Source organism: Sphingobium wenxiniae (assembly GCF_007830065.1).
Classification (GTDB): Bacteria; Pseudomonadota; Alphaproteobacteria; order Sphingomonadales; family Sphingomonadaceae; genus Sphingobium; species Sphingobium wenxiniae.
Genome location: NZ_VLKK01000022.1, coordinates 1 through 45,750, shown reverse-complemented (window position 1 = coordinate 45,750; position 45,750 = coordinate 1). Strand labels below are relative to the sequence as shown.

Genomic DNA, 45,750 nt, shown 5'->3' with positions numbered 1-45,750 from the left:
CATCGAGAACTTCAACAAGCATGGTCGTGGCAGAAAGCCCGCTCGCGAGCGCATTGAGGCGATGCTGGAGCGGGATTACCAGATGCAAAAGACCGGGAACTGCGATTACACGCTGACCGTCGCCTATGATCAGGGTGCCGATGGCGTCAGCCTCGATGATGAGATCGCATCTCTCCAGACAGAGATGTTCAACATCGCAGAGAGCTACAGGTGCTCGATCGAGACCGATGTTTACGAGATTGGAGGACAAGAGCGAGCCTGGTAGATCGCCATGTTCAATCTTTGTTCTTCAACATGGCCAAAATCGCAGCTTCGGGCCGACTGGGCCCAGATGAGCGACGCGCCGCCCATGCGGGCGCGCGCATTGCTCGCAGCGCCCGCCAGCGCGATCAAACCGGATCAGCGCCGACAACTCGCGCCAGTCGATCGGATAGAGCCAGAAATGTTCGGGTGCGATCGGCATTGTGCGCGCGATTCTGGATTGTTCGCGGTGAGAACGAAAGGGGAAAATCAATGGACCGGCCCGAGAGGGCCGGGCGTTGTTTGTTAAGTCCCCCCGTCAGTGTCTTCCTATCGTGAGGGCCGCAGCGGGCCGCATCAAGGATCAGCGGTTCCCCCAATTTTCTACGAAAATCGGCACCCCCGCAGCCCGGTAAACCGGCCGCTTCGCGGTCCCTGACACAGCCCGCCGCGACCCTCCCATGGCTTTTGCCAATCACGGCAAGCACAGGAGCTTTCTATGTCCACGCATCGCATCTTCGCCCAGCTCGCCTTTGAGCGCGCGCTTGGAAACGCAGCGATCGACGCCCTGCAATCGGCGATCGACGACAAGAAGCAGCACGATACCGCTACCCAATGGCCGAACAATCCCGGCTTCATGGAGCTAAGCGGATACGACATCGAGCAGGCATCGGCCGAGCTTGGCGCAGTGATCGAGGATCGGTTGCGCGATGTGTTGGATGGTCCCGGCCTCGCCAACATCGAGCGCGGCGAACGCTTCCACAATCCCGACCTCGTAGCGATGGTCATGGATGCGAAGGCGAAGCGCCAGCAGCCCGGCTAAGGCCGGGCGGGGCGGGCATAGGCCCGCCCCTTTCGCCCGTTGTCACCGCCAGGGCAAAACAACGACCGTGGAAAGGCGCACGCGGGGGCATCGAACCCCCGCGTGCGCCAGTGTGCCGGCGTCGCCGGCAGATCGGCGACGCCGATCGGGCAGCTCCACCGTTGGGTGGTAATCTTCTCTCTGGGGTCAATACATAGAACGGACCCAGATATACGCTAACGCGGGACCTGACGGGAAACCCCAAGATTCAGGTTTCCGTGCGGTCGAACAAAACGACAGGGTTTGTCGCACGCCCAGCGATTGCGTTGGAGCCACGCCGTACAGTCTGAGCGAAACCTGTCGGGAATCATGTGATTGACGACACAATGCGACCTAAGAGCTGCTGGCAGCAGTCGACCAGAGGCAGTCATTGACGAGCCTGAGACTGAGTGTCTGCTTTAGCTAGAAACCGCTATGTCGCGTTCGGGATCAACTCAATCGACCCTGACGAATTGTGATCTCGCGTTGCGGCAACCGGACGGCAGGATCGGTGCTCCAAATGGTAAGCGCTCTTCGCAAGATGGCTACATCACACGCCTGAGAAGCACAAAGATGATCCAAAATCCACAAGACGCCATGAACTTCTACGTCTCGGGCTTGTGCGACAGAACGCAACTCGGCGTCGCCGGTGAGCAAGACAGCATTTTTATAGCCCACGGCGCTCACGAGGCAGAAGCAATCATTCGCAGAAAGACGCGGAAAGGCGCGCCTTACCGCGAAGGCCTCACCAACCATGTCGGGCGGGAGGTCGAATATTTCAAAGCCTGCCGCTTCGAGCGTCGCCCAATCCTGACCGGAAAAGCTCAGCATTTCCTCTTCGCGGATCGGCAGAGGCACGATCCATCGGAACGGCAGTGCGCCGAGGACGTGCAGCAATTCACCCTTCTTGAGGTCAATCAGCGCACTCGCGTCGTTGATGATGATGCAGCTCACGCGGCAATCGGTCCTCGCAGTCCGTGTTCGACAGTTTGCAGCGAGGTGCCCAACAATTTCGCGGCACGGATGCTGGAAATCATGCCTTCCGCAAGCGCCCTGTAAACAAGACTCTCATAGCGCGCGGGCCGCTCCATTTCGGCGAGATCGCCGTTCCTAGGCAGTTCGTCTGGTTCGGCCCAGCGCCAGCCCCGCGCATAGGTCCTGAACGCGTATTCGACGGTCCCCTGGTCGAGAATACCAGTCTGCTGGAGACGCATCAGCAGCATTGCGGCCGAGACGCCATACATATGCTTTAGGCGCACAATCTCTTGGTAGGCGACCTGTGCTCGCCGCTCGCCGACTTCGCGCTTCAAATGCGCCTCGGGAACGAGAAAGGCTCCCGCAAAGCGGTCCATGGCCTTTTCGAGAGTGAGGCCAATATCTCCCACCGCCGGAATGAGGCGGTGAGCCAGCTCGTGCGCCAAGGTGAAACGGCGGCGCTCCAGATTGATATCGGTAGAGACCACGATAGCCGCGACCGGCGGCCGACCGTCGTTGCGCTCGACCCAGCAGGTCATGCCCGACACCTTGGCGGAGAGAGGAGCCTCGATCACACGCACACCCCGATCTTCGAGGAGCTGGGTGACGCTCGGAATGGCATCCTCGCCCAAGGCCCACTTCTCTCTGACCTTCGCAGCCAGGACGTCGATATGCTCGGGCGCATCGATCCGGGCACCGCCGACGCCTGCAAGCACCGGACCGTCGGCTTCGATCCCGACGATCTCTTCAATTGCGAGATAGTTTTCCAGGCGCTCGATCACGGTGGCCTCGACGCGCGCACGATCGGCCGCAGAGGTGCCCGCGCCCTTGCGAAACTCGACGCCCGACAACGCCGCGACCTGTGCCCCCATGAGAAAATCCATGGGCACAGACAGCGCTCGCGAGAGCCCGAGCAGCACCCGCGAACTCGGCATCATCGCGTCATTCTCGTATTTGCTGAGCGCCTGCGCCGAGACCGGCGGGTCCATTTGCGCCGCGAGATCGCGCAGCGACAGGCCAGCCTTCGCGCGCGCCAATTTTAGACGTCCTCCCAGCATGTTGCTGACCTTTCAGAATGTTGGTGAGATGGTTGACGTTCCGCCATTGTTCTTGTATGTTGTAAACCCAGGAGCGACAGAAGGTCAAGTTAAACTTTAATGGGGGAGTGCAATGTCTAAGAAGAATCAACACGTTGTGCCACATTCAGGCGGTTGGGCCGTCAAGGGCGAAGGTAACGCCAAAGCCTCCTCTGTCCACTCAACCCAGAGTGCCGCAGAATCAGCCGCGCGGGAATCCGCGATCCGCACCGGGTTGGAAGTGTTCATCCATGGCCGGGATGGGCGCATCCGCGAACGCAACACTTACGGCCGAGACCCCTTCCCTCCCAAAGGATAGACAATGGCCACTGCCCCCTCCTCCCATCCCGACACTTCGACCCTTGACGAGATTCTCTTGGATCTCGCCGCGCTCATTGAACTTAGCCCTTATGACCGGCGGATCGCAGAAAGCCGCTATCGCCGTCTCAAGGAGCACATCGAGCGCCCCTCAAGCACTCTCCGACCCTACCTGATCGACGGTGAGAGCCTGATCTATGCTCAGGGTTCGGTCGCCACCAGCACCACGGTCCTGAGCGGCGACAAGGAAGATCGCTTCGACATCGACGCCATCGTTGAGGTCGATGTGCCCCCCGATTGGTCCGACAATCGTGCCCTCGACGAGCTTTTCGTGACGTTGCAGGGTTTTCCGGGCGTAGAGAAGATCACCCGCTGCACCCGGTGCGTCCAGATGCAGTTCGCCTTCATGCACATGGATGTCACGATCATGGATCGGCGGGCGCGCATCGCCGGGGACAGGCCGGGCCACATCTTTCACTCGCCGGACACCGGCCCGTCCTACCGTGTCGATGCCAACCCTTGGGGTTTCACTGACTGGTTTAGGAGCCAGGTCGGCGTTGGCGATGCCGCCTTCGCCGATAAGATGCGCGCTGCCCGAAACGCTGCAAGCATTCGCAGGCTCAAGTTTATCGACGACCGCGAGCGCCAAATTCTTGCCGACGCCGAGCAGGTACCCCTGCCCCCGGCGATCCCGACGAGGATCGACGCGCAGGAAGTCGTCGCCCTCAAGCTGCTCAAGCGCTATCTCAATCTGCGCTACACCAATTCGGCGCTCAAGCGCCCGCCCTCAGTTTGGATCACCAAGCTGACCGCCGATATCGGTTACGATCCCCGAGGCTTGTCGCACCAGCTCTTCACCCTCGCTGGCGGCATTTCCGCCAACCTTCGGATGCATCTGGCCAACGGCACTGTGCCGAACGAATTGAACCCGCGCTACAAGCCTGATCGGATCAACGACCGCTGGCCGCATCCCCTGCTCGCTGGCCGCACGGACATGGAGTGCCTGGCCGATCATCTCGACGCATTGAAGGCGGCCTTGAACAAGATGCTCTTCGCCACCCAGGAGGATATTCTCAAGGAAATCGACCGGATGTTCGGCGAGACCTTCGGCGCAGCCGAACGCGAAATCCTCAAGAAGCGGTATGACCGGCGCGAGCGCAGCTCAGGGATTCTCATCAAGCCAGGCTCCGGCGGCATCTTTGCCCCCGCACTGGTCAAGGCGCAGCCCGAACTGCGCCCCGTGCCTCAGCATCGCTTCCACCCCGCGCGGTGGCCGCTGCGAGGCTCGGATGACCAATGACGTTGTGCGGTCCACCCATGCACAGCTGAGGGCCATGCGCGCCACATGGGCCGACTTTTCGGCTACGAAGCGTGGAGATGGGCTGGTGATCTGGTATGGCCCGATCAGGCCACGTGGCATGGTCTACGGGCTGCGTGTGTTCTGGTGGCCGGGCAGGATCGACCGTCCCTATGTTATGGTCGCACACCCCGAAATCCGCCCGCGCGATGGGCTGACCTACGCTGACATTCCGCACCTGATGTTCAATGCAGAAGACCCCGTGCTGTCGGGCCTGTGCCTGTTTGATCCGGCGGGCAAGGAATGGACCCCCGCCGACCTAATCGCTGATACAACTATCCCTTGGGCCGCCGAATGGCTGCACTATTACGAGCTCTGGCATGTAACCGGCGAGTGGCTGGCCCCCGGCGTTGGACCGGAGGCGGTTGCCCCTCTCTCGCAAGGCGAAGCGCGAGCAATCGAAGAGGCGGCAGTCCATGTTCACTGATCGCAGAGCCAACACGCGGAAAACCAAGCGCGAACGCCAGCCTTGGCCCGCAGGGCGTCCCTTTAAGATTCTCGCGCTCGACGGTGGCGGTATAAAGGGGCTCTACACCGCGCATCTGCTGCACCAATGCGAGCAGAACCTCGCCAACGGCAAGCCGCTTGCCGCCTATTTCGACATGATCGCTGGCACCTCGACGGGCGGTATTATTGCGCTGGGTCTCGGGCTCAGGCGCACGACCGAAGAGATCGTCAGCTTCTACGAAACCGACGGGCGGCGGATTTTTCCGCCCTACCCCGCCACAAAGGTTGGCAAAGCCTGGCGCTTCGTCTCTTCGTTCTTCCGGCCCATCCTTAACCACGAAGAGCTTGAGGCAGCCCTTAAGCGCCGCTTTGCCGATGACACGCTTGGACAGGCAGGCCCTCGTATCGTCGTCCCTGCCTTCATGATGCCCAGAACCGAGATCGCGGTGTTCAAGACCGACCATCACCCGGACTTTCGCAACGATCACGAGACCCCGGCATGGAAGGTGGCTCGCGCGACATCCGCCGCGCCCACCTATCTTAAGGGCCATGAGCACGCCGAAAGCGGACGGATTTTCATCGATGGGGGTGTCTGGGCCAACAACCCGGTCATGGTCGCGGTTGTTGATGCATTGACGTGCTACGAAATCACGCTGGACCAGATTGAGGTGCTGAGCATTGGCACGGGCAATCCCCCTTTCGAGCTGTCACGCAAGAGCGTCTTTGCCGGGTTATTGGCCTGGAGGGAGGTCATCATGGCCGCCATGTTCCTCACGACCGACAATGCGACGTCGCAGGCCATGCTCCTGCTCGGCCCGGACAATTTGCTCCGGATAGAGCCTTCGGATGAAACTGCCACAATCAAGCTAGATGATTTTGATCGCGCTCAGGCCGAGCTCCCGCCCTTGGCATCGGCGCACTTCGCCAGTTACGGCCCTGCTCTCGCAAGATTTTTCGAGCAGCCTGCCGCTCCCCGTGAGAAGTTTTACGCGTGATTTGCACGATCCACAAACTTGACAGGTGCAAAGACTTCCTTGGTGCTCTTGTCTTCAGGCCGCCGATCTCATTTAGCTTCAAGCTGACATTCGCCGGCGCATAATGCCGACGTTTTGAAAACCCGCCCATTCGCCTTATCGCGAGGAAACGGCGGCCTTTCTCGAAAGCTGCCAGTCGCTCCACGCGAAATAATGCGCGGCTTTGTGAACTACCGCAGACAGGTATTTTCCGAGCCGAGCTGTAAACCTCTATGGCGGAGAACACCTGTCTATTTTAAATTTTCTGTGAGCGACCTATTTTGTGAGGTTCTTGCCTCCCGCTTACGTCAAAAATCCCTAGCAACATTCCTCACTAAGTGCAGTCATGCTTCCGTTAGCCGTCCCTGCTGCGGATCGTATCGATACTGTAAAATTGACCGGTCCCGGATCCTTTGCACAGCATCGTCGATCACGTTCAACGGGACGAGGAACCACTCCCGCGGTTTGACCATGTGGCCGAACCGATCGGGAATCGTAAGGTTGATCTGCGCGCTCGAAAACACCTTGTGCAGAAGGTTTTCCAGCTTCTGGCAGTTCACGCCGTAAACCTTGTAGGTCGCAGCCACTTCGACGCCCGCCAGCAGGTAGGTTGAACTCTTCTCGGCACCAGCAATCCGGGTCTCGACTGCGCCGCTCGTTACGCCGATCTTGTGCATTACCTGGCGATGTTCGGCGACGACTGGGTGATCCGACTTGCTGCGCAGGACATAGATCGTCCCGGTCTCAGTTTCTCCGTCTTCTGCCGTGTCCGCGAACAGCGGGCCCGGTGACGGGTCAGTAATCCTACGGCCCGCGTCATCTGCGTTGAGCTGGCGTTGTAAGGACCGCATCAGCAGCCCGCTTTCAGTACCGTTATCGAAAATCACCCGTAAACGCGCATCGGTCCGACCCTGGTCGTTGGTGAAGATCTCGTCCATCTCGGCAACGTAACAAATTTGCCCAAAGACGATGAAATATGCGCCGGGACGGATTTCGGCCTTCAGTTCGAAGGGGCGGGTTACGCGGGTGCCGTTAGCCAGCTCCTCCTTCACTTGTTTGAACAACGGCTCAAACTTTTCGAAGTCGCCGCACTTGTCGCGCCGGGCGATTTCCTCAGCTGCGCGCTTTTCCTCAGCCGAGCGGACATGACGGAGCTTGGTGATGTCATCGCCTTCACCCAACCCGGCCAACTCAGCCATCAGGTCATCAGGGTCAAGCTCTTCCACTTCCGCGCCAGCGGCTTCTACCCGATCGAGCAGACCGTGGCTGTCAAACGACGCCAGCAGGGCGCGGCATTCTTCCATCTCGCGCAGACGGTCCAACCGCACGGCGTAAAGCCGCTCAAAAATATCCCGATCCTCGCCATGCAGGGGCAGACGTCCATGCTCCTCATAGAAGCGTTCGATGTCTTCGAACCCTGCAATGATCCGCTCTTCACGCGGAGTATAGCTGGCCTGCTTCTTCTTTGCAGGCGCAAAGTCCGCCAGTTCGCCTGCCAGTTCATCAAGATCGAGGTCATGCATAGCGACCTTCCTCCTTGTAGCGCATGAAGGCCGCAGCCCCTTCGGCCAGTCGCTGCTCCCAGGTATCGGGAGAGGTGATTGAAGGCAGGCGTCCCCGCTCTTTCTTGAAGCGCACCGCGCGCCCGGCAAGATCCTTGGCATCCTCGGGCGTGATCTTGGTTCTTTTGGCAGAAATCGCGGCCTGCACCTGCTTTAGTGTGTTTTCGTCCATGGCCTTAGCCAGCACGGTATAGGCGGCCTGCCATGGGTTGATGCTGTCGATCAGGTCGATATCCAACTCGCGCACATCCATGGCAAATTGGCGCACGCCTTCCAGCAACGACGTATTCCCGCGCAATTCGCCATCATCATCGCTGACCGACCCCATTGCCATCCCCTTGGCTTTCTGGGTGAGGTTCAGCGCGGCGATCGCATGTTGGCGCACCGCCTCCTGATCCTCGGCGGAAAGATCCGGATAGCGATCGCGGACAATCTTGCCCATCGCCACCTGCGTCAGTTCCTGCGGCGGGGTTTCTTCGTCAAACAGACCTCGCTCGGCAACAGTCTTATTCTGGACGAAGGCAGCGATCACCTCGTTCAAATCTTCCTGCACGATCCGGCTCGCTTCAGGGCTTTTGGGCTTCACCAGACCGTTAATCTCGAAATGCATCTGGCCATCGCCTTCGCGCACGCCGACATTGGTCTTGCCTTCCTGATAACCGTCCGGACCATAATCGAAGTCCGGCAGCGGCCCGGTGCTCTTGGGAGTGAAGGTAAAGCGCGGCGCCAGCACCTGCTCCATCAGCAGGCTGGCCGCGATCGCCTTCAGCGTATCGTTGATTGCGTCAGCTACCGCGGCTTCCGAAGCATCGGGCTCCGCGATCAAATTGGTAAAGGTGGCAACCTCCTTGCCCGGCGCATCACGTGTGGCGCGGCCAATGATCTGGATGATCTCGGTCAGACTGGAGCGATAGCCAACCGTCAGCGCATGTTCGCACCAAATCCAGTCGAACCCTTCCTTGGCCATGCCCAACGCAATGATGATATCGACATGGTCGCGGTTGTTCTTGTGCGCCGGGTCTTTCAACGCCGCCAGCACACGGGCGCGGCGGGCGGGATCGCTGTCATCCACAAGGTCTGCTATTTTCAGCACCCGGCCATCGGGCTGGGCAATCAGTTCAAAACCCGTCACCGGATCAGCCCCGGTCCACTTGCCGAGATAGTGGAGAATTTCGTTGACCTCGCTCACCTTGTCCTTGGTGCTTTCGCGCGCATTGACCGACGGGATATGGACGATCGTCTTGCGGGCGGGATCAAGGCAATGCTCAATCGCCCCAAGATAACGGCCCGTATAAAAATAATAGCCGATGTTGAGCGCTTTGAGGTGATCATAGCCGTTAAGCTGCTCATAATAGGTGTAGCTGACGGGCTCGAACTTATCCTCATCCTCCGGCGTCAGCACCGGGGCGGCATCACCGCGAAAATAGCTGCCGGTCATCGCCACGATATGGACTTTATCGCGCGCCATGAAGGCAGCGAGTTGGCTGCCAAGGCGGTTGTCCGGGCTTGCGGAAACGTGGTGGAATTCATCCACCGCGATCAGCCGATCGTCAAAGGCTTCCACGCCCAGCGCATCCACCGCAAAGCGGAAGGTGGCATGGGTGCAGACCAACACCCTGTCATCGCTCGCCAGAAACTGACCCACGGCCTTGACCTTGGACGGGTCCACCCGCTCCTCATCCGCACCGGGCGCGTTGCACAAATTCCATTGTGGTTTGACGATCCAGTCAGCCCAGAATCCGTATTGGCTAAGCGGTTCATCAGCGAAACTACCGCCGATCGACTTTTCAGGCACGACGATGATCGCCTGTTTCAGCCCTTGGTTATGCAGCTTGTCGAGCGCGATAAACATCAGTGCGCGGGACTTGCCCGATGCCGGGGGCGATTTGATCAGCAGATATTGCTCGCCGCGCTTGTTATAGGCGCGCTCCTGCATGGGCCGCATGCCCAGCGCATTGGCCTTAGCCGAAACGCCAGTACGCGCGGTCTGAAAGCTGACAGCGGGAAGGGGCTTAGAGATAGTCATGCGGCTTTCCTCTTGCCCTTTTTCGGGCCACCTTTGCCCACCATTTTTGTGTAGAGATCGAAAAGTTTTTCCAGTCGTTCGGTATCGTTCTGGAACCGGCGGCCGATGTATATGCGTTCCAGCACCTCGTCGTTGCGTTCGTGCGCGGCCCGCAGGTCTTCGGGCATTTTTTGGGGGTCGTAGAGGTCGGCGATTGTCAACGGAAAATGCGCCTCGCGGGCTAGGAGGATACCCTCTGCGCAACGGGTGAGGTCCGCCTTGTTCTGTTCGGTCAGCGTAGGTACCGGGAAGGTGTTCCAGCCCATCTTGTTCGAATAGCTGAAACGAGTTTCAAGCTTTCCGCAAACCGTGCTGATCCAAACAAGATGTAGCCGTGAAGAAATGATTGATAAATTAAACAGATCTCCATCATATATCGCGTAAGCAAGGTTGCTCACGGTGGCGGTATTATCGTAAAGACCAATTGGAAGGTACGGCCTATTTTCAGAGCTTCGAATTGGAATTATCATCACAGAGCTTTTTGGAGATTTCATTTCGCAAAATTGGTGGGGACGATTAGACATAGCATTAGTTGCTGGACGAGAGCTCGCATTTCGCCACACTCGCACATTTTCTATTCTTTCTCTGACTGTCGGAATATTCATTGCGTATGAACGGTTGGTGTCTTCGACCCAAATGCAATACCTCTCGGAGCCGTTCACCACCTCGCTCGACCCGATGATCTTCCTGATTATCTTCTCGCGCCCTTCCGAGTTTATATTTAAATCCTCCAACTCCTGCGTATCAAGAATGAGAAATCCACCTTCATAAGGCTGGTTACCTAGTACCATCTGCCCCAAACCATGAATGGGAATGGAGGATTTTTCGACGATAATGTTACGAGAAGGAACCAAATAGGCGTTGATGTTGTCGACGACCTTACAGACTGAAGAGCCATCTTGTTCAATATATAAGCGCCGTTCTTCAGGGCTGACGCCGATCCCCACGATGATTACTGTCACCCCAGCATTGTGAGAGGCGAGATTTGCCCATTTGAATGAGGTGTGCGCGAATGAGATTCGACTGCCGAGGGAGCTGATTAGTGGCCATAAAACAGGAACTTGATTGCCCTGGCAAATGGAATTCGTGCTAACAAAGGCAGCCGATCCGAACGTGTGTCGGAGGTACTCTGCACTTCTAACAAACCAACCCGAGACGTAATCTAGCACCTTGAAGGAACCGTCATAGCATTCAAAAATACTCTCTAATTCACTTTTCTGATCAGTCGTCTGACCCTTAGTGCCCTTATACGGAGGGTTTCCGCAAATATACGTCTCTCCGCCCTCGTTCTCGAAATCGATCTCCGCCTGATCCAACGGTGTCTCGAACAAGTCTTTGGCCTGCACCCTCACGCCCGTGCCGGTCGGCGGGCAGATGCCCAGCCAGTCCAACCGCAGAGCATTACCGCAGGTGATCCAGTTCTGACTGTCGAGCGGCAGGAACTCGGCCAGCGCCTCTTGTTGGCCACGATACAGCACGTCGCATTGATATTCGGCGATGATCAGCGCCAATCGGGCGATCTCGGCGGGAAAATCGCGCAGCTCGATACCGCGGAAGTTGGTGAGCGGAATGTCGCTGCGCCGGTCGGGCTCGCCGCGCCGCCGGTTTATTTCCGCCTCTATACTGCGCATTTCCTTATAGGCGATGACCAGGAAATTGCCCGACCCGCAGGCCGGATCAAACACCCGGATCTTCGCCATGCGATGGCGCAGGTTCAGCAGCTTGCGGCCATTGTCTCCAGCCTCTTCCAGCTTCTCCCGCAAATCATCCAGGAACAGCGGGTTCAGCACCTTCAGGATGTTGGGCACGGAGGTGTAGTGCATGCCCAGCGCGCCGCGCTCTTCATCGTCGGCCACGGCCTGAATCATCGAGCCGAAGATGTCTGGGTTGATCTTCTTCCAGTTCAGGCTGCTGATATGCAGCAGGTAGGACCGGGCAATCTTGCTGAAACGCGGGCACTCGGTGCTACCCGAAAACAGCTGCCCGTTCACATAGGGAAATTTTCGAGCATAGGGCTTGATACCCGCAACCTCGCGATTTTCAGGCTTGGTGTCCATCGCCCGAAATATCTCGGCCATGACAAGATGCGTGTCCGATGAATCCCGCGCGCTCATCTGCTCGATTGTCTTGCTAAACAGGCCGCCGCTTAGAAAGATATCCGTATCTTCGGCAAAGAAACAAAAGATCAGTCGCGCCATGAAGTGGTTCATGTCTACGGATCGACTGGCCCAATCGGGGTTGTCTTTCAGCAGCTCGACATACAGTTTGTTGAGCCGCCCGGTCGCCTTGATATCGAACGAGCTTTCGCGGATTTGCTCAACCGTGGTGATGCCCGCCAGCGGCAGGAAGAAACCGAAATGATCGGGAAACTCGGCATAGGCACAGGCCACCGTGCCCCCGCCGTTCATATCCTCGGCCTGAAATACCTCACCATCGGTAACAAGGATGAACTTGGCCTTTTGCGATGCCGTCTTGGGGCTTTCGCGCAGGGCTTTCAGTGTTTCATCCACCCCGCCGATGTCGCAGGCAGCGATATGAATATTCCCCCGCTGGAGAATAGCCCCCGGCACATCGGTCTGGTTAGTATTCCCCGCCCGCAGCCGCTGGATCGCGGTGTCCTTGCTCCCGAATGCGCGCAGAAACTGGAATGGGAACTCGGCCCGGTCAAACGGTTCCAGCGCGAGGTTGGATACAGCTTCTTCGATCTCTACAGGATTCATTTGGCGCTCCCGGCGGTACGGTCGAGAGCATGCAACCGCTCAAATTCTTCAAACGCCATGACGACCAGCACAGGCCGATCGTACTTGGTAATGGCAACCGGCGCAGACCGCGCCTGATCAACCATCTCACCGAATTTGTTCTTTGCCTCAGCCGCCGTAAAAGTGCGCATAGAATTCTCCCGCCTTGCACCGAGACTTAGCTAATTTAGCCATTAATGCAATGTGGGAATTATTGTGCGAAAGTACATTTTACTTACTCTAAGCGCTAACAGGATCGCGGTCCCGCGACGCAGGAATGTCCGGTGTAAATTGAAGCTGTCGTTCGCGAGAGCGGCGCCGAATGACAGGAAAGTCCCAAACCACGCCATTTCCAATAGATGTACGACAAACAGGTGTTTTCCGACACCTGAGCAGGGCTGTCGGCGCTTAGCGTATATCTGGGGCCGTTCTATGTACTGACCCCTCTCTGTGTAATGTGGTATTATGGCATGGGTGCGCGCCGACCCTCAAGGATGGGCGGTTCCCCCAATTTACTGCGTAAATCGGCTCCCCCACCCCCCGCTATCGCGGCCGCTACGCGGTCCTTGACCGCCGACGCCGGAGCCCATGCCGTTTGTTCACCTCACACCAACGAGAAGGAGAACCAGATGCAAATCAAATTGTTTAGAGCGTTGAAGGCGGCTAATGTGTCAGAAGACGCGGCAGCCGAGGTTGTGGAGGCTATCGAGGAGTATATCGCGGTGAAGGTTCAGGAAGCAAACAAGGCGCTGGAAAGCAAACTCACGGCACAGACGTGGGTTATCGGTGCAGTAGGCTTCGTCCTCGCGATAATCGGCCTCGCACCGGCCTTCATTAAAATGTTCACTCACTAGGAGAAAGGGAGGCTTCGGCCTCCCTTTTTTTGATCGCTTGCTTTGGACCGGCGCAATCATCTTGCCGCCCAAGGGCAACAGCTTGCGCCAAATGGCACGCGATCAACGCGCCTTTGTCCCCGGCGCTTTCGACCAAGCATATCGCGCGATCGACGAGAGCCAGGGCGGCGGCAATGCGTTCCGCTTGCCCGCCGCCTTTATCGTTTCGCGCCATCAAATGCCGAAACGGATCAGCAGCGGCACGCCGACAATGAAAGCGAGAATAGCTTGCGACCCCAGCGCCGGAACCCAATAGTCGCGCATGGTCCCGCGAAGGTTCTCAATATTGTACCGCCCGAGCATGTATCCGAGCGTCGGGATGAGCCAAAGCAGCGTCAGCCCTTTGGGAGCGCCGACAAGCCCAAGAATGACCGTGACGCCGATTAGAACGAAGATCAGCTTTTCGGTGAAGTCCTGATGCGCGTGCATCGTGTCGATTTCCGCGTTTATTTGCTGCCAGCTCTTTTCCATCGCGCGTTCTCCTTCCGCACGGATCGTCATAGCATTGCAGACGTTCAGGTGCGAGCATTGCCGCGTGTCCGAAACCGATCGGTTTCGGACGCGACAACCCGGCAATCCCAAAATCGCGGATTTGCTCTTTTCCCGTTTGTCCGAAATCCCCGTCCGAAAGTGGCCGTCCGAAAACCCCCGTCGAGGTGTCCGGAACTAATTTTTTTACTTGAGACTTTCGGACAAACGGCAGAGTGTCCGAAAGTATCACGGTTTTTCGGAGTTTCGGACATGCTGATAGGTTACGCGCGGGTTTCCACCTATGAGCAGAATGCCCGCCTACAGATTGAGGCGCTAGAGCAGGCCGGATGCACGAAGGTCTTTACCGACGAAGGGGTGAGCGGTTCGGCCGTCATCAAGCCCCAGCTCGCCGAGGCGCTGGCCTACGCCCGAGCGGATGAAGATACGCTAGTCGTGTGGAAGCTGGACCGGCTCAGCCGATCCACCCGCGATCTGATCGACACCGTACAGGGGATGAAGGAACGCGGGATCGGCCTGCGTTCGATCAAGGAATCCGTGATCGACACCACCAGCGCAGCCGGGAACCTCATTTTTCAGATATTCGGCGCTTTCGCGGAGTTCGAGCGAGGCACGAACCACGAAAGGACAATGGCCGGGATCGCAGCCGCCCAGCGTGCCGGAACGCGGTTTGGCCGTCCCCAGAGCATCAAGGACGCGCAGTGGATCGAGGCCAAGAAGCATCTAACCGGCTCCACAAAATCGAGCGTAGCGGCAGTTGCGACGATGCTAGGCGTCAGCCGACAGGCGATCTATCGACGTATGGAGCGCGACCGAGCCGAACAGTCGGACGCCGAAAGGCAAGCGGACCCTTCCCCCGCAGCAAGTCAAGCAGACGCAAGCGCGACGTAAAGTTGATTTGTATATTTGCGCCGCAAATACGACACGATGTATTATCTATCAAGATTGGTTCAATTTCTTGCTCCTTTCCGGTCGCTTATTGATGGCATCTAGGCTTTGTATCGGCTAGTACGAGCAAGTAAAAAAGCGGCCAACATTGTCGGCCTACGGTTTCCACTTCGCGGAGCCTCCGTTTTTTTACTTGCACGCGCCGACACTTCGCCTTGTTAATGTCCATCAGCAACACGGAATAAAGGAGCTGGAAATGCGTAATCTTGCGAAGTTTGAAATCATCGGTCGGATTGGTAAGATCGACACCCATAGCAACGTCACTCACATCAAGGTCGCGGCTAACTATCCGCGAAAAGACGAAGCTACGGGGGAATGGTCCGACGAGACCTATTGGAACCGCGTGACAGTGTTCGGAGAACGGACCCGCAAATACATCGCCGACAAGGCCCAGGTCGGCGACTTGATCCGCGTCGAAGGCCGGATGCGCGACAGCTCTTATGAGAAGGGCGGTGAGACTGTCTACACCGTCGATCGGCTTGTCGATCACTTCGGTATCCTCGCGACGAAGGCAGAAGCCGCCTAGCAGCGGCGGGGCGGGCCTACCGGCCCGCCCCCTTCCCCCCTCGCCGAGGTTCCCGCTTCAACGGCCCCCGAAACCGCCTTCCGCAAGCAAGCGTGCAAGGCGGCTATAGCTGCGTGGATGGAGTCCATCACGGACAGGCGGGGTTTCAGCAACATCAACAAGGTAATCGCCATAGGATCGAGCCAGATCGGCAACGACATAGGCAACCGAACGATTGTAGGGAGCAATCCAAACAACACGTTTTGCTGAAATAGATCGGCGAATTGCTATGAGATTTTCAGTCAAGTGTGGGTTTGTTGGATCGTTCGAGCCAGCAGATATTGTAGCTGAATAGTAGGATTGTGGCGGAACCGATCGACGGATTGCAGCAGAACCGATTCCTTGTGTCGCAACGACTTCACAGCGACTTTGCCAAGCAGCTTTCAGGGCGGCAGCAGCACCTTGAGCTAGGCTATCACCGAGGATCAGACATTCGAGCATAGCTTTTGTCTCGCGAGGATAACGACCGTTTTTCGGGCCAGCGGCCCCATTGCCAGCTTCCGAGCTATCATTTTTAGCAACAACAATATAGTATGTCAGTGACCGATTGACCATTGCCGATAATACCGATAATGCCTGTAATGCAAGTGGTGCAGATAATTCAGGTGTTGCGGGTAGTGCCGATATGACTGGAATTACGGTTAGTTCCGATGAAGGCAGAAGGTCAAAGGGGGGAAGTCTCCCCCTGAGTTCGAGCCGCTGCGCGTCTCGCCCTACCCCCTCTGCGGGGGAATCCCCCGCAACGCCCCCGAGGCTACGCCTCCTGATGTCACCGGCAAGCCGGTGTATTTCGTTAGCCTGGTCAAAGGGGCCTTGCCCCCCCGGCAGCACAAGGGAAGCGCCGCGAGCGGCGCCGATCGCGGGGGTATCCCCACCCTTCCCTCGCTTCGCTCAGTGCAGCGTGGGTGATCCCCCTCCCCCGCGATCGCCCTTGTGCGGCCACCCCCCACTCTCGGCGAGGGCCAAGGTTTGCAGCAGCAGCCGCAAACCGGCCTCTAGTTGGGAAGATCAGACCATGACCACCACCACCCCCGCAATCGTGATCGGCACCCGGATTTCTTGCGTTCTCCATTGGGCAGGGCGCGGAACCGTGTTCGCGATCGAGGGCGAGCAGTGCCCCCAGTCCGTCCGCATCGCGGGCGGCGTCATGCACTCAGGCGGCAACGCATCCTTTAGCGTCGTGTTCGATAACGGCAGCATTTCCAAGGCCGTGCCGGAATGTATCATTCGGGGCGTGCAGTGGCGCGTGCTGGACGAGACCGCGAGCGCCGAGGACATCGCCGAGGCGCTTGCGCGTGCCGCGTGCGCTAAGGCGACAGCAGCCGTTGCGGCAGACAATGCCAAGGCCCGCTTTGCGGAGGCTATCGCCCAGCTTCGCGCCGATCCGGCCTATGGCGCGCTTGAGCAAGCGACCGACCAATATGGCGGCAAGGTCGCGGCGAAGAACATTCGCACCCAGCTCCGCGCCGCGTTCAAGGGCGTTAAATTCAGCGTTCGCAATCGCCACGGTTCGATTGATATTAGCTGGACAGACGGCCCAACCGTCGCGAAGGTCGAGGAAATTACCCGCAAGTATCAGTCCGGCAGCTTTGACGGCATGAACGACTGTTACGAATACAGCGCGAGCGCATGGAACGAGGTTTTCGGCGGCTCTAAGTATGTATTCACGCAACGCGACTTTTCGGCCGAGCTAATCACCCGCGCGATTGCCGCCGTGTTCGAGAAGTATTCCGGCAATCTGGACGAAACCCCGATGCCGACCGCCGAGGACTATTTGAACGGCCGACTTTATGCGGCCCGCATCCCCGGCATTGGTGGCGCTCCGTTCGATCAGATGGACGTTGCCGTGCGCGCCCAAGCCTCCGAAATGGAGGCTTGAGCCATGGCCGCAAGAAAACCCGCCATCGTCGCAGGCCCCGGCCCGATCGCGGCCACCCGCGCCGCGATCAAGTCACTACCGGGCATGACGGCCGATTGCCGGGATGGCGAATGGCGCGTGACGATCAACCTTTATCGGCTTTCAGAGCGGTTCCCCGACCGCAAGACGCAATGGTGCGAGGCCAAGCAAGAGGCGATGGCGTACTATACCGAGGACGCAGACGACGCGATCGGCACGGCCCGCGCGATGTCGGCACATTGGGAGTCTGGCAAGTGATCGGTCGCGCCCTGGACGCGGCCGAGCTTCGCGAGGATTGGCTTTCGCAACTGGCGAAAGCCTTTGAACCTGTCCTCGCCGAGCGGGCGGGGCTTTCCTTCCCATCCTACCGCGTCACATGCGGATTCCCGAGCAAGGGCGGCGAGCTTGGCAAGAAGAAGCGCGTTCGCGGCCAATGTTGGAGCGCCGAGGCGAGCGACGATCAGCACGCCGAGATTTTTATCTCGCCGGTCGAAGACGACCCGGCGACCGTCGCCGCGATCCTCGCGCATGAAATGATCCATGCGGCTATCCCCGAGGCGGGCCACAAGCGCCCGTTTCAGATCGCAGCGGCGACGATCGGCCACAAGGCCCCCTTCACCACCAGCGAGCCGACGCCCGAGTTCATGGAATGGGCCGCGCCGATCATCGCCCAGCTTGCCCCCTACCCTCACCGCCGCCTCAATGCGCTCGCGCCCGTAGGGCAGAAGAAGAAGCAGACGGCACGGATGCTGAAATGCGCTTGCGCGCATTGCGGCTATACCGTCCGCACCGCCCGCAAGTGGATCGAGGAAGTGGGCGCACCCATCTGCCCGGTCGATGACCATGGCAGAATGGCCCACGATCCGCTTGACGCGGACGAGGCCGAGGACGGCGAGCAAGACGCATGACCGCAAGCCACAGCCCCAGCACCGCCGCCACCAAAGCGTTTAAACGCTTTGGTGGCGGGCCGCGTTCAGAGGCTAAGCGGATTACCCCTATTCTCTGTATTACCGATAATATTTGCAATATCGCTATTACCGCGCTTGCGCGTATGTTACCGATTAGCGGTATTACCGAGAATGCAGCGAAGGCGCTTTCGCTCGCGGTAATACGCTTAACACTTCTACGAAAGGGACGCGCACAATGCCGGTAATCACCCTGCTATCGCCGAAGGGGGGAGTCGGGAAAACGACCGCCGCCCTATTGCTGGCGATCGAGCTTGCCGAGGGCGGCGGTTCAGTCGTCATCGTGGATGCCGACCCCAATTTCCCGCTCGCCAAATGGGCCGGATTGCCGGGCAAGCCCGACAATATCGAAGTGGTTCAGGAAGTGGACGAAGACGCGATTATCGACACGATCGACGCGGCGCAGAAGCGCGCCAAATTCGTGATCGTTGATCTTGAGGGCAGGGCGTCGGCGCGCGTGACCAATGCGCTTTTGATGACGCACCTAGCTCTTGTTCCAATGCAAGGTTCAGTGCTGGACAGCGACCAAGCCGCGCGCGCTTTTCAGAGCATCCGGCGCGCATCCACAGCCGCCCGCAGAGACATTGCTTTTGCAGGCGTCTTCACCCGAACCCCGGCCAGCGCGGCGATCCGTTCGCGCGTCGCGCAGCAGATCGCAGAAGGCGTAAGAGGGGCGGGCATCGCTACGCTTGCCACGCCGATCGCAGAGCGCACCGTCTATCGCAGTCTATTCGCCGAAGGAGGCACGCTAAGCGGCTTGGAGGGCGCTCAGGCGAAGGCAATCGAGAGCGCGCGGGCGAACGCCGCAGCGTTCGCCCATGACGTGCTAGAGGCGCTTACAGCGGCGAGGGCAGGGGCATGACCGACAAACCGAAGAAGCCCGCGCCAAAGCTGGCAGGCGTCACCAGTTTTGGCGGCGACGATAGCAACTACATCGCCCCCCCGCCCCGCGAGGTTCGCGAGCAGGCAAGAGCCGACAACGAGGCGCACGGTTTCGTTTCAGACAAGCCGCGCCAGCTCGCCCAGGTCGAACAGCCCGCGCCGACCGAGAAGGCAGCGCCGAAGAAGCGTTCGCGTCAGCCGTCGCAGTATCCCGACCACTACAATCTTCGCTTGCGGGATGGGGATCGAGAACGGTTCGACGACTACGCCTATCGGCATCGCATCCCGAAGGGCGAAGTCTTTCGGCTCATGCTTGACCTCATAGAGGCGCAGGAAGCCCAACAGGCAGCAGAAGGGACCACAGGCAAGTGACCAGCACCGCGAAGCGCAGCCGCGCGCTCAGGACCGTTCTAATCGGCTTTATTCCGGTTGCAGCAGCCGCCACAGTAGCGGCTACGCTTCCGGGGCCAATCGTCATCCACAATCCGTCCCCGAGCCTGCCAATCGGATACTATGCCCGAACCGGAGCGCGACCCACGACAGGCCGGATCATCGCTTTTCAAATCCCGCCAATGGGTCGCCCTTACGCCGCCGAGCACATGCCGCCTTTGATCCGCGCCGGGATCATCAAGCAGATCGCAGCAGGGCAGGGGGACCGCGTTTGCACAACCGGCCCTGACGGTTTGGCGATCAACGGGAGGGCCGTCGCGCCGATCGTGCAAGCCGATCGTTTCGGCCGACAGCTCCCGCACTGGCGAGCTTGCCGAACTCTCAGGGCGGGCGAGTATTTCGTTTTCTCCGATCGCATCCCGAACAGCTACGATAGCCGCTATTACGGGCCGGTTCGATCGACCGACATCATCGGCACATTCCGCCCAATTTGGACAGATGGAGAGCGCGCCCCGCTCGCCAAAAACCGAGAGGAAAAGAACTGAAATGGACCCGCTAACTATCGCCGCCATTTGCACCCTCGTTCTGAAAAATGAAGCCGCGACAACCGCAGTCCCACCCGGCACGAACTGCGCCCAGATCGAGCGGGACCAAAGGGCCAACGCGGCAAAAGCAAACGTGCGCGTTGACGATGAGAGCGACCGAGAAGCGATTGGCCGCGTCGCCTATGCCGAGGCCGCAAATCAGGGCGACCGAGGGATTGCAGCCGTCGTTTATACGATCATCAACCGAGTAGGGAGCGGGCGCTTCGGAAACAGCGTCAACGCCGTTTTGAACGCGCCTAAGCAGTTCGAGCCGGTCTCACGCTATGGCGGCGACTGGCGGCGATTGCCCCCAGCTCCACCGGCAGCGCGAGCGCGTGTTGACGCAATTGTAGGGCTGGCATTACGCGGCGAACTTGCAGACGAGACAGGAGGGGCGCTCTACTTCCAAAATCCCCGGATCGTCGCAGCCAGAGAGCGCGCCGGTTTGGTATCACGCGGGCTTACGAACTTTGGGGGACAGACGCCTAGCGCAGTGATAGGCGATCATAGCTTCTACACCGGCCCGCGATACGCCAACGTGAGGACGAGAGGCCCAGGTGGCGCAATCGTCACGGCCGGAAATGACCAGAGCGATTTTATCGACGGGGGTGGTGCGATTTTTGTTGGAGGGCAGGCCGAGGCGTTCGATCCGGCAAGCACGATCCGAGAGGGACAGGACGAGCCAGCGGACGCCAGAGCGATCGACCTAACGCGACAGATCGAGCCAGCGTTGAAGGGCAGGGCATCCGAAAGACCGGACGACGCAGCATCGGAACTGGCCTCGCTTCGCGCCCCGATCCTCGCAGAGCAGAGGGCAGATAACGCGCCGGATGACGCAGGGGGAATGTTTGTTCTCCGCAGCGGTAAGACGAGCAGCGCCCCTCAGTAGGACAAAGAAGATGCAGCGAGTGGAGAGGGCAGAGGCGCGATCATTGGTCTCGATTGAGAAGATGCCGCACGTCGGAAAAATCCGGATCAAGGTCAGCCACAGATCGCGGGATTTTGGCGGCAAGGGCTTCCAGAGAAGCGAAATCGGGAAGGTCCGAGGACAAGGGCGCGCCAGCCTCAGAAGCGACAATCTCAGGGACCGGGACGTTGAGAAGGTGGCGCAGATCGTCCCGGTCCTGATCGCGGAAAACGCGGTCGTCGAGGATCGCAACGATGCGATCGGCGAAGGCGCGATCGGAGGGGTTTTCGCGAAGTTCAGCAAGGATCGCGCCGCCGATGATGATGCGGGCGCGAGTAGCCCGGCGACGCATACCCTTGCGCGCCAAAGCCTCAGCCCGTTCCTGTCGAGCTTGAGCAACCGCCTTCGCCTTTTCGATGTCGGCGATGTTTTCCAGATCAAGCGCCATGCAAGCCCTTCGCAGATTCGACGGCTCCCTTTCTATCAAAGGAACCCGTCAAGGTCGATAAGTCTTGTAAGCTCCATGCGAATGGCGCACTTACACATTGCTTCGCAACGGTGCGGTCCCGCCGCAGGCGCGGCGAGACATCAACCGCCGTGGGGCGATTGAGCCAAGGGGCAAGCCCCTTAGCGATCCCAGCGCCAGCGGGCGCGAAGTAGGAAGCAGACGAGAAGGCAACCGGCGTGGCGCAATATCGGTTTTCAGCACAGGTCATCAAACGGTCGGACGGTCGCAGCGCAGTCGCCGCCGCCGCCTACCGTGCTGGCGAGCGTCTGAGCGACGAGCGGCTAGAAATGCCGTTCGACTACCGCGCTAGGGGCGGTGTGGAGCATACCGAAATAATGCTCCCAGAAGGCGCGCCAGAGGCGTTCGCAGACCGCAGCGCACTATGGAACGCCGTCGAGGCCGCAGAGGGCCGCAGCGACGCCCGCGTGGCGCGAGAGGTGCAAGTCTCGCTCCCACATGAGCTATCGGCCGAACAGCGCCAGGAGCTTGTGCGCGAGTTCGTTCAAAGCGCCTTCGTCGATAAGGGCATGATCGCAGACGTTGCCATTCACACACCCGATCCGCACGGCGACCAGCGGAACCATCACGCCCACATAATGCTCACCACCCGAACGGTGGACGAGGCGGGCTTTGGGAATAAGGAACGCGCTTGGGACAAGCGCGAGCAGCTCGCCGAGTGGCGCGAGCAATGGGCCGAGGTTCAGAACCGGCACCTAGCGAAGGCGCTTGGACCCGACGCGCCCAAGGTCAGCCACAAGAGCCTTGAGGATCAGGGGCTAGAGCGCGAGGCCACAATTCACCTTGGCCCGACCGCCAGCGCGATCGAGCGCAACGGCGAACGCAGCGAGCGCGGCGAGATAAACCGCGCCGTGAAGGCATCGAACGCGGAGCGGGCCGAGCTTGCCAAATCCATCACGTCGATGGACGACAAACTCGCGAAAATGCTGCCCCAGCGTGAGACCGGAATCGACGGCATCAAGAAGGAACTGGCAGACTATGACTCCAGCCTTCGCCGTCAGATTGCGGGCTGGAAAGCAGAGCAGAAAGCAATACCGGTCCCGCCGCTCGTCAAGCCTTCGGACGTTCGCCGCGAGGTCATATCCGACGCTCGCGCTCGCCTGAGAGACGCGCAGCGCGACCTTGAACGGACCAAGGCACGGACAAAGGCGACCGCCGCAAAGCGCACGACACTCGCGAGTTTCCTTCGCAATCCGCAGCGCGCGATTTGGGCGAAGATCGTCGAGGTTCATGCGATGGATCGAGCAAGACGGGAGCTTGCCAGAGCAAGGGCCGGTGTGAAGGTTCGAGAGGATTGGCTACGCAGCGAGCAGGGACGGTCGCACATTCTTGGGCGTGTCGATCAGGCTACCAAAGCCGCCCAGCCAGCCAAGCAGCAAAATCGTAACCTTGACCGTAAAATTCGACGAATAGAGAAGCGGCTTGTCACGGTTGAGCGCGTTCGAGAGCGCGTCGAGATCGCGGAGCAGCTTGGCCTTAAATCCGTCAGCCGTCCCATCAATGCGCGCGACGCCACGCAGGTTTTGCGCCGTGTCGATGCCGCTACCCAGAACACGCTTTCGCGCGTTTCGGCCCAGCAAATACAGCAGGCGCGGGCCAAGGTTCAGAGCATTAAACTCGGGCGCGGCTTCACCCGTTAGAGAGGACCACCAATGGACATCGCCAAGCACAGGAAGAAGCTACTGGCGGGCGCGGGTGCCGCAATGCTTTTGGGCCTTTCGGTTTCAACCCAGCACCTTGCCGCGACGTTCAACTATCCGCGAGAGTTCGGGCCGGGATGGTACGACGCCGGGCCTCGCCGCTTCTATGCGCCGTGGAAAATCCTTTCGTGGGAAGTGTCGTTCGGCAAATATTATCGCCAAGCCTTCGGCCTTTCCGAGGCCCTTGGCTTCGCGATTGCGATGCTACCTATCGCCGGAATTATCGGCCTTTCGCGCAGACAGAAGCCCAAAATCCAGCAGTTCGGATTGGACGCATGGGGGACGCTTCAAGACGCAAAGAGGGCCGAGTTGATCGACCCGAAGCAGGAGGCGCGCGGGCGCGTTCTCGGCATGTACGAGGGCTATCGCCTCACCTATCGCGGCGTCGAGCATAGCTTAGTCGTCGGCGCTTCCCGATCGGGCAAAGGCGTGGGCCACGTCATCCCATCGGCCCTCAGTTGGGAGGGCAGCTTGTTCGCCTACGATCGTAAGGGCGAGATATGGCATATCACGGCGGACCATCGAAAGCGGTTCAGTCACGTTCTCTATTTCGCTCCAACCGATCGGAACACCGCGCGATGGAACCCGCTTTTCGAGGTTCGGAAGGGCGAGCGCGAGATTGCCGACATTCAGAATGTCGTGGGTGTGCTTGTCGATCCGCTAGGGTCAAAGGCAGGCGATCTTAGCTTCTGGGATTTGTCGGCGAGCCAGTTTTTCGTCGGGGTGATCCTGCACGTTCTCTACACCGCCGAGGACAAGAACAAGAACCTTGCCTATGTCCGTCGCCTGCTGATCGACATCGAGCCGACGATTACGGCGATGCTGCACACGAAGCACTATTTTGAGTATCCGAAGACGGAGGACGGGCGCGAGCTTCAAGGCCCGCCAGCGCCGACCAACCATCCCGAAATCAATCTTGGCGCGACCGCGCTTATGAGCATGGACGTTAAGGTGCGATCGAGCGTGCTAGGCACCGCCCAATCAGCCTTGACCCTCTTTGCTGACCCGCTTGTCGCATACGCAACGAGCGCGTCTGACTTCATGATCGGCGACCTCGTTTGCTCGAAAAATCCGGTCAGTTTCTATCTTATCACGCCCCAGGCGCACGCCGACCGGCTCGCATTTTTGGTGCGGGTGTTCCTGCGTCAGTCGATCAACAGCCTCATGGAAGACATCGACTACGACAGCCGGGGCCGCGTGAAAAACCACCGCCTGCTATTGATGCTGGACGAGTTTCCAAAGCTAGGCGGCTTGCCATTCATTGAGAACGCCCTTGGTGAAATGGCGGGCTATGGCATCACTTGCCAGCTCTTTTGCCAGAGCTTCAATGACGTGTTCGGCAAATATGGTGTTCACACGTCGATTTTCGACAACATGCACATCACGGTCTCATTCTCGACCAGTGAGCCGAAATCTATCAAAAGCATCATCGAGCGCGCGGGCAAACATTTGGAATACCGCGAGAGCTTTAGCGACCCGCGCAGCCTCTTTCACAAGGGCAACCGCAGCACGTCCCTTGGCGAGCAGGAGCGTTATATTCTCGGCGAGCAGCACGTTCGAGGGCTGGCAACCACCAAAGAGTTCGTGTTCGTCAACAACGCCAAGCCCTTCATCGCCGATAAGATCAAGCACTACGAAGACCCCTATTTTAAGACGATCGCGGTCGATTTTCACGGCAAGAAGCGGGCCACGTTCAAGCAGTCGCAAGCGACTATGGACCGGCCTACGGCAACGGTCGCGAACGATTGGCTAGGCGTTCGATCGGCTTTGCCATTCGACGAAACGACGCCGATGGCATCCATTCCCGTCGATCAAGCTGCGCTCAGCGAAGCCCAGCGGAACGCTACGGCGAGGGAGGCCGAGGCCACCACAACCGAGAGTGACAAGTCGAAGCGCCCCGCCGCTTCCGACTATGGCAGCGCCAGCACGACCGCAGCCGCTTCCGTGCCATCAGAGCTTTCTATCGACGACATCACGTTGAGCGCGATGCAGGACGAGGACGATTGGGCATGACGCGCAGCATTGTGATTTGCGAAAAGCCGAGCCAAGCCGAGAATATCAGATCGGCGATCGGCACCAGCCACGGCGACGTTCTGCCAGCACAGGGGCATCTTTTCACCCTTGCCGACCCTGAGACCTACAACGCCGATTGGAAGCTATGGCAGGGCTTCCACCTATTGCTCCCCGATCAGTTCAAGAAGGTGCCGACGATCGGCGAGACGGCCGAGCGGACCCAGCAGCAGGAGCGCAAGCGCAAGGCGATTGCGACCGCTTTGAAAGGCGCGGATCGCGTCATCATTGCGACCGATTGCGACCGTGAGGGCCAAGTGATCGGGACGGAGATTGTCGAGGCCCTTGGCTTCCGGGGCGAAGTCATGCGCGCAATGTTCACCAGCGAAGACGCCGGCAGCTTGAAAGAGGCGTTCGCGGCGCTTCGCCCCAATAACGACTATCGACGGCTCTATGAGGCAGGACTTGCCCGCGAGCGCGCCGATCAGGTCTATAATCTCTCACTCACCCGCGCCGCGACGATCGCGCTTATCCCGCCCGGCGTGAAGGCCATCCTTGGAATCGGCCGCGTTCGCACGCCGACCCTCGGAATCGTCTGCATCCGCGAAATCGCAATCCAGCGATTCAAGCCAGCGACCAGCTACGGGATCGCGGCCACTGTGCAGGCAGGCGGGCGGGAGGTCGTTCTAACGCACCACCCCGACAAGCCGCCCGTCACCGATCGCGCCCAGGGCGAGGCCGCAGTCGCCGCCGCGATCGGGCAGAGCGGGGCGCTTGTCGTCGCGACGAACCGCAAGAAGAAGGCCGGGCCGAAGCCGCCCGATCTATCGACGTTGCAGGAGGTTGCGGGCCGTTGGGGCTGGACCGCATCGAAGGTCATGGAGGTGGCGCAGGCGCTATATGACCAGCACAAGATAACGACCTACCCCCGCGCCGAGACCCGGTTCCTGCCCGAGGCATTGATACCGGCCGCGCAGGACATCACCGCCGCGCTTGGCGAGTTTGGCCCGTGGAAGGACGCCGCGCCCGCCCTCGCAACGATCCGCACGGGAAAGCAGGGCGTCTTTTCCGACGCCGGGTTAGGCGGCGAGAGCCATCACGCCATAATCCCGAACCCCAAGACGCTCGATACCCTTCCGACGGTCTATGACGCGCTCAGCGCCGACGAGCGGCGCCTGTTCGACGTGATCGCTCGCCTGTTCCTGCAATCGGTCTCAGCCGATTATGAGTATTCCGAGACGAGTATGTCGCTCGCGATCGGCGAAGCCACCTATGCGACCAAGGGGACGGTTCCGATCGTCCCGGGTTGGCGTGCGCTTCGCGACACAACCGGGGAAGGGGACCGAGCAAAGGACGAGGGCGACGAGCTTCCCGCGATCGAGGACGGCAGCGCCGCCACGATCAGAACGGCCCAGCTCGCCGAGAAGACCACCCGCGCGCCCGAGCGGTTCAACGAAGGCACGCTTATCAAGGCGATGAAAAACGCCGCGCAGTTCATCACCGACCCGGCGCTGAAGGAGCGCCTGAAGGACGCCAAAGGCATCGGCACACAGGCGACCCGCGACACCGTGATAAGCGGTTTGAAGGATCAGGGCTTGTTGATGGTCAAGGCCGGGAAGCTCTATCCCACACAGGCAGGCATGGCCGTTTTCGCTTTGCTGCATAAGGTCGCGCCCGCGTTGGTCGATCCGGGAACGACCGCGGTTTGGGAAAGTCGCATAGACGAGATCCTTTCAGGCGGGATCAGCGTCGATACGTTCGTGCAGGAAGTCGCGGCGCAGACGCGCAGCTTGATCGAGATTCTACGAAAGGCCGAGCCGACAACCGCGTTCGGCACCGCAGCACCGACCGCACCCATGATGAAAGCGGCCGAGACCATCAGCCGCAAGAAGGGCGTTCCGCTCCCATCCAGCTACCGCACCGATTTTGCCGCCTGCAAGGCGTTCCTAGACGCGCACGGCACGCCCCGAACCGAAGGATAATATCAGCATGGCTCAGCAAAACGTCATCGGCTTGGATCGCAAAGCCGCAGCCCTTCGACAGTCACTAGGCCCCGTCATCGCAAGCGCGCTGGCCGAGCGCCTGGTGGTCGAGGTCATGGTCAACCCAGACGGCAAAATCTGGGTCGATCGGATCGGCACCGGCAGAGAATACAGCGGCCACGATATGACATCGGCCGACGCCGAGCGCATCTTGCGATTGCTCGCCGACCACGCGGGCGTTGTCGTGACGCGGGATAGTCCCCGCGTCAGCGCCACATTGCCGGAAACTGGCGAGCGGTTTCAGGGCGAGTTCCCGCCGATCGCGCGCAACGCTTGCTTCGCGATACGCAAGCGGCCCGAGGTAGTGTTCACGCTGGAAAACTACGTCGAGGGCGGAATCATGTCCGACGCGCAGGCCAGCGCGCTTCGCAAAGCGGCCGAGGATCACGAAAACATGCTGATTGTCGGCGGCACAGGATCGGGCAAGACGACGCTGGCGAACGCCATCCTCGCCTTACCGCCATTTTCGGAAGACCGCGTTTTCCTGATCGAGGACACGGCCGAGCTTCAATGCTCCGCAGCGGATAAGGTGGAGCTGCTGACAAAAACGAGCTTCCCGCCCGTCACCATGACCGATCTAGTCCGCGACAGTCTGCGATTGCGTCCAGATCGGATCATTATCGGCGAGGTGCGCGACGGATCGGCACTCGATTTGTTGAAAGCATGGAACACCGGCCATCCGGGGGGGCTTGCGACCATCCACGCCAATAGCGCCATGGAGGGGCTTACTCGCCTTGAAGACCTGATCGGCGAGGTAACGCAGCGCATCCCCTACCGGGCAATCACGCAGGCAATTAACGTCATCGTTTACATCAAGCGGACCAAGGCAGGACGCCGCGTGGAGAGCGTAGCGCGCCTGATCGGTCGCGAAAATGACACATACCTCATCGAAGACATCACGCATTGATGCTTCAAAAACGGGAACCGCTACAGCGGTAAACGGTTCCTTGCGCGGGATATTGTGACAGAGCCTTACTAGACGATTGCCAATCAGAGAACGATTCGCAACAAAACGGCTAGACGAGGATTCCCTACTGCACTACTGTGTGTGTCTGTGACATATTTTGTATGTCACACCAACGACGCACAGTAGGAGCAGCCCAAATGCGACGGACCCGACAACTCCCCCAAATCTACAGGCGTACCCGCGACGCCGCTATCTTCCTCGCCATCATGACGATGGCATCCCCGGCCTTCGCGGGCGGCTCAGGTATGCCGTGGGAAGACCCATTGCAGCAGATCGCCGACAGCATCACCGGCCCCGTCGCTAAGATCGCGGGCATCATCGCCGTGGCCCTGGCGGGCTTGGGCTTCGCCTTCGCAGAGGGCGGCGGCTTCATGAAGAAGATACTCGGTATCGTCTTCGGCCTCGCCATCGCGTTCAGCGCATCGACCTTCTTCATTACCTTCTTCGGTTTCTCCGGGGGCGCAGGGTTTTAAGTGGCCGATAGGAGCCACGAAATCGAGGGCTTCGAGGTGCCGTTCCACAACAGCCTCGCCGAGCCGATTTTGCTCGGCGGGGTGCCTCGCATGTTCATGGTCATCAACTTCGTCTTCACGGCAGAACTTGCCTTGGGGATGGGTGTGCCGTGGCTTGGCCTGCCAGCGGGCTTCATAGTCCATACGATCGGCTACGCCCTCACGAAACGCGATCCGTACTTCTTCGGAACGCTCAACAGGCACCTTCGCCAAAAGCCATATTGGGACGCCTAAATGCTAAACATCGCTGAGTATCGGCCGAAAGCCACCCGCCTAATGGATCATCTGCCATGGGCGGCTTTCGTCGCGCCCGGCGTCATGCTGAACAAAGACGGCAGTTTCCAGAAGTCACTCACCTTTCGCGGCCCAGACCTCGCCAGCTCCACCCAATCGGGGCTGGCGTCGGCGCGGGCGCAGCTCAACAATGCGCTGCGCCGTCTGGGTTCGCGGTGGTGCGTCCACATCGAGGCGCTACGCGCTCCGTCGCAGACGTACCCCGACAGCGCCTATCCCGATCCGGTCTCGCAGCTTGTCGACGAAGAACGCCGCGCAGCGTTCGAGGCCGAGGAAGCACATTTCGAGAGCCGTTATTTCCTCACCTTCACCTATCTGCCCCCAGAGGAAAGCGTAGGGCGAGCGTCGGCGCTGCTGATCGAGAACGCGCCAGTCGGGCAGGGCGCAGATGCAATGTATCGCATTGCACTTCGCGATTTTCAGGCAATCGTCAGGCAAGTGGGCGACATTCTCGCGGGGTTCATGCCGGAAATTCGCGAACTAAACGACGACGAGACGCTGACCTATCTGCACGCCTGCATTTCGACAAAGCGGCATCCAGTAAAGCGGCCCGATGTTCCGTTCTATCTCGACGCGATGATTACGGACGACGACTTTCAGGCAGGGCTTTTCCCGAAATTGGGAAATCACTTCATCCGCACAATTTCGGTGCGATCCTATCCAACATCGACGCGGCCGGGGATGCTCGACCTTTTGAACTCGCTTGGCGTCTCGTATCGCTGGGTTTGCCGCTATCTCCCGCTCGACAAGGAGGACGCGCGCAAAGAGGTCGAAACCACCCGCAAGCGTTGGTTCGCCAAGCGCAAGGGCATCGGCGCGATGATAAAGGAGGCCATCACCAAAGAGCCGTCGATGCTGGAAGACAGCGACGCCATGGCGAAGGCGATGGACGCCGAGGCCGCTATGCTTGTTGTCGGCGGAGATAGCGCGGGCGTCGGCTACTACACCCCGACGATCACGCTTACCGATCCCGATCCGGACAGGCTCGCGGCAAAGGTCCGCGAGGTAGAATCCGCCGTCAATCGCGCCGGGTTCGTGGCGAAGGTCGAAGACGTGAACGGGGTTGAAGCATGGCTTGGGAGCATCCCCGGTCATGCCTATGCGGACTTGCGCCGCCCCCTCGTTACCAGCCTCAATCTTTGCGATATGCTGCCGATCAGCGCGAATTGGTCAGGCCCAACGATCAACTCGCATTTGTCCGACGTCGCCGCCGAACGCGGCGAGCCGTCGCCGGTCCCGCCGCTGATGCACACGCGCACGGACGGCACTACGCCGTTCCGCTTCGACCTTCACCAAGGCGACGTAGGGCATACGATGGTCATCGGCCCGACCGGCGCGGGCAAGTCGGTTTTGCTCAACACGATCGCGACGCAATTCCTTCGCTACAACGACGCCCAGGTGTTTATCTTCGACAAGGGCGCGTCGTCGCGCGCCGCCACGCTGCTAACGGGTGGATCGTTCTACTATCTTGGCGGCGAGAACAGCGAGCTTGCATTTCAGCCCCTTGCCGACCTTGAGACCAAGGAGGATCAGGCATGGGCGGTGGAGTGGTTGCAGGACATCGTTGCGGCCGAGGGCGTGCCGATCACGCCGCGCGTGAAGGACGAAATCTGGACCGCGTTGCAGAACATCGCCAGCGGCCCGATCGAGCAGCGGACGCTAACCGTCCTTACTGGCCTCATTCAGGATCAGACCGTCAAGGACGCGCTGACCCCGTACACGCTGGACGGCCCGCACGGCTATTTGCTCGATTCCGAGCGCGACACGCTTTCGACCGGATCGAACTGGCAGGCTTTCGAGATGGAAGCTCTAATGGAGAACAAGAGCGCCGTTGAGCCAGTGCTGACCTACCTGTTTCATGTGCTGGAAAAGCGCCGGTTCAATGAAGGACGCCCGACGCTTCTCATTCTGGACGAGGCGTGGCTATTCCTCAATTCGGGCAGCTTTTCAAAGCGCATCGAGCAATGGCTTCGCACGCTCCGCAAAAAGAACGTCTCCGTCGTCTTCGCGACCCAGAACCTAACCGACGTTCTGAAATCTTCGATTTCATCGGCACTGATCGAAAGTTGCCCGACGCGGGTTTTTCTTCCCAATCCCGACGCGCGCAGCCCACAGATCGAAGAAGTCTATGAGCGGTTCGGCCTTAACTTGCAGCAGATCGACCTAATCGCAAAGGGCGTGAAGAAGCGGGAATATTACTATCAGAGCATGGCAGGCAACCGCATGTTCGAGCTTGGCCTTGGACCCGTCGCGCTGGCGACAGTCGCGTCTAGCTCGCCCGACGATCACAAGTTGATGAACCGCATCCTCGCCGAGGGCCAGTCTTTCAAGACCGCCTTTTTTGAAGCGAAGGGCTTGCCCGGCATTGCCGAGTTCATCCGACAAGAAGACGGCCAGTGACGCGCGATCAGCTATTCGCAGAGTTGACCGCGACGCGACGCCGCCAACGGCTCGCCTTGTTGGTAGCTCTCAGCCCCTTTTATCTAGCCTTTGCCCTTGGCTGGATTTTCCGAAACCCGACAGCGTTGTTCGTGGGCGCAGTCGGCTTCCTTGCCGTGGCGGTTCTCTATTGGCGCTTCGCGCCATCGCATCGCGTGGCACCCCGCATCGACCACGATAACAAGCAGGAGACGGAACAATGACCAAGCGGCTTTACGTCAGCGCGCTCGCGCTGGCAGCGATGACGACAGCCACGCTCGCGCCGATCGCGCCCGCGCACGCCCAGATGGCAGTGGTGGACGTGAAGGCAATCGCTCAGCAGCTCAAGAGCGTGCAGCAGGGCTTGCAGCAGATCGAGCAGCTAAAGTCGCAAGTATCGAACCAGCAAAATATGCTCGCCAAGTTGGGAAGCAACATTTCACCCGAACTCGGTTCGATCGTCAGCGACGCAACCAGCATCATGAAATCGGCGAACGGCATTGGCTACAGCGCCAAAAGTCTGACGAGCAACCTCGACACGATCTACCCGAAAGACCTTATGGGTTCATCGTGGCAGCAAGTCCTGAATAGTCAGGCGGATTGGGAACAGCGCAGCCGCGATACACGGCGCGAAGCGATGGAAGCGCAGAACGCTATCGCCAACAGCCAGGACCGCACCCAAAATGCGGTCAATAGCGCCGTATCGGCTTCGCAGAACGCCCAAGGGCAGACAGCGGCGTTGCAGGCGACCAATCAGTTGCTCGCCGCTCTCTCCACCCAGCTTACCGGCCTGCAAACTCTGTTGATGACGCAAATGCGCGCAACACAGACGGCCGAGGCCCAGAACGCCGCCCTCGCCGCCGCAGGGCGCGCCGGGACCAAGCGCGGGCTTGGAACCCAGACCCGCAGCGCGAGCGCGCCCACATGGTAAGCGTAGCGCGCTTCATCGTCCCGATCGCGGCGCTCGCCGCGATCGGAGGATGCACGCAGGCCCCCCGCAGCATCGAGTATTTCCGCGCCCATCCCGAGGAAGCGCAGAAGGTCGCGGAACAGTGCCGCGCCGGAACCGTGACAGGCGAGGAATGCGCCGCAGCGCAGGAGGTCGCGGGCAAGGCCGCTCGGCGAAACCAACTCCAACGGGAATTGGGAAATTCAAAGCGCAATGCCGACAAGGGCATGAGCTTCTAAAGAAAGAGCAACGACCATGGCGGCGGCTGATTTCAACATCATCGACAAGTTTTTGTCGGCATACACGAGCGCTATCTCTAGCGGTTTCGGGCTAATCCAAGGCGATGTAACGTCTGTTTTCAGCATCCTTATCGTGATCGTAATTGGCATCACCGCCGTATTCTGGGCCATTGACGAGAATAGCCAAGTCCTACCTCAGCTATTCAGAAAGATACTCTTAGTCGGGTTCTTTGTGTGGGTCGTGAACGATTGGCAGGGCCTAACCTCCACGATCATCAAGGGCTTTGTTGAGCTAGGATTGAAGGCCGGTGCCAGCGGCATGAACGCCAATACGTTCATGAATCAGCCCGGCGATCTCGTTTTCATGGGATGGGAACACGTCAAACGGTTCATCGAGATAATCGACGAGAAGACCGGGCCAGTTGCCTTTTTCGAGAACTTTGCCGCCATCGTTATTCTTGCCGTCGCCGCGATCGGCACGATGCTCGCCTTCTTCATTCTCGCCGTTCAGCTCTTTGTGACGATCGTTGAATTTCGATTGGTTACACTCGCCGCTTTCGTGCTGATCCCGTTCGGCATCCTCAAGCAGACCAGCTTTCTTTCGGAGCGCGCCTTTGGTTACGTCGTCTCCGCTGGCCTCAAGCTCCTGACCATTGCTGTCATCGTGTCGATCGGCAGCAAGGTATTTGAGACCATTCCGCTTGCCGACCCCGGAGGCGATGTCATCGCCCAAGCCCTCGCAATTTGCTTCGCCTCAATAATCCTCATGATGTTGTCGCTAACCGTTCCCTCGCTCGCGTCGGCGCTGGTGACAGGCGGGCCGCAGCTTGGAGCGGGCGCAGCCCTTGCAGGCACCGCAGGCGTCGCGGCAGGCGTCGGAGCCGCTTATCTCGGAGGGCGTGGGGCTGTGGCGCTCGCACAAAAAGCAGCATCCGCAGCCGGTGGCGGCGGAAGCGGTGGCGGTGGCGGTGGCGGCGGTTCAGCGGCCGACCTTGGCGGCGGTGCCGGGCCGGGTGGTGCAGGGATGCAGCCCGCAACGCCGCAGGGCGGCGGATCGAGCAGCGGCGGCGGCGGCGGCGGCGGCGGTGGCGGAATGTCCGCAGCCCCGGCCCCAAGCGCGCGCGGATCAGGATCGAGCAGCGGCGGCGGTTCCCGCCCCAGCAGCGGCACAAGCGGCTTGACGGGCGACGGATCGGCAGCACGCCAAGCTCTCGCCAATCGCGCCCCAGGCGCCGCCGCATCGGCCGCACAGGGCGGTACAACGCCCGGAGGACCGTCAGGAGGCGGCACAGCGGCCAACGATGCGGGCGGCGCGGCAGAGGCACCCAGCGCCCCGCCCGCTCCCAGCACCGCGCCAGCGGCAGACGAGACCGTGCGACGCGCCAGTGAGAGACGCCGCCAACGGGCGACACGACAAGCCCAGACAGCCATGGCCGCGACCAGCGCCCAAGGCGGCTCTGGCATGACGGCTCCAATCAACATCGACGACGAGGGGTAAAACCATGCGAAATCTATTTAAGCGCAAGACCCCCACTTATGGCGGTTCTGCACCACAGAATACACCATACGCGCAGGCCGCGCAGGAGTGGGACAACCGAATTGGCAGCGCGCGCGTGCAGGCCAAGAATTGGCGGCTGATGGCGTTCGGATCGCTTGGCCTATCGGCCATCACGACAATTGCTTTCATCGTCTCAGCCAGCACCACGCATATCGCCACCTACGTCGTGCCGGTGAACGAGTTTGGGAAGCCGGGGAAGATCGTTTCGGCCGATTCCAGCTACCAGCCAACGACCGCCGAAATCGGCTATTTCCTTGGCGATTGGGTGCAGCTCGTTCGCGGTAAAAGCACCGATGGCGTTATCATCCGCGACAACTGGAAGAACGCCTATCACTTCATCACCGCGCAGGCCGAGCAGACCCTAAACGGCTACGCCAAGGCGAACGACCCGTTCGCCAACCTTGGACAGGAAGCCCGCACCGTCGAGGTGCAGACCGTCCTTCCGCGCACCAAAGATACCTACCAGATCACTTGGCGCGAGACGACCTATCAGGGCGGCGCGCCCATGCCGCCCGAACGCTGGACCGGCCTTTTCACCGTCCGGATCAAGCCGCCTAAGACCGAGCAGGAGCTACGGGTGAACCCGCTCGGAATCTACATCACATCATTCCAATGGGGCCGGGAGCTTTAATCATGCAGCACGTATTCAACCGCAATTCGCCGGTTCTTCGCACAGCCTTTCTCGCGACCGCAGCGTTCATCACGACGAGCGCGACCAGCGCGGCCACGAACGCGCAGAGCGCGCCGCCTGCCAGCCAGAGAGCCGAAACACAGATGGTCCCGGCTCAAGCGGTTCTACCGCCCCCGCCGCCCGCGATCGTCGCTCAGGCCGAAGCCCCGCCGCCCCAGCGGCTTGTTGCAATCAACCGGCCGCAGCCGACCATGACGGCCCACTTGAGCCGACCGAGGCCGACCGGCCGACGCTATGCGCGATCGGCTCCACAGTCGGGCGCGCTTGGCGCAATCAGCGACGCGAACGAGCTATCGCGGCAGGCCCCGGCACCGTCCGGCTTCATCAATTCCGCGATGTTCTACGACTACATGCCCGGCGCGATCTACGAGGTTCATACGTCGCCGCGCTTCATAACCACGATCGCGCTTCGCCCCGGCGAACAACTGATTTCCAAGGCAGCGGGTGACACCGTGCGCTGGGTTATGGGCGAGACCCATCAAGGCAGCGGATCGAACTCGCAGACCCTTGTTTTCGTCAAGCCGATCAAGGGCGATCTTCGCACCAACATCGTGCTTACGACCAGCGAGCGCACCTATATGGTCGAGGCGGTCAGCCACAACGGCGACGCCTATACGAGCATCGTTTCGTGGAATTATCCGCGCGACCAGCTCGCCGACATATCGACCGCCGTAGGCGCAGCGACCGAGCAGGCCAACAACACGATCGCAGACGTGGCAGTTGATAACATCAACTTCGATTATAGGATCAAGAGCGTTGGCAAGGCGCGCGAAAAGCCCGCTTGGATACCCGATCGCGTGTTCGACGACGGGAGCAAAACCTACATCCAGTTCGCGCCGAACCTTGGCACGACAGAGGCCCCGCCGCTGTTCGTGATCGGCGACAAGAATCAGGCCGAGCTTGTGAATTATCGCGTGCAGGGCCGCTATTACGTCGTCGATCGGCTTATCACCGTCGCCGAACTTCGCCTTGGCGAGAAGAAGCAGCAAATCGTGCGGATCACGCGCAACACCCGGAGGCGCTAGATCATGGCTGGCGACATCAGCACCAACGATCCCGTTTTCTCGCCAGAGGAAAAGGAGTCCACGCGATCCATACTCGCTACGCAGCGCCCCGGCGTGACGAGATACAAGCGGCAGATCATCCAAGGCATCCTTGCGCTAGGTGTCGGCATCTTCGTAATCGGTCTGATTTTTGCGTTCGTCATCGGGGGCGGGAAAGGCGCGAACAAGAAGGACGACGAGGACAAAGCAATCCAACTCGCCAGCCCTGACCTTGAGAAACTACCGCAGAACTATAGCGACCCGCTAACGCGGCCCGATCTAACCGGGCCGGGAACGTCCGCGCTCCCGGCCCCCGGCACCGATCCGAACGCGACAACCGGACAGCCAGGCCAACAGCGGCAGCAACCGCAGCAGCGGCAGCTATCCCCGGCCGAGCAACGCGCGCAGGCGGCGCGCGAACTCGCGATCCGTCAGGAAATGGCGGCGCGATCCGGTTCGATCATGTTCGCCGACAATCAGCGCAACGCCGGATCGGGAACCGGCAACGACGACGATCGCGGCGCGTCAACCGGCGCAGGCGCCGGCGACGGTCAACAACAACCAACGCGCCCGCCAGAAGAAAACGAACCCGGCCGTCAGAACCTACAGGGCCGCAAGGAAGACTTTATTCAGACCGCCCGTATCGACGGCGATTATCTGAAAGCCCGCCTTGCAGCGCCGGTTTCGCGCTACGAGGTAAAGGCCGGAACGATTATCCCGGCCGCGCTTGTAACCGCGCTCAATTCCGACTTACCGGGCGAGGTAATCGCCACCGTTACCGAAAACGTCTATGACCATGTGACCGGCCGATATGTTCTCATTCCGCAGGGAACACGGCTTTTCGGCCGCTACGACAGTCGCGTGGCCTACAAGCAAAGTCGCGCCTTGGTCGTGTGGAATCGGATCATCTATCCGAACGGCAATTCCATCAATATCGGGGGCATGACGGGATCGGATGCGACCGGCGCAGCCGGGCTTTCCGATCGCGTGAACAGTCACTTTGGGAGCCTTATCAAAGGCATTACCCTTTCGACCGCGATTGCGATTGGCGGCGCAGCCGCAGACAACGCCGGAACCCGCGACAACCAGCTTGTCACCGCTGGCGGCGGGGCGCTCAGCCAAGAGGCTTCGCGCACCGGCCAGCAGATCGTTAGCCGCGAGCTAGACCGACAGCCGACAATCACGGTTCGCCCCGGTTTCCGGCTGCGAGTGATTGTCAATAAGGACATGATTCTCACTCCTTATTGACCCCGACATATGCACGGAAAAGTCGGAGTCGATTGTCCCCTCCGGTCGAGGCATAAAGGCCCCGACCGGAAGGAGATTAAGGAATGGTCAAGAACCTCATGAGATTGGGTCTCAGCGTGCCGGTGGGCCTACATGAAGACATGCGAAAGCTGTCCTTCAAACGAACCGCCGCGACAAATAATGTCGTCACTCTCACGGACGTTTACGCCGAAGGAGTGACAAAATTGGTGGCACGGATCGAGGCTGGCGAACGCTTCGTTTATCCGGTGCAGCCGCGCGGAAGCGTAAAGAAAATCTCGCTCCGCATGCCCGAAGAAATCGCAGATTTGATTGCAAAACATGCGACTGAATCAAGCCAATCAGCGATTGTCGTCAAAGGCGCGCAATGCCTCTTGCAGGAGGATGAATGACCGGGAAGCCGGTTCAATTGAGCGTCACACTCCCGATTGGGATGCACGATCGCGTGCGCGACGAGGCCCGCCAGATGCGGGCCAGGACGAACGAACGAGTTACGATAGGGGACATATACAAAGCCGCGATCGGCGCGCTCGCAGCACGCCTTGAACGCGGGGAGACAATCACTTTCGCAGCGCACCCAAGGCGCGGCGTCAGTCGCCATTCAATCCGGGTGGACGCGGCCAGCGCCGCACACACCACCCGATGCCTATCCATCACCACGCAATCGTCCTTCGTGGCGACCGCAATCCGACACCACTTACCAAAGGAAAATGACCATGGCTAAAGCCCCCTCGCTCAGCGTTCCCAAGATCGGCGCGCCCGGCTCGCCCAAGCAACTTCGCCTTTCGCTCGAACCCGCGCTCGCGGCCGAGCTGGACCGCTATGTCGAGGCATACGCAATCGAGTACGGCGAGCGCGTGGACCTTGAAACGCTAGTTCCCCATATCCTCGCCAGCTTCATTGCCGCCGATCGCGGCTTCAAAAAGTTCAAGTCCGAGCAGGCGCGCACCGCAACGGCGGCGGAATAATACATACCAGTATTTGCCAACGGTAAGGCTTTGGCATACCGTCGCTTTTATGGAGCCGAATCACCCCTTCCAGCTAGAGTCGCTTTCGCCCGCTGATCGCGCCGCACGCGCGGCCGAGCAGCGGCGTGAAATGCGCGAGAGGAACGCGAAGACGCGCGCCGCAGCTAGAGCGGCGGGGGAGAAGCAAGTCACCGTCAGCCTTCATAAAGAGCTGATCGACGAAATCGACGCGCTCGCCGAGCGCGCAGGACTCCGCAACAGGTCGCAGGCAGTCGCGCGAATTTTGAGCGCGCTACAGGCACACCCGGAAATCAAACAGGAGCTTGGGCTGTGACCACATAAACGAATGCCCGGCGCTAAGGCCGGGCATCCTGAAACTGCTATGTCCGATGCCGCCAAGCATCGAAAGGGCCGTTGAACAGCCACCGACATAGCCGCTTCTGAGCGATGTTTCAAGATGCGCGTTTTGCGCCACGCTATAGTTTTGTCCCGGTCCCAGCCCCTTACCAAGGGGACGGAAGATGGCAGTTACTTCGATTGCGAACGCGAGCTTTATGGTTCTGGAAAGAGCCGTGCAGCAGCGTGCCAGGGCGCGCTCAGGCGCGCCCAATCCGACGCGCGCAAAGGTGCATCCGAACAGCCGCGTTGCAGGCTCATTCGAGGACGATTTTTTCTACAGCTACGCCAAGGGCGAGACCGATCGGATTGTTAAAAACGCCGACGAATTGCTCGAACAGAAGAACGCTGTGCGTCGTCTCGCGCGCGCCGAGGGCCGCGAGCTTACCGAGGCCGAGCGGCTAGTTACTCTGATAACCCCCGCCGCCGTTCGCGTCCTAAAGAAGCTGGCAACGCTGGCCCGCACCTGTGCGGGCAAGGTGTTCCCAACATGGAAGTGGATCGAGGAAAAAACCGGCCTCGCCCGCGCCACGGTCGGGCGCGCCCTCGCGATCCTCGCGACCATGGGTATCTTGGACAAGCAGCGTCGATGCGTCCCGATCGAGCCGACAGCCGAACGGCCGAAGGCCAAATACGAGCAGACATCGAACGTCTATCGGATGCGCTTTCCGAACCGCCTTGTTCAGTTCCTTCCCATGCGGATGCGACCCGTCCCGCTCCCCGAGGACGTGGTGCAGCGCGAGGCCGATCGCGTGGAGGACATCGCGGCTATGCGCCTATGGCGCTCGCCAAGGCAGGCAGTAACCGAGGACATCGAGGACGCCGGCTTGCGCCGCGTGCTTCTTAGCCTCGCCGCCGCCATGGAGAAGAAAGAGTCTCAAAAAAATGGTCAACCGCTCCTAGATTCATATTCTCTCTATGCAGATGGAGTTGGCCTAGTCGGCCAACGCTTTGACGCCTGACGGCGATAAAGCCGAAACGTCGCATTGCCCCTCAGACACCACCACAAGCCGCTAAGGCAGGAGTGTCGGCTACGCCGCCACAATGCTCCCCGAGTGGAGCAGGCGGCTTCGTGGGCGCTCAAACGGCCACGTTGGCGGCTCCCGATCGTCGCAATCAGGGATCAGCTCGACCACAGCGCCCCCGACATCGAGGGAAACCCGCTTTTTCGAGGCGTCGCAGCCCCTATCGACGGTTCCTTTCGTCGCCCAGCTCGACCCGCGCGCGCCGATCGCCAGCGCGGAGCATCGACACCGACAGAACCCGCCCGCCCCGGCCGGGGTCAAGCAGGACGTTCGCCGCATCCGTTGTGGAGATCCGCTACGCGGATGCCACAGCGGCAAGGATGCCCGCCAGGGCGGGCGCGTTGTCGGTTTAGTCGGGAAGATTGGGCACCGGCCCCCTCTCCCCAGCAAGGACTATCAGGCCGACCGTGGCTCAGTCGCTACGCTCCCTGCGCCCGCACCACTCGGCCAGATAGACCTTGCCCCCCTCACCCCCCGCTGTTCGCCACGAGGCAGGGTTGCAGCCGGAAGCTGCACCCAGCGACCAATGGAAGGGAAAAGGCCATGAACACCAGCACCCCCGATGCACTTGGCGACAAGATCATAGAGGCGGGCCTTGCGCCCAACGGCTTCATTCTGGACCTCAACAGCGGCTTGAGCGTGCCGCGTGGGTTCGAGCTTCCCGCGCCGTGGAACCTTCCCTCGCGCTTGTTCCGGTTCCCGATCGAGGTTTGCAAGCCGCGTGGCGATCGGCCGCGCACGATCGGCCTTCGCCATCCCGGCCTTGCCGCGCATCCTTTCGTGCAGAGCGTCGAGACCGCGTTAGGCGTGGCGCTGGACCCATACGGCGCGCCCAACGAGTACGGTTACAGCACTTGCGAGCAGGGCCTTTGGCATCATGCGGTGGACCTCATCACCGCAGGCGAATGGCGCGCCTTGCTGGAAACGTCCGACTTCACCACCCCCGGCAACATCTTTAACGCCGTAGGGTTCGGCCTCCGCTATTCGGGCAACAACGAGACCGGCAAGCGCGACGGCTATCTGACCATCGCCGAGGCCCGCGAAATCATGGACGAGCTAGGCGCGTTCGAGCCGTCCGATCGCGCGGCGACGATCCGCGAGCTTTCCAAGCCCGTTTCATGCAACCCGGAGGGCAAGAAGGGCGGCGAGCATTGGCCCATCAACGGGAAGACCAGCAGCCCCGAGGACGATGCGTGGAGCTTCATTTTTGGGATCGAGGACGGTTGGTTTGAATACGACCGATCGGGACACCTGAATTGGTCGCAGAAGGGCCGCGACCGCTACGCCGCAGGCGATGCCGCAACCTATGTCGAGACGAGCGGCCAAGCCGCTTTCGCGTTCTAAGCCATGCGGTTCGAGCGCACCCCTCGCCGCGAAGGCTACATCGTCACCCCTCGCAAGGTCGCAGCATTTGAGCGCAAGAAGGTGGCGCAGCGCGCCGCCTTGCCGCTTTTCGCAGAGGCGACCGCCGCAACCCAGATCGGCGCAGACGAGGAAATGCAGCGCCGTATCGCGAACACCGAGCGGCACCGGCAGGACCGCCGCAACCAGATAGCGAAGGGATGGCGCGACGTGCGCGCTCGCTTCTATGCCCTGCCCGCGCATGTTCGCGCGCCGATCGCGGCCAAGTGGGCGCGCTGGACCGGCCCAGCCAACAGCAGCATGTTGCTTTACATCATCCAGACGATCGCGGCCGACCTCACCGCCGAGCCGGGCGACTTTCCCCAGATCAGCGCCGAGCAGCGCCACGCCGAGACAAAGCGTTTAAACGACTTGGCCTTGCTGGCGAACCCATGGGCGCGATGCGACCGCGTTCTATCGCCGGGCGTGATGCTTTGGCTTTCGCCATTTTTCGAGCCGACCGAGGACGTTCCCGCACCGCGCATGTATCTCGACACGAATCTGGGTTTGCATGGCCGGTTGCACGATGCCGTCGCGCAATATGCCGACTTCGGACACAACACCGACCCGACCGGCGAGCATCGCACCGGCTCTTTCCAGATCGACGCGACCGCCTTCCGCTTCGCGATCAGCTACCAGCGACCGAAAACGGCCGAGCCGTCGCGCGTCCCATGGTCAACTGACCTCACCCGCCGCGTGCTTTGGATCGGTCTCGCCGACGAACAGGAGCTTTGAGCATGGCCCGCAACGCCATTCGCACCCCGCGCTATATCCCGACGCCGAAGATCATCGGCGAGCAGTCCGACCTATTCGGAGGCCCGACGATCACGCACGAAGCGGCGCGCGCGCCGCTTCGCAAGGGCTGGCAGCAGCAGCTAAGGGCGTGGGCGTGCAGCGATACCCTTGCGGATAGGGACGACTGACCATGACGCGCCCCGTTCATCTTGTCGCGTGTGTCGCCGAGAAGCGCCCGAGGGCGACGCGCGCGCGCGACCTCTATCAATCCGATTGGTTTCGCAAAGCCCGAGCCTACGTCGATACGCAGGGAGGCCGATGGTTCATTCTCTCAGCCCTTCACGGCGCTTTGTCGCCGGGGCGCATCATCGAGCCGTACAACGTCAGCCTCGCCACCATGACCGCAGCCGACCGGCGCGCATGGGGCGAGCGCGTTGCCGCCCAGCTCGCCGAGCAGATCGGGCCGCGAACGCCGGTCGTTTTTTTGGCGGGCCGACTGTATCGCGATCCACTCGCCGATTGGGCCGGATCGCGTGCGAGCGTTCCTATGCGCGGTTTGGGAATCGGCCAGCAAAAGGCTTGGCTGGCGACGCAGACTCGCGACGCACGCGACCGCGCCGCCCAGCTCGACCTATTCGATGATTGGTTATGAGCGCAAATTTTGACCCCTCACCACCTGGCGCTTTCCGACCGGCGATCCGAGACCAAAATCTATCGCAAAGTATGTGCGTGACATACCGCACCGGCTATAGTCGCAGCCAAGGAGCGCCCCGCATGGCAACTATATCGAAAGCAGAGACGGACGAGGTAAAGGCGCGGCACCAGCTTAGCGCCATCATCGGCCGCACTGTGAAACTCAGGAAAGCCGGGAACGAATATGTCGGGCTTTGCCCGTATCATTCCGAGAAGTCGCCCAGCTTCCGCGTGAACGACAGCAAGGGCTTGTTCCACTGTTTCGGATGCGGCGCGAGCGGCGACATATTCAAATATCTTATGGACATTGAAGGCTTGTCGTTCCGCGAGGCGTTCGCCGCGCTCGCTGATGCGGCCAATCTCCCCACGGTCGATCCCAAACAGCGCCAGCAGCAGGCGCGCGCAGAGACCGCCGATCGCGCCGCAGCGATCCTATCGGCGCAAGCGCAATGGCACGACGCCCGCACGATCCGAGGCACACCGGCCGAGCTATATCTACGATCGCGCGGGATCATGGGCGACATGCCGCCCACGATCCGCTTTGCCCGCGTACCGGCGTGGAAGAACCCGAAGACCGGCGCAGACGGTCCCGCCCTGCCCGCCCTCATTGCCGCCTGCCAGAACCGTGCCGGGAAGATCGTCGGCGTGCAGCGTATCTTTCTCACCAAGGAAGGCACCAAGGCGAGCATGGCGAATCCCAAGCTCAGCCTTGGACAGGTTCGCGGCTGCGCGTTGCGGCTAGGCCCGATCGCGCCGCACATCATCCTATGCGAGGGACCGGAGGACGGTTTGACCCTTCGCCAGAAGCACCCGCGCGCGAGCGTTTGGGTTTCGCTTGGCACAGGCGCGATGCCGCATATCGAGCTTCCCGATGTGATCCGGCGCGTGACGATCGCGGGCGACAACAACGCACCTGGGCGGCTCGCCGCCGAGACGGCATCGGCCGCGTTCATCGAGCAGGGCCGCGAAGTGCAGGCGATCTATCCGCCGCGCAAATTTGCCGATTGGAACGACGAGCTTATGGGCGTGCTGGCATGAGCTTAGGCCGCATATTCAGCAACCGGCTACGTCGAAACCCCGGAGGCCGCTTTGCAACCGCCGTCATTGTCGTGGCGGCGATCGGCGCGCCGATCGCGTCTCACGTTTACCCGGCCGCGATCGGGCGCATTGCGCCCCTTGCCGATTTCTTCAATCCCGGCGCAGCCGATCCAGCGTTGCCGGATCGAGCAGCGCCGACCAGTCGCGCCGCGTGCAAGCGCCAGTATTACAAAGGCGACGCCCCGGCCTACGTCCATAGAGGGCTGGACCGCCGCACGACGACGGTTTGCTACACCGCTTTTGCGATCGGCTATTCAGGGATCACCCGCACTCCCCTTTGGAGCGCCGAGCGGCTTACGGCCGAGGCCGTTGCCAGCGGCAAGGGCTTCAATCGTGACGGGATGGAGTTTCACCCCGACGCGCATATCCCCGGCCGCGATCGGTCATTGTTGAGCGACTACCGCCGATCGGGATGGAGTCGCGGTCACATGGCACCATCGGCCGATATGCCGACGCGCGCCGCTCGACAGGAGAGCTTTTCGCTCGCCAATATCGTTCCGCAGGACGAGGACATGAACAGCGAGCTTTGGAACGACACCGAGCAGGCGGTTCGCCGCCTCGCGACCAAGCACGGCACAATCTACGTTGTGACCGGCCCGGTTTTCGCGCGCGGCAAGCTGGACAGCTTGAACGATCGCGTTGCGATCCCGAGCGCGATTTACAAGGCCGTCCTTATCCCCGGCCAAGGCGCAGCCGTTTTCTACGCGGCCAACAAGTCAGAGCGCAGCATGGCGATCGTCAGTGTCGCCCAGCTCGCCAGCCTTACCGGCATCGACCCGTTTCCCGAGGCAAGCGCCGCCACCAAGGCGCGCGCGATAGAGCTTTTTCCGGCGCAGTCCGGCAGGCGAAACCGCCGCTTTCAGGCGTGGTAACGACAGCAGAGGAAAGATCATGCCGAGCCTTCACCGCCTCGCCGACGACGGCGACCCGCAGCACTATCCGCTAAAGCGGATTGTGATCGAGCTACAGGCACCGGCAAGCGCCAGCCTTACGGACATGCTTGCGGACCTGGACGACATTGCGACCCAGCTCCGCAGCGGCGAGACCGCTTTCGCGGCCGAGGCATTGTTCGGCTACCGCGTGCGCGTCGAGCAGGCCGAGGCCGATATGTTCACCGGCTGCACCGCGCGCGATTCTATCCCACCCACCGAGATCTAGTTCCTAGATGCGGTTAGGCGTCGATCGCGGGCCTCACCCGTTCGGCCCGCGCACGACATCGGCCGTAGGACGCCCGCCGCAGCCGCTACAGCGCAGCCGGGCAATCAGCTTGTAAAGCTGCGTATCGGGCGGGATCGCGCGCGCCGCCGCAAACTCGCCGACCGAAACCTTGATGCTACGCCCGCACGCGCACCAGATGCGAAGCGTGCAGCTCCGTCGATACCAAATAGGATCAATCGGCTTGGGCCGGTTGTAATTCGCCGCCATGACGCGCCGCTACGCCACCGGAAAGCCGCGCTCGAGAACGGCGAGCATGTCGCCGATCGCGCGACGCCGGTAGGCATTGAGCCATCGTCGGCGCCGATGCTCCGCCGCGTCATGGATCATATGGCACCGCTGACACAGGGCCGCGAGGTTCCGCGGTACATTGTCAGTCGGATCATGGTTGAGGTGCGCGCACGCGAGATAGACGCGCGTGATCCGCACGAACGCCCCGACGTTGTTCCCAGGCGCGCGCACGCGCCGCCCGCTCCCGTCGCGCCACTGGCGGCGCTCAGCGTCCCACCATCGCCCATCGCCCAGATGGCCCAGTCGGCCCGAAGCTGCGATTTTGGTCATCTTGGAGAACACGTCGGGAACGGGCTGGTTGTTGTTGACGATCGCCCATGCGAGGAACGACGTTCCGCTCCGATAAGGGAGCGGCGTTATGAGCCTTGGCGTTTCGAGTGGGGATCTGATCGGCTCCTGGAGCCTGAGTTTTTCGGACATCGCGTTCGTGACCGGCAAAGCGGAGACGGCACGACTGGGATTGGCGGTTCAGCTTAGATTTTTCGCCGGGCATGGCTTCTTTGTGCCGGATCATGCGTCGATACCCTCCGACGGTGTCTTGTATCTGGCGGAGCAACTTGG

The 45,750-nt window shown here is 60.6% G+C and carries 52 protein-coding genes and 1 pseudogene; 42 read left to right on the top strand and 11 right to left on the bottom strand.

The genetic code is table 11. From position 1 onward, the window contains the following. Nucleotides 1–265, top strand: a pseudogene (locus IQ35_RS18075) (recombinase family protein); the annotation flags it as partial. A gap of 474 nt (nt 266–739) precedes the next feature. Then, nucleotides 740–1,063, top strand: a complete 324-nt coding sequence (locus IQ35_RS18070) for a hypothetical protein (RefSeq protein ID WP_145075434.1) — start codon at nt 740–742, stop codon at nt 1,061–1,063. A gap of 468 nt (nt 1,064–1,531) precedes the next feature. Here IQ35_RS18070 and IQ35_RS18065 read toward each other — a convergent pair whose 3' ends face one another. Further along, nucleotides 1,532–2,035 (bottom strand): PIN domain-containing protein, encoded by a 504-nt coding sequence (locus tag IQ35_RS18065; protein ID WP_145075431.1) that lies wholly within the window; start codon nt 2,033–2,035, stop codon nt 1,532–1,534. Next, nucleotides 2,032–3,114 (bottom strand): helix-turn-helix domain-containing protein, encoded by a 1,083-nt coding sequence (locus tag IQ35_RS18060; protein ID WP_145075428.1) that lies wholly within the window; start codon nt 3,112–3,114, stop codon nt 2,032–2,034. Before IQ35_RS18060 ends, IQ35_RS18065 begins: the two co-directional genes overlap by 4 nt. 112 nt (nt 3,115–3,226) lie before the next feature. On the opposite strand from IQ35_RS18060, the gene IQ35_RS18055 reads away from it, so the two are divergent. Genes IQ35_RS18055 through IQ35_RS18040 form a run of 4 tightly spaced genes read left to right on the top strand, consistent with a single transcriptional unit; the run spans nt 3,227 to nt 6,249 of the window. Further along, entirely contained in the window at nt 3,227–3,451 is a 225-nt protein-coding gene (locus IQ35_RS18055; RefSeq protein WP_145075425.1) for a DUF2188 domain-containing protein, read from the top strand. A gap of 3 nt (nt 3,452–3,454) precedes the next feature. After that, the gene (locus IQ35_RS18050) at nt 3,455–4,750 is read left to right on the top strand and encodes a nucleotidyltransferase domain-containing protein (protein WP_145075422.1); all 1,296 of its coding nucleotides are present in this window, start codon (nt 3,455–3,457) and stop codon (nt 4,748–4,750) included. Next, nucleotides 4,740–5,234, top strand: a complete 495-nt coding sequence (locus tag IQ35_RS18045; protein WP_145075419.1) for a type II CBASS E2 protein — start codon at nt 4,740–4,742, stop codon at nt 5,232–5,234. The genes IQ35_RS18050 and IQ35_RS18045 overlap by 11 nt, the downstream gene beginning before the upstream one ends. Beyond that, nucleotides 5,224–6,249, top strand: coding sequence for a CBASS cGAMP-activated phospholipase (locus tag IQ35_RS18040; RefSeq protein ID WP_145075416.1), 1,026 nt, complete (start codon nt 5,224–5,226; stop codon nt 6,247–6,249). The genes IQ35_RS18045 and IQ35_RS18040 overlap by 11 nt, the downstream gene beginning before the upstream one ends. Nucleotides 6,250–6,611: 362 nt before the next feature. On the opposite strand, the gene IQ35_RS18035 is transcribed toward IQ35_RS18040, so the two are convergent. From IQ35_RS18035 to IQ35_RS18020, 4 genes are read right to left on the bottom strand one after another with little or no spacing between them, the layout of a single operon-like run. After that, nucleotides 6,612–7,790, bottom strand: a complete 1,179-nt coding sequence (locus IQ35_RS18035) for a GIY-YIG nuclease family protein (RefSeq protein WP_145075414.1) — start codon at nt 7,788–7,790, stop codon at nt 6,612–6,614. Beyond that, a complete protein-coding gene (locus IQ35_RS18030; protein WP_145075437.1) occupies nt 7,783–9,855 on the bottom strand; it encodes a DEAD/DEAH box helicase in 2,073 nt (690 codons plus the stop codon). Before IQ35_RS18030 ends, IQ35_RS18035 begins: the two co-directional genes overlap by 8 nt. Next, nucleotides 9,852–12,614, bottom strand: coding sequence for a class I SAM-dependent DNA methyltransferase (locus IQ35_RS18025; RefSeq protein ID WP_145075411.1), 2,763 nt, complete (start codon nt 12,612–12,614; stop codon nt 9,852–9,854). The genes IQ35_RS18030 and IQ35_RS18025 overlap by 4 nt, the downstream gene beginning before the upstream one ends. Next, nucleotides 12,611–12,784, bottom strand: a complete 174-nt coding sequence (locus IQ35_RS18020) for a type II toxin-antitoxin system Phd/YefM family antitoxin (protein WP_145075409.1) — start codon at nt 12,782–12,784, stop codon at nt 12,611–12,613. The genes IQ35_RS18025 and IQ35_RS18020 overlap by 4 nt, the downstream gene beginning before the upstream one ends. A gap of 477 nt (nt 12,785–13,261) precedes the next feature. Here IQ35_RS18020 and IQ35_RS18015 point away from each other — a divergent pair, with 477 nt between their 5' ends. Then, the gene (locus IQ35_RS18015) at nt 13,262–13,486 is read left to right on the top strand and encodes a hypothetical protein (RefSeq protein ID WP_145075406.1); all 225 of its coding nucleotides are present in this window, start codon (nt 13,262–13,264) and stop codon (nt 13,484–13,486) included. Between the two features lie 213 nt (nt 13,487–13,699). Here IQ35_RS18015 and IQ35_RS18010 read toward each other — a convergent pair whose 3' ends face one another. Further along, nucleotides 13,700–13,996: a hypothetical protein gene (locus IQ35_RS18010; protein ID WP_158636701.1), complete on the bottom strand. Its 297-nt coding sequence runs from the start codon at nt 13,994–13,996 to the stop codon at nt 13,700–13,702. Between the two features lie 270 nt (nt 13,997–14,266). Here IQ35_RS18010 and IQ35_RS18005 point away from each other — a divergent pair, with 270 nt between their 5' ends. Together IQ35_RS18005 and IQ35_RS18000 are read left to right on the top strand one after the other, a co-directional pair. Further along, complete coding sequence (locus IQ35_RS18005) at nt 14,267–14,905, top strand: recombinase family protein (RefSeq protein ID WP_088185015.1); 639 nt, start codon at nt 14,267–14,269, stop codon at nt 14,903–14,905. A gap of 253 nt (nt 14,906–15,158) precedes the next feature. Next, nucleotides 15,159–15,488, top strand: a complete 330-nt coding sequence (locus IQ35_RS18000; protein ID WP_088185016.1) for a single-stranded DNA-binding protein — start codon at nt 15,159–15,161, stop codon at nt 15,486–15,488. A gap of 57 nt (nt 15,489–15,545) precedes the next feature. On the opposite strand, the gene IQ35_RS17995 is transcribed toward IQ35_RS18000, so the two are convergent. Further along, a complete protein-coding gene (locus tag IQ35_RS17995) occupies nt 15,546–15,968 on the bottom strand; it encodes a hypothetical protein (protein WP_145075399.1) in 423 nt (140 codons plus the stop codon). 574 nt (nt 15,969–16,542) lie between these two features. Here IQ35_RS17995 and IQ35_RS17990 point away from each other — a divergent pair. From IQ35_RS17990 to IQ35_RS17960, 7 genes are all read left to right on the top strand, one after another. Next, on the top strand, nt 16,543–17,406 hold the full coding sequence (locus IQ35_RS17990) for an LPD29 domain-containing protein (RefSeq protein WP_088190771.1): 864 nt from the start codon (nt 16,543–16,545) through the stop codon (nt 17,404–17,406). A 3-nt stretch (nt 17,407–17,409) separates the two neighbouring features. After that, nucleotides 17,410–17,682 carry a hypothetical protein gene (locus tag IQ35_RS17985; protein WP_088185019.1) on the top strand — a complete coding sequence of 91 codons (273 nt, stop codon included), beginning with the start codon at nt 17,410–17,412 and terminating at the stop codon, nt 17,680–17,682. Then, complete coding sequence (locus tag IQ35_RS17980) at nt 17,679–18,332, top strand: transcription elongation protein SprT (RefSeq protein ID WP_088185020.1); 654 nt, start codon at nt 17,679–17,681, stop codon at nt 18,330–18,332. Before IQ35_RS17985 ends, IQ35_RS17980 begins: the two co-directional genes overlap by 4 nt. A 235-nt stretch (nt 18,333–18,567) precedes the next feature. Then, on the top strand, nt 18,568–19,251 hold the full coding sequence (locus IQ35_RS17975; RefSeq protein ID WP_088185021.1) for a ParA family protein: 684 nt from the start codon (nt 18,568–18,570) through the stop codon (nt 19,249–19,251). Beyond that, nucleotides 19,248–19,643: a hypothetical protein gene (locus IQ35_RS17970; RefSeq protein ID WP_088185022.1), complete on the top strand. Its 396-nt coding sequence runs from the start codon at nt 19,248–19,250 to the stop codon at nt 19,641–19,643. Before IQ35_RS17975 ends, IQ35_RS17970 begins: the two co-directional genes overlap by 4 nt. After that, on the top strand, nt 19,640–20,206 hold the full coding sequence (locus IQ35_RS17965; protein WP_088185023.1) for a S26 family signal peptidase: 567 nt from the start codon (nt 19,640–19,642) through the stop codon (nt 20,204–20,206). Before IQ35_RS17970 ends, IQ35_RS17965 begins: the two co-directional genes overlap by 4 nt. A 1-nt stretch (nt 20,207) precedes the next feature. Continuing rightward, on the top strand, nt 20,208–21,134 hold the full coding sequence (locus IQ35_RS17960) for a cell wall hydrolase (RefSeq protein WP_145075396.1): 927 nt from the start codon (nt 20,208–20,210) through the stop codon (nt 21,132–21,134). Between the two features lie 40 nt (nt 21,135–21,174). Here IQ35_RS17960 and IQ35_RS17955 read toward each other — a convergent pair whose 3' ends face one another. Continuing rightward, on the bottom strand, nt 21,175–21,600 hold the full coding sequence (locus IQ35_RS17955) for a hypothetical protein (protein ID WP_088185025.1): 426 nt from the start codon (nt 21,598–21,600) through the stop codon (nt 21,175–21,177). Nucleotides 21,601–21,836: 236 nt separating this feature from the next. On the opposite strand from IQ35_RS17955, the gene mobQ reads away from it, so the two are divergent. The 25 genes from mobQ to IQ35_RS17830 all read left to right on the top strand — a co-directional run bounded on the left by mobQ (nt 21,837) and on the right by IQ35_RS17830 (nt 44,841). After that, nucleotides 21,837–23,318 carry a MobQ family relaxase gene (mobQ, locus tag IQ35_RS17950; RefSeq protein WP_145075393.1) on the top strand — a complete coding sequence of 494 codons (1,482 nt, stop codon included), beginning with the start codon at nt 21,837–21,839 and terminating at the stop codon, nt 23,316–23,318. Between the two features lie 12 nt (nt 23,319–23,330). Beyond that, nucleotides 23,331–25,391, top strand: a complete 2,061-nt coding sequence (locus IQ35_RS17945; protein ID WP_088185027.1) for a type IV secretory system conjugative DNA transfer family protein — start codon at nt 23,331–23,333, stop codon at nt 25,389–25,391. Next, nucleotides 25,388–27,370, top strand: coding sequence for a DNA topoisomerase (locus IQ35_RS17940; RefSeq protein WP_145075390.1), 1,983 nt, complete (start codon nt 25,388–25,390; stop codon nt 27,368–27,370). Before IQ35_RS17945 ends, IQ35_RS17940 begins: the two co-directional genes overlap by 4 nt. Nucleotides 27,371–27,377: 7 nt before the next feature. Beyond that, nucleotides 27,378–28,337: a P-type conjugative transfer ATPase TrbB gene (gene trbB / locus IQ35_RS17935; protein ID WP_145075387.1), complete on the top strand. Its 960-nt coding sequence runs from the start codon at nt 27,378–27,380 to the stop codon at nt 28,335–28,337. Nucleotides 28,338–28,534: 197 nt separating this feature from the next. Beyond that, on the top strand, nt 28,535–28,870 hold the full coding sequence (locus IQ35_RS17930) for a TrbC/VirB2 family type IV secretion system protein (RefSeq protein ID WP_088185030.1): 336 nt from the start codon (nt 28,535–28,537) through the stop codon (nt 28,868–28,870). Further along, a complete protein-coding gene (locus IQ35_RS17925; protein ID WP_088185031.1) occupies nt 28,871–29,143 on the top strand; it encodes a VirB3 family type IV secretion system protein in 273 nt (90 codons plus the stop codon). After that, complete coding sequence (gene trbE, locus IQ35_RS17920) at nt 29,144–31,603, top strand: conjugal transfer protein TrbE (protein WP_145075384.1); 2,460 nt, start codon at nt 29,144–29,146, stop codon at nt 31,601–31,603. Beyond that, nucleotides 31,600–31,845 (top strand): hypothetical protein, encoded by a 246-nt coding sequence (locus IQ35_RS17915; RefSeq protein WP_145075381.1) that lies wholly within the window; start codon nt 31,600–31,602, stop codon nt 31,843–31,845. Before trbE ends, IQ35_RS17915 begins: the two co-directional genes overlap by 4 nt. Next, nucleotides 31,842–32,552: a TrbJ/VirB5 family protein gene (locus IQ35_RS17910; protein ID WP_145075378.1), complete on the top strand. Its 711-nt coding sequence runs from the start codon at nt 31,842–31,844 to the stop codon at nt 32,550–32,552. Before IQ35_RS17915 ends, IQ35_RS17910 begins: the two co-directional genes overlap by 4 nt. Further along, on the top strand, nt 32,546–32,809 hold the full coding sequence (locus tag IQ35_RS17905) for an EexN family lipoprotein (protein ID WP_088185035.1): 264 nt from the start codon (nt 32,546–32,548) through the stop codon (nt 32,807–32,809). The genes IQ35_RS17910 and IQ35_RS17905 overlap by 7 nt, the downstream gene beginning before the upstream one ends. Nucleotides 32,810–32,825: 16 nt before the next feature. Continuing rightward, a complete protein-coding gene (gene trbL, locus IQ35_RS17900; RefSeq protein WP_145075376.1) occupies nt 32,826–34,307 on the top strand; it encodes a P-type conjugative transfer protein TrbL in 1,482 nt (493 codons plus the stop codon). 4 nt (nt 34,308–34,311) lie between these two features. Further along, nucleotides 34,312–34,998 carry a conjugal transfer protein TrbF gene (gene trbF / locus IQ35_RS17895; protein WP_088185037.1) on the top strand — a complete coding sequence of 229 codons (687 nt, stop codon included), beginning with the start codon at nt 34,312–34,314 and terminating at the stop codon, nt 34,996–34,998. A gap of 2 nt (nt 34,999–35,000) precedes the next feature. Beyond that, the gene (trbG, locus tag IQ35_RS17890; protein ID WP_158636700.1) at nt 35,001–36,083 is read left to right on the top strand and encodes a P-type conjugative transfer protein TrbG; all 1,083 of its coding nucleotides are present in this window, start codon (nt 35,001–35,003) and stop codon (nt 36,081–36,083) included. A 3-nt stretch (nt 36,084–36,086) separates the two neighbouring features. Beyond that, nucleotides 36,087–37,349: a TraB/TrbI/VirB10 family type IV secretion system protein gene (locus IQ35_RS17885; RefSeq protein ID WP_088185039.1), complete on the top strand. Its 1,263-nt coding sequence runs from the start codon at nt 36,087–36,089 to the stop codon at nt 37,347–37,349. A gap of 83 nt (nt 37,350–37,432) precedes the next feature. Next, nucleotides 37,433–37,759 carry a hypothetical protein gene (locus IQ35_RS17880; protein ID WP_088185040.1) on the top strand — a complete coding sequence of 109 codons (327 nt, stop codon included), beginning with the start codon at nt 37,433–37,435 and terminating at the stop codon, nt 37,757–37,759. A gap of 324 nt (nt 37,760–38,083) precedes the next feature. Beyond that, nucleotides 38,084–38,335, top strand: a complete 252-nt coding sequence (locus IQ35_RS17875; RefSeq protein ID WP_158636699.1) for a DUF2274 domain-containing protein — start codon at nt 38,084–38,086, stop codon at nt 38,333–38,335. A gap of 49 nt (nt 38,336–38,384) precedes the next feature. After that, nucleotides 38,385–38,669, top strand: coding sequence for a ribbon-helix-helix domain-containing protein (locus tag IQ35_RS17870; protein ID WP_088185043.1), 285 nt, complete (start codon nt 38,385–38,387; stop codon nt 38,667–38,669). Nucleotides 38,670–38,856: 187 nt separating this feature from the next. Next, nucleotides 38,857–39,693, top strand: a complete 837-nt coding sequence (locus IQ35_RS17865; protein WP_145075370.1) for a helix-turn-helix domain-containing protein — start codon at nt 38,857–38,859, stop codon at nt 39,691–39,693. 606 nt (nt 39,694–40,299) lie between these two features. Further along, nucleotides 40,300–41,100 (top strand): hypothetical protein, encoded by an 801-nt coding sequence (locus tag IQ35_RS17860; protein WP_088185045.1) that lies wholly within the window; start codon nt 40,300–40,302, stop codon nt 41,098–41,100. A 3-nt stretch (nt 41,101–41,103) separates the two neighbouring features. Further along, nucleotides 41,104–41,892 carry a DUF3768 domain-containing protein gene (locus IQ35_RS17855; protein ID WP_088185046.1) on the top strand — a complete coding sequence of 263 codons (789 nt, stop codon included), beginning with the start codon at nt 41,104–41,106 and terminating at the stop codon, nt 41,890–41,892. A 2-nt stretch (nt 41,893–41,894) separates the two neighbouring features. Next, the gene (locus tag IQ35_RS17850; RefSeq protein ID WP_088185047.1) at nt 41,895–42,080 is read left to right on the top strand and encodes a hypothetical protein; all 186 of its coding nucleotides are present in this window, start codon (nt 41,895–41,897) and stop codon (nt 42,078–42,080) included. A 2-nt stretch (nt 42,081–42,082) separates the two neighbouring features. Beyond that, nucleotides 42,083–42,544, top strand: a complete 462-nt coding sequence (locus IQ35_RS17845; RefSeq protein WP_088185048.1) for a DUF6884 domain-containing protein — start codon at nt 42,083–42,085, stop codon at nt 42,542–42,544. A gap of 122 nt (nt 42,545–42,666) precedes the next feature. Beyond that, on the top strand, nt 42,667–43,623 hold the full coding sequence (locus IQ35_RS17840) for a CHC2 zinc finger domain-containing protein (protein ID WP_158636698.1): 957 nt from the start codon (nt 42,667–42,669) through the stop codon (nt 43,621–43,623). 71 nt (nt 43,624–43,694) lie between these two features. Next, entirely contained in the window at nt 43,695–44,555 is an 861-nt protein-coding gene (locus tag IQ35_RS17835; RefSeq protein WP_158636697.1) for a DNA/RNA non-specific endonuclease, read from the top strand. Between the two features lie 19 nt (nt 44,556–44,574). Then, nucleotides 44,575–44,841, top strand: a complete 267-nt coding sequence (locus IQ35_RS17830; RefSeq protein WP_088185051.1) for a hypothetical protein — start codon at nt 44,575–44,577, stop codon at nt 44,839–44,841. 33 nt (nt 44,842–44,874) lie between these two features. On the opposite strand, the gene IQ35_RS17825 is transcribed toward IQ35_RS17830, so the two are convergent. Continuing rightward, the gene (locus IQ35_RS17825; RefSeq protein ID WP_145075367.1) at nt 44,875–45,108 is read right to left on the bottom strand and encodes a hypothetical protein; all 234 of its coding nucleotides are present in this window, start codon (nt 45,106–45,108) and stop codon (nt 44,875–44,877) included. A gap of 9 nt (nt 45,109–45,117) precedes the next feature. Continuing rightward, on the bottom strand, nt 45,118–45,459 hold the full coding sequence (locus IQ35_RS21285) for a hypothetical protein (protein WP_184204999.1): 342 nt from the start codon (nt 45,457–45,459) through the stop codon (nt 45,118–45,120). A gap of 88 nt (nt 45,460–45,547) precedes the next feature. Here IQ35_RS21285 and IQ35_RS17815 point away from each other — a divergent pair. Next, nucleotides 45,548–45,750: DUF4158 domain-containing protein (locus IQ35_RS17815; RefSeq protein ID WP_145075366.1), on the top strand; the 203-nt coding region annotated here is incomplete at its 3' end.

Excerpts from the sequence above, each read along its gene's own strand:
- IQ35_RS18070 (WP_145075434.1), top strand. The coding sequence starts at position 740 with ATGTCCACGCATCGCATCTTCGCCCAGCTCGCCTTTGAGCGCGCGCTT.
- IQ35_RS18060 (WP_145075428.1), bottom strand. The coding sequence starts at position 3,114 with ATGCTGGGAGGACGTCTAAAATTGGCGCGCGCGAAGGCTGGCCTGTCG.
- IQ35_RS18055 (WP_145075425.1), top strand. The coding sequence starts at position 3,227 with ATGTCTAAGAAGAATCAACACGTTGTGCCACATTCAGGCGGTTGGGCC.
- IQ35_RS18050 (WP_145075422.1), top strand. The coding sequence starts at position 3,455 with ATGGCCACTGCCCCCTCCTCCCATCCCGACACTTCGACCCTTGACGAG.
- IQ35_RS18045 (WP_145075419.1), top strand. The coding sequence starts at position 4,740 with ATGACCAATGACGTTGTGCGGTCCACCCATGCACAGCTGAGGGCCATG.
- IQ35_RS18040 (WP_145075416.1), top strand. The coding sequence starts at position 5,224 with ATGTTCACTGATCGCAGAGCCAACACGCGGAAAACCAAGCGCGAACGC.
- IQ35_RS18035 (WP_145075414.1), bottom strand. The coding sequence starts at position 7,790 with ATGCATGACCTCGATCTTGATGAACTGGCAGGCGAACTGGCGGACTTT.
- IQ35_RS18030 (WP_145075437.1), bottom strand. The coding sequence starts at position 9,855 with ATGACTATCTCTAAGCCCCTTCCCGCTGTCAGCTTTCAGACCGCGCGT.
- IQ35_RS18025 (WP_145075411.1), bottom strand. The coding sequence starts at position 12,614 with ATGAATCCTGTAGAGATCGAAGAAGCTGTATCCAACCTCGCGCTGGAA.
- IQ35_RS18020 (WP_145075409.1), bottom strand. The coding sequence starts at position 12,784 with ATGCGCACTTTTACGGCGGCTGAGGCAAAGAACAAATTCGGTGAGATG.
- IQ35_RS18015 (WP_145075406.1), top strand. The coding sequence starts at position 13,262 with ATGCAAATCAAATTGTTTAGAGCGTTGAAGGCGGCTAATGTGTCAGAA.
- IQ35_RS18010 (WP_158636701.1), bottom strand. The coding sequence starts at position 13,996 with ATGGAAAAGAGCTGGCAGCAAATAAACGCGGAAATCGACACGATGCAC.
- IQ35_RS18005 (WP_088185015.1), top strand. The coding sequence starts at position 14,267 with ATGCTGATAGGTTACGCGCGGGTTTCCACCTATGAGCAGAATGCCCGC.
- IQ35_RS18000 (WP_088185016.1), top strand. The coding sequence starts at position 15,159 with ATGCGTAATCTTGCGAAGTTTGAAATCATCGGTCGGATTGGTAAGATC.
- IQ35_RS17995 (WP_145075399.1), bottom strand. The coding sequence starts at position 15,968 with ATGCTCGAATGTCTGATCCTCGGTGATAGCCTAGCTCAAGGTGCTGCT.
- IQ35_RS17990 (WP_088190771.1), top strand. The coding sequence starts at position 16,543 with ATGACCACCACCACCCCCGCAATCGTGATCGGCACCCGGATTTCTTGC.
- IQ35_RS17985 (WP_088185019.1), top strand. The coding sequence starts at position 17,410 with ATGGCCGCAAGAAAACCCGCCATCGTCGCAGGCCCCGGCCCGATCGCG.
- IQ35_RS17975 (WP_088185021.1), top strand. The coding sequence starts at position 18,568 with ATGCCGGTAATCACCCTGCTATCGCCGAAGGGGGGAGTCGGGAAAACG.
- IQ35_RS17970 (WP_088185022.1), top strand. The coding sequence starts at position 19,248 with ATGACCGACAAACCGAAGAAGCCCGCGCCAAAGCTGGCAGGCGTCACC.
- IQ35_RS17960 (WP_145075396.1), top strand. The coding sequence starts at position 20,208 with ATGGACCCGCTAACTATCGCCGCCATTTGCACCCTCGTTCTGAAAAAT.
- IQ35_RS17955 (WP_088185025.1), bottom strand. The coding sequence starts at position 21,600 with ATGGCGCTTGATCTGGAAAACATCGCCGACATCGAAAAGGCGAAGGCG.
- IQ35_RS17945 (WP_088185027.1), top strand. The coding sequence starts at position 23,331 with ATGGACATCGCCAAGCACAGGAAGAAGCTACTGGCGGGCGCGGGTGCC.
- IQ35_RS17940 (WP_145075390.1), top strand. The coding sequence starts at position 25,388 with ATGACGCGCAGCATTGTGATTTGCGAAAAGCCGAGCCAAGCCGAGAAT.
- trbB (WP_145075387.1), top strand. The coding sequence starts at position 27,378 with ATGGCTCAGCAAAACGTCATCGGCTTGGATCGCAAAGCCGCAGCCCTT.
- IQ35_RS17930 (WP_088185030.1), top strand. The coding sequence starts at position 28,535 with ATGCGACGGACCCGACAACTCCCCCAAATCTACAGGCGTACCCGCGAC.
- trbE (WP_145075384.1), top strand. The coding sequence starts at position 29,144 with ATGCTAAACATCGCTGAGTATCGGCCGAAAGCCACCCGCCTAATGGAT.
- IQ35_RS17910 (WP_145075378.1), top strand. The coding sequence starts at position 31,842 with ATGACCAAGCGGCTTTACGTCAGCGCGCTCGCGCTGGCAGCGATGACG.
- IQ35_RS17905 (WP_088185035.1), top strand. The coding sequence starts at position 32,546 with ATGGTAAGCGTAGCGCGCTTCATCGTCCCGATCGCGGCGCTCGCCGCG.
- trbL (WP_145075376.1), top strand. The coding sequence starts at position 32,826 with ATGGCGGCGGCTGATTTCAACATCATCGACAAGTTTTTGTCGGCATAC.
- trbF (WP_088185037.1), top strand. The coding sequence starts at position 34,312 with ATGCGAAATCTATTTAAGCGCAAGACCCCCACTTATGGCGGTTCTGCA.
- trbG (WP_158636700.1), top strand. The coding sequence starts at position 35,001 with ATGCAGCACGTATTCAACCGCAATTCGCCGGTTCTTCGCACAGCCTTT.
- IQ35_RS17885 (WP_088185039.1), top strand. The coding sequence starts at position 36,087 with ATGGCTGGCGACATCAGCACCAACGATCCCGTTTTCTCGCCAGAGGAA.
- IQ35_RS17880 (WP_088185040.1), top strand. The coding sequence starts at position 37,433 with ATGGTCAAGAACCTCATGAGATTGGGTCTCAGCGTGCCGGTGGGCCTA.
- IQ35_RS17875 (WP_158636699.1), top strand. The coding sequence starts at position 38,084 with ATGGCTAAAGCCCCCTCGCTCAGCGTTCCCAAGATCGGCGCGCCCGGC.
- IQ35_RS17870 (WP_088185043.1), top strand. The coding sequence starts at position 38,385 with ATGGAGCCGAATCACCCCTTCCAGCTAGAGTCGCTTTCGCCCGCTGAT.
- IQ35_RS17865 (WP_145075370.1), top strand. The coding sequence starts at position 38,857 with ATGGCAGTTACTTCGATTGCGAACGCGAGCTTTATGGTTCTGGAAAGA.
- IQ35_RS17860 (WP_088185045.1), top strand. The coding sequence starts at position 40,300 with ATGAACACCAGCACCCCCGATGCACTTGGCGACAAGATCATAGAGGCG.
- IQ35_RS17855 (WP_088185046.1), top strand. The coding sequence starts at position 41,104 with ATGCGGTTCGAGCGCACCCCTCGCCGCGAAGGCTACATCGTCACCCCT.
- IQ35_RS17850 (WP_088185047.1), top strand. The coding sequence starts at position 41,895 with ATGGCCCGCAACGCCATTCGCACCCCGCGCTATATCCCGACGCCGAAG.
- IQ35_RS17845 (WP_088185048.1), top strand. The coding sequence starts at position 42,083 with ATGACGCGCCCCGTTCATCTTGTCGCGTGTGTCGCCGAGAAGCGCCCG.
- IQ35_RS17840 (WP_158636698.1), top strand. The coding sequence starts at position 42,667 with ATGGCAACTATATCGAAAGCAGAGACGGACGAGGTAAAGGCGCGGCAC.
- IQ35_RS17830 (WP_088185051.1), top strand. The coding sequence starts at position 44,575 with ATGCCGAGCCTTCACCGCCTCGCCGACGACGGCGACCCGCAGCACTAT.
- IQ35_RS17825 (WP_145075367.1), bottom strand. The coding sequence starts at position 45,108 with ATGGCGGCGAATTACAACCGGCCCAAGCCGATTGATCCTATTTGGTAT.
- IQ35_RS21285 (WP_184204999.1), bottom strand. The coding sequence starts at position 45,459 with ATGACCAAAATCGCAGCTTCGGGCCGACTGGGCCATCTGGGCGATGGG.